Genomic DNA, 57,270 nt, shown 5'->3' with positions numbered 1-57,270 from the left:
CGGGGGTGATGGCCGGGTACGCGGTCCAGCGCGCGCGGCGCCCCGTCAGCGCGGGCAGCAGCCCGGCCCGGACCAGCGAGGACTTGCCCGAGCCCGAGGGCCCGACCACCGTCACGCACCGGTGCGCCCGCGCCGGGACCGCCGGGTGCAGCCGGGCCACCAGCTCGGCGGTCTCCCGCTCCCGGCCGAAGAAGACGGCCGCGTCCTCTTCCCCGAAGGCCTCCAGCCCCGGGTACGGGGGCTGTCCGGCCGTCCACCGGGCGGCCGGTGCGGCCGGCCGGCGCTCCAGCCAGCGCAGCCACAACTGCCCGCCGACCAGGGCCAGCAGGCCGATCCCGACGAGGGGGATCGACCACTGCCGGAGCAGCCGCAGCGGGAGCGGGACCGCACCCTCCACGTTGGTCGCGTAGTTGGTGGCGATCCCCAGCAGGGCGCCCACCAGCATCAGCAGCACGTCGAGCACCAGTGCGAGAGGTCGTCGTTGCATGGGTCGAAAACCTACTCGGTGTGCAGGACCGTCGCGATCGTCGCCCGTGCGGCCGAGCGTGCCGGAACCAGCGCACCGAGCACGGCGATCACCACGCCCGCCAGCAGCAGGAAGGCCAGTTGCGGCGCGTGCCAGACGTCCTTCATCGCCTCCGGGAAGGACACCACCCCGACGTGGTCCACGACCAGCCGGTGCGCCACCATGCCCAGCGGGATCCCGAGCAGCCCGCCGACCGCGCCCGGTCCGGCGACCGAGGTCACCGTCATCACCACCACCTGCCGGGGCGTCATCCCGATCGACTTGAGCATGCCGAGGTCCCGGCGGCGCTCGCGGGTGTTCAGCAGCACGGTGTTGAAGACCCCGAGGGAGGCGACGAGGGTCAGCAGCACCGTGAACACCGTGGAGAAGGTCACCACGGTCGTCGTGCCCGCGTTGGAGGTGTCCGGGACCCGGGCGCGCAGGCCCGGGTCGATCGCCTCGACGGCCTCCGCCTGGGCCCGCGCGTCGGTCCCCGGGGTCAGCCGCACCGTGTACTCGGTGGCGCGGAGGTCCGGTGCGAGCTCCAGGAGGGTCGGCCAGGAGGCCTCCAGGGCCTGCGCGTTGCCCTCGATCAGCTCTCCCACGACGACCACCGGGGCCTGGCGGCCGTGCAGTTCCAGCACGGTCCGATCACCGACCGCCAGCCCCAGCTGCGTCAGGAACGCCGGACCGGCGACGACTTCTCCCTCCGCCTCAGGAGCCCGGCCCCGCACGATCCGGTGGGCGTCCCGGGACGCGTCCCCGCGGTAGAAGTCGGCGAAGACCGTCTGTGCCTGCCCCGCCAGGTGCGCCTGGGACAGCGCGCGGGCCCGTACCCCGGCCGTGCCGGGCAGTGCCCGCAGCCGGTCCTCGATCTGCGGGTCGGTGAGCGTCGGCGGGGTACGGCCGTTGCCCGGACCGCCCGCCGACACCTGGATGCGCGTGCCCCCGTCCCGGCCGGCGTCCTCGTAGGCCAGCATCGTGCCGGTCAGACCGGTCGCCAGGGTCACCGTGGTGACGCCGAGCACGATCGCGGAGAGGGTCAGCAGGGTGCGCGCGGGCCGGGCGAACGGCTGCCCCAGTCCGAGGCTGACGGACCGCGGCAGCCGGCTTCCGCCGAGCAGCCGCTGCACGCGCCGCCCGCGGCCGGGACGCGGAGCGCCGGCCGCGCTGATCGCCCGTGCGGCGGGCAGCCGGTGCGCCCGCAGGGCGGGGGCCAGGGCGGTCAGCAGGACGAGGGCGGGCATGCCCGCCAGGCAGACGACGGACACCCACGTGCCGTACGCGCCGACCGAGGCCCGGCCGGTCTCGATGCCGGAGAACGCGACCTTCAGGATCGGCCCCGCCAGGGCGTTGCCGGCGAGGGTGCCCAGGACGCAGCCCACGGCGGCCGGCAGGCAGACCATCGTCAGGTAGACGCCGACGACCTGGTTCGGGGTGAAGCCCACGGCCTTGAGCACGCCGATGTGCCGGTAGCCGGAGACGACGGCCCCGCTGACGACGTTCCCGACGATCAGACAGGACACCAGGAGGCCGAGCACCCCGAAGAAGGTGATGAAGGGGAGGTAGGAGTCGGCCAGCGCCGAGAAGGCCGCCTTCAGGGTGAAGTAGTCCTGCGCGCCGGTCAGCGATCCGCCCGGGAGGTCCGCGGTGACCTCGGCGAGGGCGGCGTCGAGCCTGCTCGCGCTCGACGCGTCGGTGAACCGGTAGAGCATCTGCGCGGAAGCGGGGTGCATCGCGGCCATCTGTCCGGGCGTGACCCAGGCGCTCGCCGACTTGCTCATGCCGGCGGCGAAACCGACGACGGTCAGCTTCGGCCCTCCGGGCGAATCGAGCGTGGTGCCGAGCAGTTCCGGGCCGGGGGAGCCCTGGGAGGGCCAGTTGACGACGATCTCGCCGGGCGCGGTGGCCCAGTGCCCTTCGAGGAGTTCGATCCGGTCCACCGGGCCCCCCGGATCGGCCCGGCCCACGACGGAGAGCGTGCCGCCGGCCGTCCAGAGCCAGCCGTCGGGAACGTTGACGACGGCCTGCCCGAAGGGGCCCGCCGCGGCCTCCACCCCGGGTCGGCCCGCGGTCCGCGCGAGCTGCTCCGGCGAGACCCTGCCGGTGTCGAAGGACGCCACCACGTGCGCGCCGCGCTGGCGGGCGTGCGCCTTCTCGAAGGGGCCCGACGCCGCGTCGAGCAGGGCGAGGGCGAGCAGCACGGTGGTGGTGGAGCACAGGACGACCAGCCCGATGACGAAGGTCTGCACCCGGCGGCGCCGGACGGCCGCGCGGGCCGCCCGCCACACGGCGTTCACCAGGTCACCGCCGGCGCGCTCTCGCGGGCGACGCGGCCGTCGGCGACCTCGACCAGGCGGCTCGCGCAGCGGGTGGCCAGGTGGGGGTCGTGGGTGACGATCAGCAGGGTCTGGCCGATCTGGTTGAGGTCGATCAGCAGGTCCATCACCTGTTCGCCGGAGCGGCTGTCGAGGGCGCCGGTCGGCTCGTCGGCGAGCAGCAGCGCGGGCCGGTTCATCAGGGCCCGGGCCACGGCGACCCGCTGGCGCTCGCCGCCGCTGAGGGTGGCGGGGTAATGGTCGCGCCGGTCGGCGATCCCGAGCTCGTCGAGGAGTTCCAGGGCCCGGCGGCGGGCCTGACGGGCGGAGACGCCGGTCAACTGGGCGGCCAGGGCCACGTTGTCGAGGGCGGGCAGGTCGTCGATGAGGTTGAAGAACTGGAAGATCATGCCCACGCCGCGGCGGCGGAACAGCGCCAGACCGGTCTCCGACAGGGACCCCAGGTCCTGGCCGTGCACCTCGACCGTGCCGGCCGTCGGCCGGTCCAGGCCGGCCACCATGTTGAGCAGGGTCGACTTGCCGCAGCCCGAGGGCCCCATCACGGCGACCGCCTCCCCCTTGCGGATCTCCAGGGAGAGGCCGTCGAGGGCCTTCGTGTCGCCGTACTCCTTGTGCACGCCGTCCAGCCGGACGACGACCCCGGGGCCACTGTCATGATCTTTTGTCATGCCCCGAACCTAGAAGGCCGGCCCCGCGCCGGGCGTCACCCACCCGATGTAACCCGTGGGGCGGGTCATCCCACGGATGTACGCGGGCGCCCGCCGCCCTCGCCGACGGGTCGGCGGATCGGCGCGACGGGGCCCGTACCGGCGGAAACCGGCATCGGGTCAGGGGAGGGCGTGGTTAGAGTACTGGGCGGTCCGTGGGGGACGGGCCGGATGTGCGGGCGGACGGGGGCGGTTGCGGTGGGCTGGCTGACGGGGGGCGCGCTGGCGTCGGCGGGCGCGGCGGCCGTGGTGGCGCTCTGCCTGGGGGTCGCGCTGGCGCGGACCCGGCGTGAGCACCGGGCGGCCCGGGGGGAGCACGGCTGGCTGCTGGAGCGGGAGCGCGAGAGCGCCGCCCGCGCGGCGGTCGACGCGGAACGGGCCAGGATCGCCGCCGAACTCCACGACATCGTCAGCCACAACGTGAGCCTGATGATCGTGCAGGCCGGGGCGGCCCGAGAGGTGCTCGCGACCATGCCGCGGGAGGCCGCGGCCGCGATGAGCGCGGTGGAGAACGCCGGCCGGAACACCATGACCGAGCTGCGCCACCTCCTGGGCCTGCTCGCCCCCGCCCAGAACGGTGAGGACGAGCCCTACGGGGGCGCCGCCGAGCTGACCCCGCAACCGAGCCTGAGCCGGCTGAGCCCGCTCGTCGACAAGATCGCTTTCGCCGGGCTGCCGGTGGACGTACGGATCTCCGGCGAGCCGCGGCCCCTCCCGGCGGGGATCGACGTGACCGCGTACCGGATCATCCAGGAAGCGCTGACCAACGCGCTCAAACACGGGGACGGGGTGAAGGCCGAAGTGACGGTGCGATATACGGACAGCGCCTTGCGGGTGGAGGTGCTCAGCGGCGGCCCGAGCGTGCTGAGCGCCGACGCGGGCGCGGACGGCGGCGGGGCCCGCGCGGCGGGGCGCGGCGGGGGGCGGCCGAAGGCCGAGGGGACCGGTCGGGGGCTCCTGGGCCTTCGGGAGCGCGTCGCCGTCTACGGGGGCGACCTCGACGCCCGCCGCCGCCTCGGCGGCGGGTTCCGGGTCCGCGCGCGCCTTCCCCTGGACCGGCCGTGACGGCGGCCGCACCCGGACCCCGGGTGCTGATCGCCGACGACCAGGAGCTCGTGCGCACCGGCTTCCAACTGATCCTGACGGCCCGGGGGATCGAGGTGGCCGGTGTGGCCGCGGACGGGGTCGAGGCGGTGTCGATGGCACGGAGCCTGCGCCCCGACGTGGTCCTGCTCGACATCCGGATGCCGCGCATGGACGGCCTGGAAGCCGCCCGCCGGATCATGGCCGAACTTCCCGGCGCTCGCGTCATCATGCTGACCACCTTCGACCTCGACCAGTACGTCTACGCCGCCCTCGCGGCCGGGGCCAGCGGGTTCCTGCTCAAGGACGTCACCCCCGAACACCTGGCGGCCGCCGTACGGCTGGTGGGGACCGGCGACGCCCTGCTCGCGCCGTCCATCACCCGCCGCCTGGTCGAGCGGTGCGCCCCGGCCCCCGGCCCGTCCGCGAACGCCTCGGCCGGGGTCCCGGCGCCGCACCGGGACCTGGCCGCGCTGACCCCGCGCGAGCGGGAGGTACTGACCCTGATGGGCCACGGGCGCTCCAACGCCGAACTGGCCGGGGAACTGACGCTCAGCGAGGCCACCGTGAAGACCCACGTGGCACGGATCTTCGCCAAACTCGGCCTGCGGGACCGGGCCCAGGCCGTGGTCCTGGCCTACGAGACGGGGCTGGTCACCCCGGGATCGGCCGGCGGGACCCCGGGGTAGCGGCTCCGCCCGGGGTTCCGGCTCAGGGCATCGACTCCCGCATCACCGCGAGCGGGAGGGCCGGGTGGGCCGCCGCGGCCTCCACCACCTGCCCGTCCGGGTCGTCCAGCAGGCGGGCCAACTCCCCTGCGGGCAGCGCAGGGTGGGCGGCGACGTGCCGGCGGGACCTGACGTCGGCCAGGCAGCCCAGCAGCGCGGGACCCGTGGCGTTCGGGTGCCGGGCGACGGCCCGCAGTACCCCCAGCACCGGCGGATCGTGGCGGACCAGCTCCTCCAGCAGGGCGCCCGGCGCGTCCGGATTGGCGGCGACCTGCGCCAGGACGTGCACGCCGTGCCGCGCCGCCATCGCGCGCAGCCGGTGCTCGCCCAGGCCCGGGTGGGAGGCGACGGCCTTGACCACCTTCGCGTCCGGATCGGCGGCGAGGGCGTCGCGGACCGCGGGCGGCAGATCGCGCCGCCGCGCCACGAGCGCCCGTACGCCCGCCTCGGGCGAGGCCGCCAGCTCGTCGACCTCGGCCGCCGTGGCGGCGGCGATCCGGGGCAGCGTCTCCCGGCCGGCCCGCGCCCGGGCGGCCAACCCGGCCAGTACGTCAAGGGGCAGGCGGGGGTGGCGGATCAGGCGGGCCAAGACCTCCGGGTCCCGCCCGGCGGCGAGTTCGCGGATCACCGCCTCACCGGTCCCGGGATTGCCGGCCAGGGCCCACAGGACACCGGGCACCGGGTCGCGGGCGAGCCCGGCGTACACCGCGTCCGGCAGACCGGCCCGAGCGGCCACGGGCTCCCGCAGCAGCATCGAGGGGTCACCGGCGAACCGGGCCACGTCGCCGGCCGGGGTCGAGGGGTTCTCCAGGGCGGCCCGCCGCGTCGCCCGGACCGTGGACCGGTGGGAGCCGTCGCAGTCGGCGCCCCCGCGCACGTACGGGGCGTACCAGCGCAGCTCCGGGTCCTTCTCGCAGACGGTGCACTCGGCGGCCGGGGGCAGCCCCTCACCGGTGAGCAGGGCGGACAGCACCGCCGGGGGCACGGCCTCGTTGAAGGCGGTGAACAGGCGCACCTCGGCGTGCGGATGCGCGGCCAGCAGGGCCGCCGTGGCCGGGTCCGGGGTCCCGTACGCCGCCAGGGAGGTCACCACGTCGAGCTGGTGGTCGGCGGCCAGTCGGGCGGCCACCTCCGGGGGCAGGCCGGGGCAGGAGGCCAGCTTGTCCCGGCGGCCGGGGTCCGGGTCCGTGACGAGGAGACCGGGCCAGTGCGGCAGGCCCAGGCCCTCATCGAGCAGGGCGAGGGCGGCGTCCGGCCGGGCCCGCGGATCGATGTCGTCGGCGCGCAGCAGCCCCCGGCGGACCGGGCCGACGGCCCGGACCTCCTCGTGGGCGACCAGGGTCAGGGCCTGCTCACGGCTCAGGTCGGTGCGGTCGATGAGTACGGAGGCCACCCAGTAGCCCTCTTCGGCGTCCTTCCCGACGGCGTGGGCGACCAGCCGGGCGACGAACGGGGGCGGCAGCGCCGGATTGGCGGCGAGCCCCTGTACGAGGTGGCTCACGGCCCCACCTCCACGCCGGAGCCGGTGCCGGTGCCGGGGCGCGTACCGGTGCCCGCCCCCGTGGTCGTGCCCGCGTCGCCCGCGCCCGCGCCCGCGTCGGCCGCCGCCGCTTCGCGCAGGGCGTCCCGCAGCGCGGCGGCGAGCGGGTCGAGCGGGGTGCGGCGCGGGGTCGCCACGCCGATGTGGCGGGCCGGGCGCGGTGACGCGAGGGCCACCGGGGCCGATCCGGCGGCCGGGGCCAGCGCGATGCGGGGGATCAGGGAGACCCCGACGCCCGCCCCGACCAGGGTCTGGGCGAAGAAGTAGTCGGTGGTCGACGCGGCGATGCGGGGCTCGAACCCGGCGCGGTCCGCGTACCGGCGCAGGAAGGCCTCCGTCTTCAGACAGCCGAGCACCCACCGGTCGCCGGCCAGTTCCGCGGGCTCCAGCACCTCCCGCTCCGCCAGCCTGTGGCCGGGCGGCAGGACCGCGTACAGCGGGTCCTCCATCAGGGGCAGCCAGGCCGGACCGGCCGGCCCGGCGCCGCCGGCCGGCAGGGGACCGTCGAAGTGGTAGGCCAGCGAGAGGTCCGCCGCCCCGGACCGCACCATCGCCAGCGAGACCTCCGGTTCGGCCTCCACCACGGTCAGTTCGACCTCGGGACGCACGGCCACGAAGGCGGCGAGCGCCCGCGGCAGCAGGTGCCGGCCGCCGCTGGTGAAGGTGGCCACCGTGAGGCGGGCCCGGTCGGCCGTCAGCCGGTCGATCCGCGACCGGACGAGGTCCAGCTCGGCGGTGACCGTCTCGGCCGTCTCCACCAGCAGCCGTCCGGCCTCGGTGAGCGCGACTCCGCGCGTGCTGCGGTGCGCCACCGGGTGGCCGATGCCGCGCTCCAGGGCGGCGATGTGCTGGGAGACGGCCGAAGGGGTCAGCCGCAGTGCGGTCGCCGCGCGGTTGAAGCTCCCGTGCTCGGCCACGGCGCGCAGGATGCGCAGCCGGTGCACGTCGATCAAGGTTTTCCCTCATGCTGGTTCGGCAGCGGACCGGTCCCCGGGGACACTACAGCGGCGGAGTCGACAGCGTGATCGATATTCCGGGCACCCGGTCACACCGCCCCGCGCCGGGGTCCGTGCGCTCACCGTCCGCGACACGGGGGCCGACGCGCCGCCCCCGCCTCAGCGTTCGCCACCCCCCGGATGCCGCTCCAGCGGTGTGGCTACCGCCGAGTTGCTCACACTGAAGGTGACGCTGCCGGCCCGGTAGCGGTCGTCGGACCATTCGATCGGGCGACCCGTGCGGGTGGCCGAAGTGTGTCGCTGGCGCAGGAGCGGACCTCCCCGCCGGATCTCCAGCAGCCGGGCGTCCTCGCTGCCCGCCGGGAGGGCGTCGATGAGGTGTTCCCCGTAGTGGGCCACGATCCCGGAGTCCGCGGCGAGGCTGTCCATCACCGAGCGGCAGTCCTCCGGCAGCGCCTCCACGGCCGCCGCGACCCAGTCGGCGTAGGCGGTCCGCTCCACCATCGTCGGCTCGCCGTCGAGCGTCCGCAGCCGCAGTACGGCCAGGATCTCCGTACCCGCGGGCAGGGCGAGCCGCTCCGCCTCCTCGGCGGTGGCGGGCCGCCGGGTGCGGGACAGGAAGCGGCTGCGCACCTCGTGGCCGACCCCCTCGGCCCATTGCGCGAAACTGTTCAACTCGCCGAAACTGTGCCGTCGTTCGTGACGCAGGACGATCCTGCGCGCGCCCTGGCTGGAGCCGATGAGCCCCTCGGCGGCGAGGGTGGCGACGGCCTGGCGGACGGTTCCGCGCGAGACCGACCAGCGGGTGGCGAGGTCGCTCTCCGAGGGCAGCCGGCCCCCCACCGGGTGGGCGCCGGACAGGATCGCCCGGCGCAACTCGTCGGCGATCTCCAGATACCGGGCCGTTCCCATGCCGTTCCCCCTCGTTGCGGTGCTCTGCGACCTCAAGGTCTTGATCATCATCGATGAGCATCCGGGCGGATCTGTCACGACTCCTTTCGGTCATTCTCGTCTCTTCGTCGAGCCGTGCTCCGCGGTCCAGCCGCCGTTCACCGTCCGTACAGCGAGCACGGGCGAACTGGAGCCAACTTGTTCAGACAAGTGATCTGACAAGTGCAGCCCCCTTCGTCTCCGGGAGAGACCGTGCTCAGTTCCACCGCCCGTCGTGGCGCGGCCGTACTGCTCAGCGCCGCCGTCCTGACCACGCTCAGCGCGTGCGGCGCAGCGCCCGACCCGCAGCAGCCCGGCGGCGCCGCCTCCGGCGACGCCAAGGGCAAGACCCAGCCGGGCGCCGCGACCTCGGCGGCCGACCTCGGCGGCATGGATGCCCTGGTGGCCGCCGCCGAGAAGGAGGGCCAGCTCAACGTGATCGCCCTGCCGCCGGACTGGGCGAACTACGGCGAAATGATCAAGGCCTTCCAGGCGAAGTACCCCAAGATCAAGGTCGGCAGCGAGAACCCGGACGCCACCAGCGCCGACGAGATCGCCGCGGTCAAGTCCCGCAAGGGCCAGAAGCGCGCCCCCGACGTCCTCGACCTCGGCATCGCCTTCGCCCGCAGCGGCGCCGCCGAGAACCTCTTCGCGTCCTACAAGGTCACCGCCTGGGACAAGATCGCCGGCTCCCAGAAGGACGCCGACGCCCGCTGGTACAACGACTACGGCGGCTACGTCTCCATCGGCTGCGACGCCGCGAAGATCCCCAACTGCCCGCAGACCTTCGCCGACCTCCTCAAGCCCGAGTACAAGGGCAAGGTCGCCCTCAACGGCAACCCGACCAAGTCCGGCTCCGCCTTCGGCGGCGTCTACGCGGCCGCCCTCGCCAACAAGGGCTCCTTCGCCGACATCCAGCCCGGCATCGACTTCTTCGGACAGCTGCGCAAGAGCGGCAACTTCATCCCCGTCGAGTCCACCCCGGCCACCGTCGAGAAGGGCGAGACCCCCATCTCGATCGACTGGGACTACCTGAACGCCGGCTACGCCGAGCAGTTCAAGGGCAAGGGCGTCGACTGGAAGGTCTCCGTCCCCTCCGACGGCGTCTACGCCCAGTACTACTCCCAGGCCATCAACAAGGACGCCCCCAACCCGGCGGCCGCCCGCCTGTGGATGGAGTTCCTCTACAGCGCCGAGGGCCAGAACATCTGGCTCAAGGGCCACGCCCGCCCCGTGCTGCTCCCCGTGATGGCCGCCGACGGCACCGCCGACAAGGACGCCGTCACCAAGCTCCCGCAGGTCCAGGGCACCCCGAACTTCCCGGCCTCCACCGAGCTCGACAAGGCCAAGGCCACCCTCGCCGAGAAGTGGGACAAGGCCCTCAGCTGATGTCCGCACCCACCCCCACCTCCCCCACGACGGGGACCGCCGGCGGCACCACCCTCCGCCGCCGGCGGCGCGGCCCGCGCACCTGGCTCGCCGCCCTCCCCCTCATCGCCTTCACCGGGCTCTGCTTCGGCCTGCCGCTCGGCGCCATCGCCTTCGGCGCCGTCACCCGCACCGACCCGGTCACCGGCGCCACCGGCCTCACCGGCGAGCACCTCGCCCGCTCCCTCCAGGGCCCCTACCTCGACTCCCTCATCGGCAGCGTCGAGCTCTCCGCCCTGACCGCACTGCTCGGCGGAGTCCTCGGCGTCCTGATCGCCCAGGCCCTGGTCACCTCCCGCTCCACCGCCCTGCGCTCCGCGGCCCTGACCGCCTCGGGCGTCCTCGCCAACTTCGGCGGGGTGCCGCTCGCCTTCGCGTTCATCGCCACCGCCGGGATCTCCGGAGTCGTCACCCAGCTCGCGGACCTCACCGACCTCGGCTGGGACCTGTACTCCTTCACCGGCCTCGCCGTGGTCTACCTGTACTTCCTCACCCCCCTGATGGTCCTGGTGATCGTGCCCGCCCTGGACGGGCTCCGTCCCCAGTGGCGCGAGGCCGCCCAGAACAACGGGGCCACCGGACGGCAGTTCTGGCGCCACGTCGGCCTGCCCGTGCTGGCGCCCTCCCTGCTCGGCGGGTTCGTCCTGCTCTTCGGCACCGCCTTCGCCGCGCACGCCACGGCCGCGGCCCTCGTCGGCGGCTCCGTACCGCTGGTCACGCTGAAGATCGCCGACGCCCTCTCCGGCAACGTGCTCACCGGCCAGGAGAACGTGGCGCTCGCCCTCGGCCTCGACATGATCCTGATCGCCGGCCTGGTCATGGCGGTCTACCTGCCCCTCCAGCGACGGAGCGCCCGATGGCTGCGATGACCCCGACCGCCCCCCGGGCGGACCGTGCCGAAGCGGCCGGCGGCGCCGCCCCCGCGCGGGCCCGCCGCCCGCGGCCCCGCGTCTGGCGCGGAGCCGTCCTCGCACTCGCGGGCGCCTACTTCCTGCTCCCGCTCGCCGCCTCCTTCGTGTTCACCGTGCACGTGCCCGGCCAGGGCCTCACCTTCGAGGCCTACACCGAACTGCTGGGCGCCGAGGGCTTCACGCGGAGCCTGCTCCTCTCGCTCGGCCTGGCCGCCGCCACCATCGCGCTGTCCCTGCTGCTGGCGGTGCCCGCGCTGGTCGCCGTACGGATCGGCTCGCCGAGACTGCGCCCCGTGGTGGAGGTGATGTGCATGCTGCCCCTGGTCGTACCGCCCATCGCCCTGGTCACCGGCATCACCACGGTGCTGCGCTGGGGGCCCGAGCACCTCTCGCGGACCCCGCTGTACCAGACTTTCCTCGCCGTCCAGAACCCGGACTTCCCCGTCGTCCTGGTCCTCGCGTACACGGTGCTGGCCCTGCCCTTCGTCTACCGCTCGCTCGACGCGGGCCTGCGCGCCGTCGACGTCCCCACCCTGGTCGAGGCCGCCCGCAGCTGCGGCGCGAGCTGGCCGCACGTGGTCCTGCGCGTCCTGCTGCCCAACCTGCGGGCCTCGCTCGCGGGAGCCGCCTTCCTCACCCTGGCCCTGGTCCTCGGCGAGTTCACGATCGCCTCGCTCCTCGGCTTCCAGCCCTTCGCCGTGTGGATCGTCTCCATCTCCGGCGCCCAGGCCCGGATGTCGGTGGCCGTCTCCATCCTCAGCCTCCTCATCACCTGGCTGCTGCTGCTCGTCCTCTCGCGGGCCGGCACGAACCCCTCCTCGGTCTCCGCCGCCCCCGCCACCTCCCGCAAGGAGTCCTGACCCCCATGTCCACGACCCTCACCGCGCCGCGGAAGCCGGCCGGCCCCGCCGCCCCGGCGGGTGCCCGCGTCGAATTCCGCGGCCTGCGCCGGGCGTTCGGCTCCACCGTCGCACTCGACGGCCTCGACCTCACCGTCGAACCCGGCGAACTCCTCGCCCTGCTCGGCCCCTCGGGCTGCGGCAAGACCACCGCGCTGCGCGTCCTCGCGGGCTTCGAGACGCCCGACGCCGGCGAAGTCCTCGTCGACGGCGAGGACATCACCCGGGTCCCGGCCAACCGCCGCGACGCCGGCATGGTCTTCCAGTCGTACAGCCTCTTCCCCAACCTCAGCGCCCGCGACAACGTGGCCTTCGGCCTGCGCGTGCGCAAGGTGCCCGCCGCGCAGCGCCGCGAGCGCGCCGCCGAACTCCTCGACCTGGTGGGCCTGCCCGACCACGGCGACCGCTACCCGCACCAGATGTCCGGCGGCCAGCAGCAGCGCGTCGCCCTCGCCCGCGCCCTCGCCCTGCGCCCCCGCGTGCTCCTCCTGGACGAGCCGCTCTCCGCCCTGGACGCCAAGGTACGGGCCAACCTGCGCGAGGAGATCCGCCGCCTGCAGCTCGACCTCGGCATCACCACCGTGTTCGTCACCCACGACCAGGAGGAGGCCCTGTCCATGGCCGACCGGGTCGCCGTGCTCAACGCGGGCCGCCTGGAGCAGTGCGCCGCCCCCGCCGAGCTGTACGAACGCCCCGCGACCCCCTTCGTCGCCGAGTTCGTCGGCACCATGAACCGGCTCCCCGGACGCCTCACCGACACCGGCCTCGTGGAGGTCGCCGGCATCCGGCTGCCCGTCGACGGCCCCGTCCCGGCCACCGCGGACGTGGAGGTGCTGGTCCGCCCCGAGAACCTCACCGTGACCGCCGACCCCGAGGGCGGCGCCACCGTCGCGTCCGCCTCCTTCTTCGGCGCCGTCACCCGCCTGCACCTCGACCTCGCCGACGGCACCCGGGTCAAGGCCGACCTGCCGTCGCGCGACGCCGGGGACCTGGCCCCGGGCGCGCGGGCCGTCGTGGGACCGGCCGAACGGCCCGTGCTCGTCGTGGCGAGGACCGCGTGAACGCACCCGCCGCCGTGCTCTTCGACATGGACGGCACCCTCGTCGACACCGAGGTGCTGTGGTGGCAGACCACGGAGCGGACCGCCGAGCGGCTCGGACACCGCCTCGGGCCCGCCGACGCCCCCGAGGTCGTCGGCCGGGCCGTCCCCGACACCGCCGCCCACCTCGTACGGGTGGCGGGGCGCGGGGAGCCGGCGGAGGTCGCCGCCGAACTCACCGAGGGCTTCTTCCGCCGGGTCGCCGCCGGGGCGCCCCTGCGCCCCGGCGCCCAGCGGCTGCTGACCGCCCTGGAGGCGGAGGGGATCCCCTTCGCGCTGGTGAGCGCGTCGCCGCGGGTGGTCGTGGACGAGGTGGTCGGGGGCGCGCTCGCCCACGTCCCGTTCGCCTTCACGCTCTCCGCCGACGACACCGTACGGACCAAGCCGCACCCCGAGCCCTACCGCGCCGCCGCCGCCCGCCTGGGCCTCGCGCCCGCGAGCTGCGTGGCCGTGGAGGACTCCCCGGACGGCGCGGCCTCCGCCGAGGCCGCCGGCTGCGCGCTGCTGGTGGTGCCCTCGCTGCTGGACGTACCGCCCTCGGCGCTGCGCACCTTCGCGGCCTCCCTGGAGGAGGTCACCCCGGAGCTCCTGCGCGGCCTGACCGGAGCCGGGCCCGCGGCTCAGGCCGACAGGACGAGCAGCTCCAGGATGCCCTCGGCGTAGGCCCCGGAGACCGACCCCTGCCCGGTCTCCAGCACGCCGACCAGCAGCGGCAGGCCGGTCCGCACGTGGGCCGCGACCTGTCCGTACAGGCCCGCCCCGTACGCCTCCCCGTCGTCCTCGGCGCTCAGCAGGGACAGCAGGGTCCACAGCAGCGCCTCGCGGGTCGTCAGCCGGGGCGGGCCGGCCGACCACACGGCCATCAGCACCGCGCAGGCGGCCGGCGCCGGGGGCCACAGCCTGGTCCCGGTGAAGACGTGTCCCTGCAACGCGTGGTACGCCGCCGGATGTCCCTCGGCCGCGTCCCACAGGGCGTCCTCCAGGTGTTCCGCCGAGCGGCCGCAGCCGCAGGTCACGGACGCCCAGTCCTGCCGTGCGAGCTCGGCCCGCACACCGTCCGGCACCAGCGGGCTGCTGCGCGGCTTGTCCTTCCCTCTCATGAGGCTCCTTTCACGAGGCCCCAGTATGGGAGGGAGCGGGGACCGGGTCGAGCGGGGCCGCCGCGGCCACGGTCCGCATGGCAGTCTGGGGCCCGTGAACGAGGCACCGCAGGCAGCAGACACACCCCGGGAACCCCGCAGGGCCCCCGCCCGGACCCCCCTCTACCTGAAGGTCGCCGAGGACCTGCGCGGGGCCATCACCGCCGGCGCGTACGGATCGGGGGCCCGGCTCCCCGCCGAGGACGAACTCGCCCGCCGCTACGCCGTCTCCCGGGGCACCGTACGCCAGGCCCTCGCCGCGCTGCGCACCGACGGCCTGATCACCTCCCGCCGCGGCACCCGCCGCGTGGTGCTCGGCGGGCCGGGGGAGGAGAACGCCGCCACCGAGCTGCGCAGCTTCACCCGCTGGGCGCGCTCGCTGGGGCAGGAGCCGGGCGGGCGGACCGTCGCCGTGGACCCGGGCACGGCGGACGGGGAGGAGGCGGAGCAGCTGCGGATCGCCGTGGGCGACCCGGTGTACCGGGTGCTGCGGCTGCGCACCCTGGCGGGCGAACCGGTGATGGTGGAGCGGACGACCTACCCGCGGGCGGTCGGCGCCCTGGTGGCGGGGATGCCCCTGGACACCGTCTCCTACTCGGAGCAACTCGCCCGGCACGGGGTCCTCTTCACCGACGCCCACCACACCATCGACATCGCCCCCGCCGACGACGACGACGCGCGGCTGCTGGGCTGCCGGGCCGGTGAGGCGCTGCTGCGGGAGCGGCGGCGGTCCACCGACCCGGCAGGCACCCCGGTCGAGTGGTCGCAGGACCGGTACCTGCCGGGGACGGTGGCCTTCACGGCGCACTCGACGGCGACCAGTGCCCTGGGGCGCCGGCTGCGGCCGTGAGCCGGGGCTCAGCCGCGGGTGCGGAGCAGCCCCGCCAGCAGCGGCCTGAAGTGCGCGAAGTCCGGGGTCACCCCCAGCGGGTCCTTGGCCCGTTCGTCCCACCGGCGCACGGCGACCGCGTCGGCGGCCCCGGGCAGCGCCTCGAAGGCGCGGGCCTGGAGCGCCGTCATCGGCCCGCCCTGCACGCGCAGGGTGTGCACCGAGGCCTCGGAGAGCAGGTCGAAGTATCCGGGTTCGGCCGTGCACAGGTAGCGCTTGGCGGCCACGTGCAGCCGTACCGGCTCGGTCACCTCCGGACCGAACCAGCGGGCCAGCCAGTCGGCCCCGGTGTGGCTGTGCCGGTTGTCCAGGCCCTCCTCCATCAGGTCGCGGCCGGTCACCGTCCCGTGGAAGTGGCCGATGTCGTGCAGCAGAGCGGCGGCCACCAGGTGGGCGGGGGCACCGTCCGCCTCGGCGAGGGCGCCGGCCTGGAGCATGTGCTCGGCCTGCGTGACCTCTTCGCCGAGGTACTCGGCCGCGCCCTCGCCCGCGAAGAGCGCGGCGAGCAGATCGAGCGGATCGGGAGCGGCGACGGAAGCGGCGACGGGAACGCCGGCGGCAGCGGTTTCGGGCTCGGGACCGGTACCCCGGTCCGGTGTGCGGGCTCCGGCGTTCACGCGGCGCCTCCTTCGCGGCGCAGCACGGCCAGGGCCGAGCCCAGTCCGTCGAGGTCGGCGTACGCCCCCTGGAGGTGGCGTCCGCCGCTCTCGGCGAAGGCCGTACGGGCGTGCAGCAGACGGGTGTTGTCGAAGATGAGGCAGTCCCCGGGCGCGAGGCGGAAGTCCAGGCGCAGGTCGGGGCGGAGCAGCAGTTCGCCGAAGCGCCGGTAGGCGGCGTAGAACTCCTCCAGGACCGGGGCGCTCTCGTGGAGGGTGCCGAAAGAACGGTTGTTGAACCGGATCTCGCGGATCCGCCCGAGCGGATCCACGTCGATCAGGGGCCGCTGCGCGCGCAGTTCGGTACGGGCGTCGGCGAAGACGAACTCCACCGGCACGCGGGTCAGCACGTCGAAGGCCCGCGGGGCCTCCTGCCGCAGCAGCGCGGCGGCGTGGAAGCCGTCCACCAGCCCGGAGTCCCCGCCGAGCGCCTCGTTGCGCAGGCAGTGCAGCAGTTGCACGGTCGGCACCGGGTCCCGGTACGGGTTGTCGGTGTGCGGGCCGATCGCCGCCCCGGTGAAGGCCAGGTTGTTCGGGTCGGCCTCGACCCGGACCTCGAAGAGCTCCCCGTAGTTCGTCCGGCGTACGAAACCGAAGGTCTCCGCGACGTCGAGCACCATCCGGTCCCGCAGGGGCACGTCCCGCAGCAGGACGAAGCCGAGCCGCCGAACGCTCTCCAGCGCCCGGATCCGTACCGACCGGTCGCCGATGTAGGCGTCCCACGAAGCCCCGGGCAGCCGTCCGGTCAGGTCGGCGGCGGCCCACAGCTCCTTGTCGGCCTCGGTCCGGCCGTCGCCCCGGGGCCCGCGCGGGCCGCCGGGGCAGTGGGCGTCGAGCCAGGCGGCCGGGTAGCGCGAGCGGTGCCCGTCGGGCTCCCACACCACCTCCCACACCGGCCCGCCGTCGCCCGGCAGCTCGCGTGCGGAGCCGACGGCGGGCCGGGGCGGCAGGTCGGTGATCTGGAACAGCTTCTGACCGGTGCGCGGATCGCGGCAGTCGCCGCAGGGGCAGTTGTCGCGCAGCCAGGGCGCGGGCGAATCGCTGATCGCCGTCGAGGACATCGGAGCTCCCGGGGTCGAAAGTTGTATGTACAACTCTGGGTGGGTGTTCGGCATGCTGACAGCCCCCGATGACCGGGGGATGGCGCAGAGGTGGCCGGAAGGTCCGCGAGGGGACCGGAACCGGAGTGGAAGGGACCGGAACCGGACCCCTGGCACCTACGTCTGAGACCCGTGTGGATGAAGCGAAGGATCCCGGCCCTGCTGTTCGCCCTGCTCGCCGTCCTGGCGGGCTCGCTGATCAGCCCCGCGTACGCGTGCGGCTGCGGGGCGATGGTGCCCGACGAGGCGTCCCGGATCGGCGTCGACCGGGAGGCCTCGGTGGTGCGCTGGGACGGCCGCGCCGAGGAGATCGTGATGCGGTTCACCGTCGGCGGTGACGCCCGCCGCGCCGCCTGGATCATGCCGGTCCCCGGCCGGGCGACCGTGGGCCTCGGTGACGCCGGGCTCTTCCCCGCGCTGGCCGAAATCATCCGGCCCGTGCACCGCACCCGTACGTACTTCTGGCCGCGCGACACCGACTGGCCCTTCGCCGGCGACCGGGACCGCCTCGTCGGCGCCGCACCGCCCGGCGCGGGCCCCCCGGTCGGTGTGGTCGGCCGCGAGCGGCTCGGCGACTTCGACGTCGCCCGGCTCACCGCGACCGACCCGGACGCCCTGCGCACCTGGCTGGAGGCCAACGGGTTCAAGCTGCCCGACCGGCTCGCGGCCGAACTGAAGCCGTACGTCGACCAGAAGTGGGAGTACGTGGCCGTCCGCCTCGCCCCCCGCGACCAGGGCCGGCCCCTCGGCGGTGAACTGGACCCGCTGCGGATCCGGTTCGACAGCCCCCGCCTCGTCTACCCGATGCGCCTGTCCCGGCTGGCCCGGACCCCGCAGTCCCTCGGCCTGTTCGTGCTGGCCGCCCACCGGATGGAGCCCGCGTCCGCGATCGGCGGGGCCACCCCCGAGGTGACCTTCGCCGGACGGATCACCCCGAAGGGCCCGCTGGCCGAACTCGCCGGGGACCAGCCGGTGTTCCTGACCGCGATCGACCAGAGGTTCCCGGACCCGTCCCGCATCGACGGGGACCACGAACTGCGGGCCACCGCCGAGGACACCCCCTACCAGCGGGCCGTCTACCGCTACGAGGTCCTCACCGTGGGCGGCGTCCCGGTCTGGCCGCTCGCCGTGGCGGGCGCCCTGCTGGCGGTGGCCGCGGGCGCGGCGCTCCTGATCCGCCACCGCCGGGCCGGCTCCGCCTGACACCGTCACCGCCGCCACGCCCGCCGGGCCGGCTCCGCCTGAGGCCCCCGCCGCCGGGCCCGCTCCGTCGGCCGCCCCGGGGGACTCACTCCTGCGGCAGGATCACCGTCACCCCCGACCCGGGCGCCGAGCCCATCGCGGCGAGCGCGGCCGGGGCGCCGGACAGCGGGAGGGATCGGGTCACCAGCAGGTCCGGGCGCAGCGCGCCCGAGCGGACCAGTTCCAGCATCGGCGGGTAGGCGTGGGCGGCCATCCCGTGACTGCCCAGTACCTCCAGCTCCCAGCCGATGACCCGGTCCATCGGCAGCGCCGCCGGCCCGGACTCCGCGGGGAGCAGCCCGACCTGGACGTGCCGCCCGCGCCGGCGCAGTCCGGCCACCGACGCGGCGGCCGTGGCGGGGGAGCCCAGGGCGTCCAGGGAGAGGTGCGCGCCGCCGCCGGTGAGCTCCCGTACGGCCCCGGCCGCGCCCGCGGGCCCGGCGGCCCGGGGATCGAGGGCGTGGGCCGCGCCGAAGGAGAGGGCCAGTTCCCGTGCCGCCGGGGCCGTGTCGACGGCGACGACCCGCGCGCCCGCGGCCACCGCGATCATCACCGCGGACAGCCCGACGCCGCCGCAGCCGTGGACGGCCACCCACTCGCCCGCCGCCACCCGGCCCCGCGCGACCACCGCCCGGAACGCGGTGGCGAACCGGCAGCCCAGGGCGGCGGCCGTGGCGTACGAAAGCTCCCCGGGCACCGCCACCAGGTTCACGTCGGCGTGGTCCAGGGCCACGTACTCGGCGAAGGAACCCCAGTGCGTGAACCCGGGCTGCGTCTGGCGGGCGCACACCTGGTGCTCGCCGGCCGCGCAGTCGGCGCAGGTGCCGCAGGCGCAGACGAAGGGGACGGTCACCCGGTCGCCGGGCCGCCAGGCGGACACCCCGGTGCCCACCGCCTCGACGACCCCGGCCAGTTCGTGCCCGGGGACGTGCGGCAGGGTGATGCCGGGGTCGTGGCCCATCCAGCCGTGCCAGTCGCTGCGGCACAGCCCCGTCGCCTCGACGCGCACCACGACCCCGCCCGGGGCCGGCGCCGGATCGGGCACCTTCCGGACCTCGGCCGGCTCCCCGTACCGTTCGAACACCACCGCGCGCATGGGACGTCCTTCCGTAGACCGGCCCTCACGCTACGCCCGCCGCCGCCTCGGGGTCAGAGCGCGGCCCGGCGCAGGGCCAGGGCCGCGAGGGCCTCGGGGGCGCCGGCCTGGCCCCGGATGCCGGGGAAGGCGTTGACGTCCACGATGAGCGGGGCGCCGTCCGCGGCGGCGATGACGTCCACGCCGTAGACGTCCAGCGCGAACACCTCGCCCACCCGCAGGGCCAGTTCGGCCCAGCCGTCGGGGAGGCGGTCCAGGCTCCGCGCCGGTTCCTTGCCCCCGGCGGCCAGTTCGGAACGCCTCAGGCCCGCGAAGACCCGGTCCCCGATCACCCACAGCTTGTGGTCCCAGCCGTCGTTGGGCGCGAACGCCTGCACCACGACCGGCTCCTCGCTCCAGTCGCCCACCAGCTCCGCCAGCCGCGAGGGACCGTCGAGGCGGGCGACCAGGTCGTGTTTGTGGCTGCGCCGGCTCTTGACCACCATCGGCCACGGCAGCCCCGCCGCGCCCTCCAGCTGCGCCGCCGCGGCGAAGGTGCGGGTGGGGGCGAAGGGCAGCCCGGCCCGCAGGGCGAGCCCGGCCATGCCGGTACGGTCCTGGCAGGCCTCGGTGGCGGCGGCCGAGTTCAGCACGGGCGCCCCCCGGTGCTCCAGTTCCCGGGCCAGGGCCAGCGCGGAGGGGGTGCGCGCCTTCAGCAGGTGGACGTCGGCCCGCGCGCCGGCCGCCGCCGCGGGTCCGGCGGCCGGATCCAGCACGTCCACCGTGTGCCCGCCGGCGACCAGCGCCCGGGCGGTGGCCGCCAGCAGGGGGTGCCCGGCGTCCGGAGTGATCAGGCCGATCCTCACGCGCCGTCCCCCGCGCCCGCGGCCACCTGGAGGGGGATCGTCACGGGCAGCACGAACGGCGCGGCGGGCGGACACGCGCGCCGCCCGCCCGCGCGGGCCAGCGCCAGGACGGCACGGGCCACCCGGGCCGCGGCGTCCGGTACCTGGCGGAAGCTCGGGAAGTCGTTCACGTCGACCACCACCGGCCCGTCGGGACCCAGCAGGACGTCGACCCCGTACAGGTCCAGCCCGTACACCTCGCCCACGTGGGCGGCGATCCGGGCCACCTCGGCCGGCAGCGGCACCTGTCGCTCGCGGACCGTGGCGTCCGGGTGCAGGGGGGAGCAGCGCTCGGTGGCGAAGAGTTCGCCGTCGACGCAGTACACCTTGATGTCGGTGCCCGCGTTCGGGACGTACGGCTGCGCGATGAGCATGGCCTCGCCCGCGAGTTCCGGCAGGAGCGCGGGGAGGCGGTCCGGCGAGGCCAGCAGGTGCACGCCCCGCCCGGAGCTGCCGTCGGCGGGCTTGACGACGAGCGGGTACGCGCTGTCGGGTATCTCCGCGAGGAGTTCGGGCCGGGCGACGGCGTAGGTCTGCGGCTGGGGCAGGCCCCGGGCGCTGCCGATGGCGGCGGCCAGCGCCTTGTCCCGTACGCCGCGGATCGCGCGGGCGTCGTTGACCGTGGTCATGCCGGCGGCGGCCGCCGCTTCGAGCAGGGTGAGCCCCGGTCCGCCGGACACGGTCTTCAGCACCCAGGCGTCGTGGTCGCCCGAGCGCACGACCTCGTCCATGTGCAGCAGGGAGCCTCCCGGACGGACGACGTCCACCCGGTGTCCCCATGCGGTCAGTTGCCGGATCACCTCGTTCGGCATGCCGTCACGGCGGTAGTGCTCTTCCACCAGGAAGCAGAGCCTCATGACCTTCCCCATATTCCCCGGACGCCCCTCCGCCGATCCCGTCCGGCGAGCTGTGACGTCACAGGATGCCATGGCATAGCCCCGAAACCGCTCCAGATGCAGCCTTAGTGGGCGCTACAGAGCGTGATATTCGACAAGAGCTTTCCTAAACGATCAGCAATCCTCTTATAGTTGTGCCTCGTTGCCACAGGAACCCTCTCTTCCATTTACGCCCGGTTTGAGGCTTTGACTAATGACGGCGTCGCCCTCCCCCCTTCGCCCCTCCGCGCTCGCGCTGCTCGTCACGGCGGCGGCCACGGGTGCTTTCTCGATGGCGGCGGTGGCCGCGGCCCCGTCGTCCATCCGCGTTCCCCTCGGATGGTTCGCGGCCTCCGGATCGTTGCTCCTCGCCGTGGCCGCCTGCGCGGTCACCTGGTGGGCGCGCAACGCCCGGCAGCTGCGCGCCCAGGTCTCGGCGCTCACCGCCGACGTCGCCGTCCGTGACGCGCACATCGCCCGGCTCGCCGCCGACGCGGCCCGCGAGAGCGCGGCCCACACCGCCGAACGCGGCCGGCTCGTCGCGGCGCACACCGCCGAGATGGACCACCAGACCACCGCCCGCGCCGCCGAACTGGAGCGGCTGACGGCCGCCCAGGCCGCCGAGCTCGACACCCTGACCGCCGCGCAGCAGGCCACCCGCGAACGGCTGGCCGAAGAACTGCGCCTGGCCCGGTCCGGACGGGCCGCCGCCATGGCCGCCGCCGCCAACGCGGCCGGCCGCATGCAGGCCCTCGCCACCGGAATGCTGGCCGACCTGCGCGAGATGGAGCACAAGCACGCCGACGAGGAAGTCCTCGGCGACCTGCTGCACCTCGACCACCGCACCGCCCAGGCGGGCCGCCTCGCCGACTCCATCGCCGTCCTCACCGGAGCCCGCTCGGGCCGCCGCTGGGCCCGGCCGATCGTCATGGAGTCGATCCTGCGCGGCGCGATGGGACGCATCGGCGGCTACCAGCGCGTCCGCCTGCACTCCACCTGCGAAGCGGCCGTCGCCGGACACGCCGCCGAAGGCGTCATGCACGCCCTCGCGGAACTCCTCGACAACGCGGCGAACTTCTCGCCGCCCACCGCCGAGGTCCACGTCTACGTGGAGGAGGTGCCGGCCGGGATCATCATCACCGTCGAGGACAGCGGCCTCGTCATGAGCGAGGTCCAGCTGAGCCGCGCCGAACAGGCCGTCACCGCCGAGTCCCTGGACCTGGCCGGGCTCTCCGGAACCCGCCTCGGCCTCGCCGTCGTCGGGCGCCTCGCCCGCAAGCACGGGCTCACGGTCTCCTTCCGGCCCTCCGCGCGCGGCGGCACCGGCGCGCTGATGATGCTCCCGCAGGAGCTGATCAGCCGCGCCCCGGCCGAACCCGTCCCCGCCCCGCCGCTGATCGCCGCCCCCGAGCCCGCGCCGCGCACCGTCACCGTGCCCGCCCCGCGCGCCGCCACGGCGCCCGCGCCGGAGGCCGCCCCGGAGGCCGAGCCCGTCCACGACGGCGCGGACACCACCCACGAGCCCGAAACCACCGGTACGACCCCGGTGCTCGGCGAGAGCGGACTGCCCCAGCGGCGGCGCGGCCGGACCCTGGCCGCCGCCCACCCCGAAGGACCCGACGCCGCCGGCTCGGCGGCCCGTACCCCGGCCGCCCCCGGCAGCGCCTCCCAGTCCGCCGCCCGCTTCGGCAGCTTCCGCCAGGCCGTGCGCGGCACCTCGGCGCAGCAGCCCTCGACCCCCACGCACCCGGAAGGCAACACGCAATGACCGGCTCCACCACCGACGAGACGCTCAGCTGGCTCCTGGAGGGACTCCTGGAGCGCACCCCCGGCGCCCGGCACGCCCTCGTGCTCTCCCGCGACGGCCTCAAGCTGTGCCGCACCCCCGAACTCTCCGTCGACCAGGCCGACCAGCTCGCGGCGATCTCCGCGGGCATCCAGAGCCTGTCCCACGGAGCGTCCATCGAGTTCGGTGACGGCAGCGGCGGGGTCCGTTCCGCCATGGCCGAGTTCTACGGCGGCATCCTCTTCATCGTCGAGGCGGGCGAGGGCGCGCACCTCGCCCTCGTCGCCGCCGACGACGCCGACGCGGGCCTCGTCGGCCACAACATGTCCGAACTGGTGGAGCAGCTGAGCGAGCATCTGATCGCCAGGCCCCGGGGATGAGCCGCGGCAGGCCGGGCCGGGACGACTCCCCGGACCGGCTCTACACCCTCACCGGCGGTCGCAGCAGCTCCGGTTCCGACGCGTTCGACCTGGTCACCCTGATCGTCGCCGAATGCGACCCGGTGCCCGGCATGCAGTCCGAGCACGCCGCGATCCTGCGGATGTCCCGCTTCCCGACGGCGGTCGTCGAGATCGCGGCCGAACTGGGCCTGCCGGTGTCGATCGTCCGGATCCTCCTCGCCGACCTCCACGGCACCGGCCGCATCAGCGCACGGCACCCCCGCGCCACGTCGTACCGCCTTCCCGACCTCGACATCCTGGAGCAGGTGCTCGTTGGACTCCGCAACCTCTGACCCGGGTGAGCCCCGTCAGGCCCTCAGCAGCACCGCCGACAACGGCCTCAAGATCGTCATCGTGGGCGGTTTCGGCGTCGGCAAGACCACCATGGTCCGCTCCGTCAGCGAGATCCGCCCGCTGAACACCGAGGAGACGATGACGAAGGCCGGTGAGGCCGTCGACGACACCGAAGGCATCAACGCCAAGACCGCCACCACGGTCGCCTTCGACTTCGGCCGCATCACCCTCGACGCCCACAACGTGCTCTACCTCTTCGGCGCCCCCGGCCAGGAGCGGTTCTGGTTCCTGTGGGACCGGCTGTTCTCCGGCACCCTCGGCGCGGTCGTCCTCGTCGACACCCGCCGGCTCGCGGACTCCTGGTACGCCATCGACCGCCTCGAACACCACGGCACGCCCTTCGTCGTGGCCTGCAACGACTTCGGCGGCCCCACCCACACCCCGGAACAGGTCCGCGGCGCCCTCGACCTGCCGCCCGAGGTACCGCTGCTGTTCTGCGACGCCCGCTCCCGCGAGTCCAGCAAGCACGTGCTGATCTCCCTCGTCGAACACCTCCAGCACCTCCAGCGCGCACGACACCCCCAGACGGCCCTCCAGCCCCCGATCCCGGAGCCCACCCCGTGACCACCCCCGAGCCCCAGCCCGTCTACCTCGGCGGCCCCCGCTTCCAGACCGACCCCGCCGAGCTGTACCGGGAGATGCGCCGTGACCACGGCGCCGTCGCCCCGGTGGTCCTCGACGGCGACGTCCCGGCCTGGCTGGTCCTCGGCTACCGCGAACTCCACCAGGTCACCAGCGACCCCCAGCTCTTCTCGCGCGACTCCGACCTGTGGAACCAGTGGGACCGCATCCCCGCCGACTGGCCCCTGCTCCCGATGATCGGCCGCAAGCAGCCGTCCATCCTCTACACCGTCGGCGAACGCCACCGCGAACGCGCCGCCGTGATCTCCGCCGCCCTGGAGGCCGTGGACCCCTTCGAACTCAAGGGCCACGCCGAACGCTTCGCCGACGAGCTGATCGACCAGCTCTGCGGCAGGGGCGAGTGCGACATCGTCGGCGAGTACGCCATGCTCCTGCCCCTGCGCGTCCTCGCCCGCATCTACGGCTTCTCCGACGCGCAGGGCCCCGGCCTCGTCACCGCCATGAACGACATGATCAACGGGCGGGAGGGCGCCCTGGACGGCCAGCGCCACCTCGGCGAGTCGATGTACGGGCTGCTCGCCGCCAAGGCCGCCCGGCCCGGTCACGACGTCGCCTCCCGGATGCTGGCCAACACCGCCGGCTTCACCCTCGACGAGGTCGCCCAGGACCTGATGGTGATGATGGCCGCCGGCCACCAGCCCACCGCGGACTGGATCGGCAACTCGCTGCGCCTGATGCTCACCGACGACCGGTTCGCCGCCTCCCTGGCCGGCGGCCGCCACAGCGTCGGCGAAGCCATGAACGAAGTGCTCTGGGAGGACACCCCGACCCAGAACGTCGCCGGCCGCTGGACCACCCGCGACACCAAGCTCGGCGGACAGCGCATCGGCAGCGGCGACCTGGTCCTGCTGGGCCTGGCCGCCGCCAACGGCGACCCGAACGTCCGCACCGACGCGGGCGCCCTCACCGGCGGGAACAACGCCTTCTTCTCCTTCGGTCACGGTGAACACCGCTGCCCCTTCACGGCCCAGGAGGTCGCCGAGGTCATCGCGCGGACCGGCATCGAGGTCCTCCTCGACCGGCTCCCCGACGTCGACCTGGCCGGCCCCGCCGAGGAGCTCACCCGGCGTCCCTCGCCGTGGCTGCGCGGGCTGACCGCGCTCCCCGTGACCTTCACTCCCACCCCCGCTCTTGGAGCCGCCCGATGACCTGCCCGATCGACCACACCGGCCCCGCCCCCCTCGTCCTCGACCCGTTCGTCGCCGACCTCGACGCCGAGAGCGCCGCCCTGCGCGCCGCGGGCCCGCTGGTCCCCGTCGTGCTGCCCGGAGGCGTCGGCGTGTACGCCGTCACGCACCACGCCGAGGCCAGGAGACTGCTCACCGACCCCAGAGTGGTCAAGGACATCAACGTGTGGGGGGCCTGGAAGCGCGGCGAGATCCCCCTGGACTGGCCGCTGATCGGCCTCGCCAACCCCGGCCGCTCCATGCTCACCGTCGACGGCGAGGAGCACCGCCGCCTGCGCACCCTGGTCGCCCAGGCCCTGACCGTGCGCCGGGTGGAGAAGCTGCGCGCCGGCATCGAGGCCCTGACCACGCAGATGCTCGACGAGCTGGCCACCCTCCCGGCCGGCGAGAGCGTCGACCTGAAGGCGCACTTCGCCTACCCGCTCCCGATGAACGTCATCAGCGAGCTGATGGGCGTCGACGCCGCCGAACACCCCCGGCTCAAGGCGCTCTTCGAGAAGTTCTTCTCCACCCAGACCCTGCCCGAGGAAGTCCCGCAGATGATGGCGGACCTCGGCGCGCTCTTCTCCCGCATCGTGGAGTCCAAGCGCGAGAACCCGGGCGACGACCTCACCAGCGCCCTGATCGCGGCCTCCGAGGACGGCGACCACCTCAGCACCGAGGAGATCACCAACACCCTCCAGCTGATGGTCGCCGCGGGCCACGAGACCACCATCAGCCTGATCGTCAACGCCGTGGTCGCCCTGGAGACCCACCCCGAGCAGCGCGCCCGCGTCCTCGCGGGGGAGGTGCCCTGGGAGAACGTCATCGAGGAGACCCTGCGCTGGTCCACCCCGACCTCGCACGTCCTCATCCGCTTCGCCACCGAGGACATCGAGGTCGGCGACCGGATCCTGCCCGAGGGCGAGGGCCTGATCGTGTCCTTCGGCGCGCTGGGCCGCGACGAGGCCCAGCACGGCGGGACCGCGGGGGAGTTCGACATCACCCGCACCCCCAACCGGCACATCTCCTTCGGCCACGGCCCGCACGTCTGCCCCGGCGCGGCCCTCTCCCGCCTGGAGGCCCTGGTCGCCCTCCCGGCCCTCTACGCCCGCTTCCCGGACCTGAGCCTGGCCGTCGGCCGCGCGGAGCTGCGCAACAAGCCGATCCTGACCCAGAACGACCTCCACGACCTGCCCGTGAGGCTCTCTGCGACCACGGTCTGACCCGGGATACCACCACGAGCTGACGCCGGGCGGTCGGCCGCGGCCTAGATTCGGCGCCATGAACACCACACGCCGCCGCACCGCGGCCGCCGCCGCCCTGTTAGCCCTGCTGCTGCCGCTCCCGATCACCGCGGCCTCCGCCGCGCAGGCGGCGCCGGCCGCTTCGGACGCGCAACGCGCGGCGCTCGAACTGCCGGCCACCACGGGCCGGTTCGCGGTCGGCCAGGAGGACCTCCACCTGGTCGACCGCAGCCGGACCGATCCCTGGGCCCACTCCGGGCCCCGCGAGCTGATGGTCACCCTGCGCTATCCGGCGCGGCCCGGTACCGGCCGCGCCCCCGCGCCGTACATGAGCACCGAGGAAGCCCGGCTGATCCTCGCCGACAAGGGCCTGGACAAGGTCATCGACCCGGCCGTCTTCGCCGCCACCCGGGCCCACGCCCGCACCGACGCCCGGCCCGTCCGGGGCCGCTACCCGCTCGTCGTCCTCTCGCCCGGTTTCACCGTCCCGCGCGCCACCCTCAGCTCCCTCGCCGAGGAGATCGCCTCCCGCGGCTACGTGGTGGCCGCCGTCGACCACGCCTACGAGAGCGCCGCCACCGCCTTCCCCGGCGGCCGCGTCCTGACGTGCCTGGCCTGCGACCAGACCCAGGGCCCCGGCGGCCGCGAGGCCGTCACCGAGGTCCGCGCCCGCGACACCTCCTTCCTGCTGGACCGCCTGACCGGACGCCACCCCGCCTGGAAGAACGCCGATTTGATCGACGCGTCCCGCATCGCCATGGCCGGCCACTCCATCGGCGGAGCCACGGCCCTGCCCGCGATGGCCGCCGACCCGCGGATCCGCGCGGGCATCGACATGGACGGCACCCTGCCCGAGCCCTACCCGGCGGCGGGCATCGGCGGCCGGCCCTTCATGCTGCTGGGCTCCGCCGCCAGCGTCCCCGGGGACGGCCCCGGCAACTGGTCCGGCCCGTGGCCCCACTTCGACGGCTGGAAGCGCTGGATCACCCTCGACGGCACCGACCACTTCGGCGCGAGCGACTTCCCGGCCCTGCGCGACCAGCTCGGCCTGCCTCACCCCGAGGCCCCCCTCCCCGGATCCCGCGCCGTCGAGCTGACCCGCCGCTACGTGACGGCCTTCCTGGACCTCCACCTCAAGGGCCTGCCCGCCCCGGCCCTCGACGGCCCCCGCGCCGACACACCCGAAGCCCGCTTCCACAACCCGTGAAAAAAATGGATGGTCATCTCGTCGGAAGGCTCGCTAGGTTGATCACGTGCCGAAGCTGAATCAGATCATCGCAGTCGAAAAGGGCGTCAAGTCCAAGTCCCTCCAGGAGCTCACCCAGGCTCACCACGACGTGCAGAAGCCCGCCCTGCTGGCCGGCATCTCGCGGACGTACCAGCCCAAGGACGAGGAGGGCGAGCAGCTGCCCCCCGAGTCCACCCGCGTCCAGGTCAAGGCCGAGGACGTGCTGCGGGCGACGGCGAGCACCCTGACCCGCCTCTTCGACGTGACGGCCACCAAGGACTGGGCCAACCGCACCGCGGCCGCGGACATCGTCGTCGACGGCAACGTGCTGCTCGCGAAGGTGCCGGTGCCGTACCTGCTCTTCCTGGAGAAGCAGCTGACCGACCTGCACACCTTCGTGCGCAAGCTGCCGGTCCTCGACGCCTCGGAATCGTGGAACCTCGACCCGTCCACGGACTCCTGGAGGACGGAGGCCGTGCGCACGATCCGCACCAAGAAGGTCCCGCGCAACCACGTCAAGGCCGAAGCCACCGAGCAGCACCCGGCCCAGGTCGAGGTCTACTACGAGGACGTGGCCGTCGGCTACTGGACGACCGTGAAGTTCTCCGGAGCCCTCCCGGCCCGCCGGGTCAACGAGCTCCTCGACCGGGTGGAGCGGCTCCAGCAGGCCGTGAAGTTCGCCCGCGAGGAGGCCAACGGCACCGAGGTCACCGACGAGCGGGTCGGCGACGCGGTGTTCGGCTACCTGTTCCGGTAGCCCACAGAACGCCCCCTGTATCGCAGGGGGTGCGCGAGAGCGCAAGCTGAAACTGATGTTGAAGCTGAAGCAGGGGTGTCAGTTGGGGGTTCGAATCCCTCCCCCGGTACCACGTGCCGGGGTGGCCCAAGCCGGAAGAGGCGGCCCCTTGAATTTCAGATTATCGCTCCAGTCTCAGTATTCGCCGCCGAACACCGGATCGACCGAGCAGGGACGATCACTGACGGATGGGGGTTCAAGTCCCTCCTGCGCCTCTTGCATGGCGCGGTAGTTCAAAGGCAGAACACGTCGGCCTCACCTTGATCCCCGCTCTTAAACGCAGCCGGTGTGCGCAATTGGGTGGCACACAGGAGCCCGGGAGCTGGACATGCTCCCGGGCTCCGTCACGTCCCGGGCCCGAAGGCCCGGGAACGCCTCCCGCTACACGGGGACGGACACGAAGGTCCGGCCGGACTCGTTCTCCACCAGGACCTCCTTGACGTTCGCCGGGTCCACGGCCGCGGAGCCGTCCAGCGACGCCCCCTTGCCCTCGCCGTGCTCGGCCGTGCCCACGACCCAGCCGCCCGCGGTGGAACGCGTACCGTCCTTGGCCACCACCACCAGTCGGCACCGCTCGCCCGCCGGGATCCCGGTCACCGCCGCGTGCACCCGCACCCACTTCGCCGCGGGCGTCACCTGTACGTTCATCCGCGCACCGGTGCCCCGGTCCGTCGCGGAGGCCACCCTGGTCCCCGGTACGGGCGCCGGAGGCACCGCCGAGGCCGTCGGGGAGGGCGGCGCGGGCAGTGCCCCGACCGGCTCCCGGTCCCCGCCCAGCTGTGTCCCGGCCCAGAACACGGTTGCGAGCGAAGCCGCCACCGCCAGACCCGCCAGCCCCACCCGGCGCCGCGCGGACGCCGCCCGCTCCCCGCGCACCTGCCGCAGGGTCCGCTGGAGCAGCAGATCGCCTCCCTGCGGAGGCCCTTCGAGGAACGCCTCCTCGGGCACCTCGCCCAGTACCCCCTCCATCTCGCGCAACGCGGCCACCTCCTCACGGCACCGCACACAATCGCCGACGTGCTCCTCGACACGCCGTACGTCGTCCTCGTCCAGGACACCGAGCACGTACGGGCCGAGCAGTTCCTCCTCGTGCCGCTGCCGGTTCACGCCACCACCTCCCGCAGTCCGCCGGGCTGCTGGGGCGGCCGGCCTGATCGTCTGTTCCCGGCGCCGTCCCCGGTGCCGTCCGCGAACACCTCGCGCAGGGCCTTGAGCGCGTAGTGCGAACGGGATTTGACCGTACCGGCGGGTATGCCGAGGCGGTCGGCGGCCTCGGCGACACTGCGCTGGCGGTAGTACAACTCCGTCAGCACGTCGCGGTGTTCCGGCGTCAGCCGGTCCAGCGCGCCGAGCACCGTCATGGTGTCCACCACCGCGTCCGCGTGGTCCCCCTCGACCGGGGGAGCGGCCGCCGCGCCGGAGACCTCCGGCGGCCGCGCGGCCTTGGCGCGGTACCGGTCCGTGATGATGTTGCGGGCCACCGTGAGCAGCCAGCCGCGCACCGAACCCTTCCCGTTGACCAGGACCTCGGAATGCCGCCAGGCCCGGATCAGTGTCTCCTGCACGACGTCCTCGGCGGCTGCCCGGTCCCCGGTCAGCCGGGTGGCGTACGCGAGCAGGGCGTTGCCGTGCTCCTCGTAGACCGACCTGATCAGTGCCTCGTCCGTCGAGCCCCGCCGAGTGCGGGGCCACAGTGGTCCGGCCATCTCACCCTCTCCGTCCGCCTGGTGTTACCTGGTGCGGTCGGAACACGCCCTGGGCGCACGTACGGTTCACGTGACCTGCGTCACTCAGGTCCGGCACTCCCGTCCCTCGTTGAGGCAGGCGACGAGGGCGTCCATCTGCGCGTCCGTCATCACGTCGACGAACATCGCGTGATCGGTCCGCGGGCTGTGCCGCTGCTCCGGGAAGGAATCCAGCGCGATCGGCACACTGGGAGCCACCGCGTACGCCAGCGACAGGCGCAGCTCGGGCACCGGGAAGGTGCCCTGCGGGCACACCCCCTGCGGGGAGGGGAACAGCAGGTGCGAGCGGTGGTCGGGGGCGGTCGTGTCCAGCCCGTTCCAGCAGCTGGGGAAGACGAGCGTACGGGTGACCAGGGAGCCGGCCGGGCAGCGCGGGTAGTCGGTGGTGGACCGGTCGGGGAACCCGGAACAGCCCCAGCGGGCCCGGACGTCGGCGCGCGCCCCCGCCGTGTACGCGACGGCGTCGCCGGTCATCGCCCGCAGGAACCGGGGCATCGGAACCACCTTGCTCACCGGGTTGCCGCGGAACTCCACGGTCACGGAGGCCTCGGGCAGGATCTCCCCGGCGTTGCCGTGCCCGGCCGAGTGCTCGTGGGGACCGCTTCCCGGCCGGTCCACCCGGCGCAGCACCGGCCAGTAGTAGGTGGAGCGGTCGCCGCCCGCGCAACTCGTGGCGGCCCCGGCGAGCGAGGCGTCGGTCGACAGGGCGTCCGTGGAGAGGTTGCCCACGTAGGCGTGGGTGTGGTGGGCGCCCGCCCGCAGGCCCGGCGAGACCACCAGGTTGTCCTCGTTCCAGTGGCCCTCCTCGTTGCGCCCGCAGTCCACCGTCACCGAGCCGGGGGAGCCCCCGGCCGAGGTCGGGGGAGGCCCCTGCGGGCCGGGCGCGACCTCGCGTATGTCCACGGTGGCACCCGCCACGGAGGCCTGGCGGGATCCGGCCGCCCGGGTGGCGCCCAGCACGGCGGCCGTCAGCCCGGTGCCCAGCACCAGGCAGACCAGGAGCGCCAGCAGTCGGTGTTCGTTGCCCATGGCGGTCACGGTTGCCGGTGCCCGGCACGGCCGTCAACCGGGCATCCGCACGAGGGCCGGCGCCGGGGGTTGTGCGGGTCCTACGGCACGGCGGCTCCGGGCGCCGAACCCGTCCCCGGCGCCGGGCGTTCCCTACCCCGCGGGACGGCGTCCGTCCCGTGCCCCACGGGTACCGGCACCCCGCGGAGTTGGCCCGTCCGGTCCTTGCCGGGCCGCGCGCGGGCCGCGCAGAGTTCTCCGTATGACACCGGAAGAGCTCCTGCACTCCCTGGCCCGCACCCGCGTCTCCCTCGACGGCGAGGAGGTCACCTACTGGTGGTCCGGCGACGTCCACTCCTGGGCCCCCGGCGAGCCCTACCGCCGCCTCTTCGGCTTCGAGGGCGTCAACGTGGCCCGCCTCGAACCCGAGGAAGCCGGGGGAGCCGAGGAAGCCGGGGCAGCCGGGGCAGCCGGTGGCGGCGGGGCCGGCGGGTACCGGATGCTCTCCCGGGAGGCGGCCTTCTACCTCGACCCGGGCACGCGCGAGATCCTCGAGACCTGGCAGGGCAAGCCCGTCGTCCACGTCTGGAACGACCCTGCCAACCAGAGGTGGCGGCCCTTCCCCGTCCCCCGGACCGAGCTCGGCGACCAGGTCTGCTTCAGCCTGGAGATCCCCCTCTCCTATCCCTCCCCGCTGCCCGTGGCGGACTACCCGCTGAACTCCGCCGACGACACCTACCGGGCCCTGGAGCTCTTCCAGTTCTTCGCCCCCGCCGCCGCCCTCGCGGGCGACGCCCCGAGCGTGCCCGCGACCATGTCCTGGACCCGCCAGTCGCCCTGGCTGCCCTGGATGGAGCAGGGACAACGCCCCGGCGGCCTCACCTTCCACTGCCGCGGCGTGAAACTCGGCTCCTACGCCGAGGTGCCCGAGCGCACCCGCGCGTACATCGCCGCCCACCACCCCGAGTTCGCCCGCGCCCCCGAGAAGTGGACCGAGCCGAACGAGACCAGCTGGACCCACTTCCGCAGGCTCAACCCCAGGTGACCCGGGGCGCCCCAGGGGGAGCGGCGGGGTAGGGGGAGGGGGGCCGCCAGGGTCCGGACAAGGGTTTTCCCCGTATCGGGTTCACCCCCGCGTTGCCTACTGTCTGCCCACCGGCGATCTTCCGCATCCCGAACGGCCCCCGCACCAACCCCACATGGTGTGAAGCCCTTCGACGGCGCGCGGATCGCGGGTACGCAGTTGTCCGGTCCCACCGTCGCGGCCGGACGACGCGGCGTGCGGCGGCGGCCGGAGCGGGCCTGACCAGCCCGCCCCCGGCGCCGCGGCCCGATCACCTCCCACACTGCACCGACCGGCCGCTCCGGCCTGCCCGGAATCGGCCCGCGAAGGGGAACACCGTGCACGCAACCAGACGTCGGCTCATATCCGTGGCGGCCATCTCCGTCACCCTGCTGGCGGGCTCCGCCACCGCCTCCGTGGCCGTCACCGGGGGGAACGACCCGGCCCGCACCCTCCCGGCCGCCGCGGCCCCCGCCGCCCCCGCCGCCGCGCCGGTGGAGAACCTGATCGTCGGATACAAGTCCAGCGCCCCCGAGGCCGGCTCCAACACCGCCGCCGCCGACGACGCGGCCGCCAAGGGCAAGAAGGCCGGCAAGAAGGCGAAGTTCGACCGCCGCCTCGGCACCGGAGCCGCCCTCGTCAACCTCGGCGGAGCCGTCGCCCCTGCCGAAGCGGCCGACGTGATGGCCCAGTTCCGTGCCGACCCGGACGTCGCCTACGTCGAGCCCGACTCCCGCGCCTACGCGATGAGCACCCCCGACGACACCGAGTACGCCAAGCAGTGGGACCTCTTCGAGCCCACCGCCGGCATGAACGTGCCCGCCGCCTGGGACAAGACCACCGGCTCCGGCGTCACCGTCGCCGTGATCGACACCGGCTACGTCGCCCACTCCGACGTGGCGCCCAACATCGTCGCGGGCTACGACTTCATCAGCAGCTCGACGGCCGCCCGCGACGGCAACGGCCGCGACAACAACCCCGCCGACCAGGGCGACTGGAGCGCTGCGGGCGAGTGCGGCACCGGCTCCAAGGCCAGCGACTCCTCCTGGCACGGCACCCACGTCGCGGGCACCATCGCCGCGGCCGCCAACAACGCCAAGGGCGTCGCGGGCATCGCCTACAACGCCAAGATCCAGCCGGTCCGCGTGCTCGGCAAGTGCGGCGGCGCCACCTCGGACATCGTCGACGCCATCACCTGGGCGTCGGGCGGCTCCGTCGCCGGCGTCCCGGCGAACGCCACCCCCGCCAAGGTCATCAACATGAGCCTCGGCGGCTCCGGCGCCTGCACCGCCAGCTACCAGAACGCCATCAACGCGGCCGTCGCCCGCGGCACCACCGTCGTGGTCGCCGCCGGCAACAGCAACGCGGACGCGGCCGGGTTCTCCCCCGCCAGCTGCAACAACGTGATCAACGTCGCCGCCACCAACCGCACCGGCGACCGCTCCTTCTACTCCAACTTCGGCGCGATCATCGACGTCGCCGCCCCGGGCGGTGAGACCCGCCGCGCCACCGACACGCCCGGCACCGTCACCACCCCCGAGAACGGCATCCTCTCCTCCCTCAACGCCGGCACCACCACGCCGGGCGCCGAGATCTACAAGCCGTACCAGGGCACCAGCATGGCCGCCCCGCACGTCGCCGGCCTCGCCGCGCTGCTCGTCGCCGCCAAGCCGTCGCTGACCCCGGCCCAGGTCGAGGCGGCCATCAAGGCCAACGCCCGCCCGCTCGCCGGCACCTGCACCGGCGGCTGCGGCGCCGGCCTCGCGGACGCGGCCGCGACCGTGAACGCGGTCACCTCCACCCCCACCACCCCGAAGTTCGAGAACACCACGGACTTCGCCATCGGTGACAACGCCACCGTGGAGAGCCCGATCACCGTCTCCGGCGTGACCGGCAACGCCCCGGCCACCCTCCAGGTGGGCGTGAACATCGTGCACACCTACATCGGTGACCTCAAGGTCGACCTGGTCGCCCCCGACGGCTCCGTCTACACGCTCCACAACCGGGCCGGCGGCGGCACCGCCAACATCAACCAGACGTACACCGTCAACGCCTCCTCCGAGGTCGCGAACGGCACCTGGAAGCTCCGGGTGAACGACAACGCCGGCGGCGACACCGGCAGGATCGACTCCTGGAACCTCGGCTTCTGACCGGTCCGGGCCCACGACGGAGCCCCCCAACTCCGTCCTGACGGGCCGATGGTACGGACCAATCTCCAGCGCGCGGGCCTGCCGGTACCTCCCGTACCGGCAGGCCCGTCGCGCATTCCTGTCCACGTACTGAATGCGGACTGAATTCTGCGTCACAATCCGGGTCCGTCCGGCGGCTGACCTCGTATTGTCGCGTCTCACAGGAAAGGCACAGAACTGGGGCGCGAAAGGCTGGTGGCTGTGCGTGGCGGCGACGGGGCACGCTGACACCGGGGTGGGACACACCAATGTCGGACAACGCGAACTCATCGAGGCGGTCCACCGTGCGCTGACCACGCACGGCCGGGCCGTTCTCACCGGACCCGCCGGAGCGGGCAAGACCGAGGTGGCGCGCGCCGTCGCGGCCGCCGCCGCGGGCCGCCGCGAAACCGTCCTGCGGCTCGCCCCCGAAGCCGCCGACCAGGCGATACCCGAGGCCGCCGCCGCCACCCTGCTCGCCTCCGTCCCCCGCACCGCCCTCGAACGCCTCGCCGGACCCCAGCGCACCGCCATCGCCCTGCTCCGCCGCGAGGCCGACGACCCCGGAGCCGGCCGCGACCACGTCGCGCTGCGCCTCGCCGTCGTCGAGGTGCTGCGCACCCTGTCCGTCCCGGGCCCCGTCCTGCTCGTCCTGGACAACGCCCAGTGGCTCGACGCCGAGAGCACCGACCTGCTCCGCTTCGTCCTGCGCCTCACCCCGCCCCGCGTACGGGTCCTCGTCGCCGAATGCGTCCAGGGCGGCGCCCCCGTCGCCGAACCCCTCTGCGGCCCCGGCACACCCGTCGTCCGCGTCCCCCCGCTCGGCGCCGACCAGGTCGCCGAACTCCTGCTCCGCCACGGCCTGCCCGCCCGCCTCGCCGGCCGCGTCCACCAGGCCAGCGGGGGCAACCCGCGGCTCGCCCTCGCCCTCGGGCACTCCCTCGCCGAGGCCTGCGGCGGACCGGGCGGCGCCGCCCACCACGCCGACACCCCGCCCGTCTCCGGCCAGGCCCGCGAGGTCGCCCGTCGGCTCCTCGCCGAAGCCCCCGCCCGCGCCCGGCGGACCCTGCTCCTCGCCGCCCTCGCGGCCCGCCCCACCACCGCGCTGCTGCGCCGCGCCGGCCGCCCCGACGCCGAAGCGGAACTCGCGGAGGCCGAACGGGCCGCGCTGGTCACCGTGGGGGAGGACGGAGCCGTCACCTTCACGGCCGGTGCCCTGCCGACGGCCCTGGCCGCCGACGCCGGCTGGCCGGAGCGCTCGGCCGGACACGCCGCCCTCGCCGCCGCCGTCGACGACCCCGTCCAGGCCGTGCGCCACCGCGCGCTGGCCGTCGACACCCCCGACGCGGACCTCGCCGCCCAGATCACCGACGCGGCCGCCGCGTGCCGGCGCCGGGGTCAGCGCGCCCTCGCCGCCGAACTCGGTCTGCTCGCCGCCGAACGCACCCCCCTCGGCCTGCCCCGCGAGGAACTCGCCCGGCTCGTCGCCGCCGCCGAGGACGCCGGCTGGGCCGGCCGCGCCGACCTCGCCCGCCGCGCCACCCGCGCCGTCCTCGCCCGCGACGCCTCGCCCGCCCAGCGGGTACGCGCCCGGCTCGCCGTGATCGACGCCGCCGGGCAGGCCCTCGCCGACGTCGACGAGACCATCGCCCACGCCCTGGCCGACGCCGCGGGCGACCCCTCACTGCGGGCCGCCGTCCAACTGCGCATCGCCTGGAAGCACAACATCGGCGACGGCGACCCCGTGCGCTCCCGCGACGCCGCCGCCGAGGCCGGCGCCCTCGCCAAGGCCGGCGGGGACCAGGTGGCCGAGGCCATGGCCCTGACCGTACGGGCCCGCATGGGCCGCATCCTCGGGTGCCCGGACGCCGAGGACATCCTCGCCGAGGCCCTCGCCCTGCCCGCGCCCGAGGTCCCCCTCGGGATGCGCAACGCGCCCCAGTACCTGGCCGTCCGCCACGCCCTCTTCGACGACCGGCTCGCCGACGCCCGCCGTCAGCTCCTCGTGCTCCTGCCCGCCGTACAGCGCACCGGATCCGCCGAGGACGTCTTCGAGGTGCTGCGCAGCCTCACCGAGGTGGAACTGCGGCGCGGCCGCTGCGCCGCCGGAGCCGCGCACGCCCGCCGCGCGCTGGAACTGACCATCGAGGCGGGCCTGTCGCCCGGACCGGCCTGGTACGTCGCCGCCACGGCCGAGGCCGCGGCCGGCGGCTTCGCGCGCGCCGCCGGATACGCCCGCCGGGGCATCCAGGCCTCCGAGGAGGAACAGGACCAGGTCTTCCTGTCGCGGTCGCTGTACGCCCTCGGCACCGTCGAACTGGCCACCGGGGAGGCCGCGAAGGCCGTCGCCACGCTGCGCCGGGTCGCCGCGCTGGAGGAGGCCCAGCAGGTGGTGGACCCCTCGGTCCTGCGCTGGCACGGGGAGCTCGCCGAGGCCCTGGTCGCCGCCGACGATCCCGCCGGGGCCGGGGAACTGCTGGACCGGGTCACCCCCGTGGCCCGCTCCCTGGGGCGGACCACCGTGGTCGCGGCCCTGGACCGGGCCCGGGCCCTGTGCCGGTCGGCACAGGGCGAACCGGAACCGGCGGTCGCCCTGCTGGAGTTGACCGCGCAGCGGTTCGGGGCCCTCGGGCTGCCCCTGGAACAGGGCCGTACGCTCCTCGCGCTGGCCCGGGTGGAACGCCGGCGCCGGCGCCGGGCGCCCGCCCGCGCGGCCCTGTCGGCGGCGGCCGAGGTCTTCGCGGGGGCCGGGGCCAAGCCCTGGCTCGGCCTCGCCCGCGAGACCCCGCCCGAGACCGCCGCCCCGCACCCCGGGGTGGCGGCCCTGACCGAGGCCGAGGCCAGACTGGCGCTGCTCGTGGGCGGGGGAGCCAGCAACCAGGAGGCCGCCGCGAAGCTCTTCCTGAGCGTGAAGACGGTGGAGGCCCGCCTCACCCGGATCTACCAGAAGCTGGAGGTCCGCTCCCGCGCCCAACTGGCCACCGCGCTGCGCGGACACTGAGCGGGTCCCGCCCCGGGGCGCGACCCGCTCGGTGCCCGGGGGGCCGCGTCAGCAGCCGAGGTTGTTGCCCGGCGTGACGCCCAGCAGCTGCGTGAAGCTCTGGTACTTGCTCACCCGGCTCTGCACCTGTGCCGGGTTGCCGCCGTTGCACTCCAGGGACCCGTTGATAGAGCGGATGGTCTCGCCGAAGCCCGCGCCGTTGACCATGGCGGCGTGGGCGGTCATCGTGCCGGGGCCGTTCTGGGTGTTCCAGTACCAGAGCGCCGTCTTCATGGCGACCGCCGGATCCTGCTCGACCAGGTAGGGGTTGGCGAGGAGGTTGATGCCCAGGGCGTCGCCCGCCGCCTTGTAGTTGAAGTTCCAGCTCAGCTGGATGGGGCCGCGCCCGTAGTAGGCGGCCTGGCCCGCGGGGCAGCCGTAGGGCTGGGAGGCGTCGCAGTAGTGCGGGTAGTTGGCGGTGTTCTGCTCCACTATGTACACCAGCCCGCCCGTCTCGTGGGAGACGTTGGCGAGGAAGGCGGCCGCCTCGCGCCGCTTGACCGTGTCGTCACCGGTGTTGGCGAAGCCGGGGTAGGCGGACAGGGCCGCGACCAGGCCGTTGTACGTGTAGAACGGGTTCCGGTTCGGGAACATCTGGTTGAACTGGGCCTCGCTGACCACGAAACCGGAGGGGTTGCCGGTGCCGGGGTCCGGGTCCGTGCCCCCGCCGCCACAGGAGCCCTGGTCCGACCAGACGCCCCACTGGCCGGTGGTCCCCGGCGTCTCGCCCTGGGTCCACCACTTCGCCTGCCAGTTGTGGCCGTTGTACGAGGCGCTCGTGCCCCCCGTGTAGACGGCGGAGGAGGTCCAGGCCGAGGCGCAGGCGGGGGCCGCGGCGGCGGGGGAGGCGGGCAGGGCGACGGCGAGGCCGAGCGTCACGGCGGCGGCCGCGGCGAGGGAGAGGGTACGGCGGCGGAGGGCGCGTATCACGTAACTGCTCCTGGGGTGGGGGGAATCGTCGCGAGGGGTGGGGGGCGACGGCTACCGCCACTGAAGCGAAGATGGTCTGGACCTGTCAAGGTCTAGACCAAAGCTTTCCGGGTTCGGCACGGGACTCCGCGAACGCCGGAACGGCGTGACGACCGTGGCCGTCACGCCGTTCCGGATGCCGCTGGGGTCAGCTGCCGGCGGACAGGTTCCCGGACAGGACCGGGATGTTGTCCACGATGTGCGACAGCGACTCGTCACCCTTGGCCTGGGTGGAGTTCTCGGCGCACTGCTGGTTCTGCGGGTTGGACAGGACGTTGATGTCCTGGACGCCGATGTTGAGGGCGGCGAGGACCGACTGCGCGTTGACCTTCGCGGGCAGGCCGACGCAGAGCTTGTTCAGCGAGCCCTGGATCGCGCTGAGCTGCGGGCTCTGGTTGCCCTTGGTCTCCTGGTTGCCGTAGATCTGCGAGGCGCCGTTGCCGTTGACGGTGTTCACGCCGTCGTCGTTCCCGATCGCCATCGCCGGGGAGGCCGCGAGGGCGCCCGTGCCCAGTACGGAGGCGGTGACCGCGGCGGTGGCCATGAACTTCTTGAGCATTGTGGGGATCCTTCTGTCGCATGAGCTGTCCCCGGCGGGACGTCCTGATCAACTGCCCCCGCGTCCAGGGGTTATCGCCGATCACCCATGCGGCGCAATGATTCGCGTCGTGGCCGGGTGGTCGCCGGGGGCCGCCCCGGGCTCCAGGCGGCCCCCGGCGACCACCGGCACGCTCCCCGACGGCGCCGGGCCGAGCCGGCCCGGGCCCGGCCCCGGTGTCAGCCGGTCTTGCGGCGTACCTTCTTGTTCTTGCCCCCGGCGCCGGCGCTGGAGCCCTGCACCTTCGCCCGGCTCTGGTGCGACTGCTGGGACTGGGCGCTCGCGGCGTTGCGCGCCAGCGCCTCGCGGAACTTGCGCTTGGCCTCGTCGGCCGGGGACTCGTCCTGCGGGACGTCCGCCGCCGCCCCGTCCGCCTGCGGGGTCTGTGGTGCGTCAGCCATCGGTATGCCTCCTGGAGTGATCACGTCGGACCAGTCTGTCAGCCGGGCCGTCCGCGGGCCATCGGGTTCGCACCGGGCCGGCCGGTCAGCGGGACGGGGCCGGTGCCACGGCCCCGCCGCCGGCGCGGACGGCGCGCAGCGCGGCCCTGTGCAGGGCGTACGGATCGCCGTGGGCCACCGGGCTGCCGGTCAGCGTGTACCACTCGTCGGCGTCCGTGTACTGGATCGCGAACCGGACCGTGCCGGCCGCCCCGCCGGTCGTCCGCAGGGTGAGCGGGCCGGTGATGACCCCGACCTCGTCGGTCATGGCCCCGCCGGGACCGGCGAGGACCTCGTCCTGCCAGGTGCGTTCGGGCCCGGTCACGAGGCGCAGGTGTCGATCATGGTGGTGAGCATGGCCCTCTCGCCGTCGGTGACGGTCAGCCCGTAGTGGGACTTGACGGTGGTCCAGGCGCGCCCGTACTGGCACCAGCTCGACTTGTCCGTCGGCTGCCACAGGTCGGGGCTCTGGTCGCCCTTGGAGCGGTTGGAGGACGCCGAGACCGCCAGCAGCTGCGGCCGCGTCAGGTCGTTGGCGAAGGCCTTGCGCCGGGCCGCGTCCCAGGCGGCGGCGCCCGAGCGCCAGGCTTCGGCGAGCGGCACCATGTGGTCGATGTCCAGCTTCGCGGCCTCGGTGACGGTCACCCCGTCGTAGAGGCTCTTCCAGCGGCCCGTCAGGGCCCGGCACTCGGCGTCCTGCGTGACATCGGCGCCGTCCCGCTTGAGGACCACCTCGCGGGTGTCACACTTGTTGCCCTGCTCGGCCCAGTGCGTGAACTTGTCGCGGCTGTACCCGGCCATCGTGCCGGGCTTGCCCGTCGTCAGCGCCGCCAGCTGGGTCCGGGCGACGGCCGCGCTGACCATCCCGGGCAGCACGTCCCCGGGGGCCGGCTGTCCGGCGGCCCCCGAGGGAGCCGGCGGGGCGGAACCCGCGCCCCTGGACGTGCCGGAGGCCGGGCCCGGTCCGGGCGTAACCCCGGTCTTGCCGTCCCCGGAGGACCCCGGCCCACCGCATCCGCTGATACCGAGCAGCACGGCCACCACCACCGCCGCGCCGCGCACACCTGACTGACGACCCATGACCCACCCCGACGAGACTCCGCGCTGACCCGGGAAGACTACCCATAACCGGACAACCAACCCCGCACCGGGCGGTGCGGAGTGTTCGGCGGTCCTACCGCTGCCACGGATGCAGCGCGCTCCAGCTGCCACCGACCGCCTCGAAGACCAGCTGCGAGCCCTCGAAGACCTCGGCGGCGCTCTCCGGGCGCAGGCTCCCGAAACGTTCGGCGCACAGGTCCACCTGCAACAGCCCGTCGAAGCGGGTGAACCGCGGGGGGTCGTAGAGCACCCAGGAGAAGCCCACGCTCTCGTCGATGCGCAAACGCCGTACGTCGTGCAGCTCCAGGCACACCGGTTCCCAGCGGAGGCCCTCGCCCACGACCCTGGCGTCGACGACGAGCCTGGCGAGCCGTCCCCCCGCCGCACGCGGTCCGTATTCCTGATCGAGGACGACGCGACGGAGGCAGGAGTCGCCGAACTCGTAGCGGGCCAGCAGGGCCGCGATGCCCTCCTCGGTCAACGGGTGGGGTCCGAGCCGGTGGGCGGGCGTCGGCGGTCTGGGATCCACGGTGCTCCTTCGTCGGTGCCGCCATCGTAGGAGCACCCGCGCGGGGCCTCCTCGGCGGACCCGACCGGGTCCCGGGGGGCCCGCTGTGTCCTGCCGGGCCCTACCGGGTCCGCAGGGCGCGTCGCTCCGGTCGGCGCGGCCGGTCCGGCGGCGGGCGCAGCAAGTCCGCCAGCGGGGCTCCCTGTTCCGCCCAGCGGCGCAGCAGCTCGCGGTCGATCCAGCGCACGCCGTGCCGGTCGCCCCATGCCTTGGCGTCCTGGGTGAGGCCGCCGTTGGTGACCACCAGGGTGTGGTCGGCCCGGTGTGCCGGATCCGCCGCGCCCATCGCCTCGGCCATCACCGACGTGCCGACGGTGGCCCCGGCGGCGCCCGCGCGGGTGTGCCGGGCACGGACGAGGACGCGGTCGTGCCGAGCGCCACCGCCGATCACCCCGGCGGCCCCCCGAGCGCCCCAGCCGTCCCGGACCAGCAGGTCGCGCACCGCGTACGCGAACTCCTCGTGGCCCATGGCGTCGAACTCCGCCAGGGTGATCCGCAGGGCGGCGGGGCGCGCGGCCCGGTTCAGCGTGCGCCATCCCGCGACGGCCACCGCCGCGAGGGCCGCGGCCAGGGCCACGGCCGGGCCGTGCACGGCGGCGACCCCGGTCACGGCCACCAGCGCGACGAGCGCCAGACCCCCGGCGGTCATCCGCTCCCCGGGCCCCCGGCTGCGGCCGCGCGCCCGTACGTGGTGGTAGCCCTCCGGTGTCATCGAGCCCCCTCCGCTCAGGGGCCGGCCGCGGTGCGGGGCCCTCCCGGGAAGAGTGTGGGCAGCGCCGGGTCCAGAAAGGGTGGAATCGTCATGGACGTCGAGTCGAGGGCCCAAATCCGGCCGCACCGGCAGCAGGTCCGGCCCCCGCGCGCGGGCGGCCGATGCCGCCGGGACCGGGCCGAACGCCCACGGGACTTGGCCGAAAACAGAGAGCGCATCGCGCCCCGCCCACGCCGGAGCCGCCTCCCGCACCGGTCCCCCGGCCCCATGCTCCGGGCTCCGGGCCCCGCGCTCCGGGCCCCGCGCTCCGGGCCCCGCGCTCCGGGCCCCGCGCTCCGCGCTCCGCGCTCCGGCCTCGCGCCCCGCGTCCCGTGTTCCGTGCCGAGGACGCGCGGGGGTCGGGGGCGTACGGGGACTGGCCCCGCCGCAGGGGCCGGCCCGGACGGCGGCGGGGTCACCCGCCCGTGGTGGAGGCGGACGGGCGGACCCGGGCGGCGGGGTTCCCGCCCGCCCCGCCCCGCCGACGGAGCCGACGCCCCCGCGCCGGTGGACCGGCCGTCCGGACGGGGCGGCCTCCGCCGCCGGGGCGGTCAGGTCCAGGAGGCGGTGACCAGGGAGCGCCGGGCCGCCCTCAGGTGGGTGGACGCCGCCAGCCAGGCCCAGGCGTAGCCGTCCGACGAGGGATCGGTGAGCCGGCCGAACACGTCCCGGGGGCGCCGGTCCGCTTCGGCCACGAGGGCGGCCGCCAGGTCCGCCGCCGCCCCGAACCCGGCCCGCCGCAACGGACCGTAGGCCGTCAGCGGCTGCGGACCCCGCGCGGTTTCGGCCACCGCGCGGCGGCCGCCGGCGACCCCCGTCTCCAGCAGCCGCCCCACCCGCCACAGCGGCGCGTCGGCCAACGGGTCCGGGCCCGGCACCACCGCCTCCGCCGCGGCCACGGGGGCCTCGCCCGGGAAGTGGCTTCCCTGGAGCCGGTCGTAGCCCAGATCGGCCCGGTCGTGCCACTCCGGCGGCAGCCGCAGCGTGTACGCGGCCCCGGGCACCGGCCCCACCGCCAGGGGGCTCAGCGTCGCCGCGCGGTCCGGGTCCGGGCGTCCCAGGACCCGCACCGCCAGCCCCGGATACCCGGCCAGGCGGCGCAGGTTGGCGGTGTGGGCCAGCTCCGGATGCGGATGCGCGGGACGCAGCCGCAGCAACGGGGCGTCCGCGCGGGGTTCCCGTACGAGCAGGTGCTCCCCGGCCGCGCCGACGACCTCGACGTCACAGCCCAGCAGGCCCGGTTCGGCCTCGTCCCGGGACAGCAGCCCGGCCACGGCTTCCGCCACCGGGCGCGCGAACAGCGCGGCCAGCGGCTCCGCCGTCCACGGCGTCACGGGCATGGGCGTGGCCCGCACCCCGCGTCCGGCGCCGAGCCGCCCGTCGGCGGAGACCGTCGCGCCGACGATGCGCAGGCCCGCCCGGGCCAGCCCGGCGTGGTCGAGGACCCCTCCGCCGAGGGCGACGGAGGCGGCCCCCGCACCCCGGGCGCGGGCGAGACCGCCGGGCCGGACGTCCGACAGGGAGTAGGCGCAGCCGTCCGCGTCCAACAGGTGGGTGACCACGCCCCCGTAACCCGTGGCGCTCAGCACCGGCTCCCGGCACAGGCCGTACACGCGCAGGCTGCCCCCGGCGGTGTAGGCGCGGCGGCCCCCGCCGGTCAGACCCGGACCGCCGGTGCCGGACGCCAGCAGCGCGGCGGAGGCCAGCAGTTCGCGGAAGGCGGCGGCGAGGTCGCCGAGGCGCTGCGCCGCGTGCCGTTCCCGTGCGGCGCGCAGACCCCGTACGACGCGCAGTGCGGCGGCCTCGGCCTGCGGCAGCCCGGCCAGGCGCGCGGTGTGCGCGGCGCGCAGCAGTTCCGCCTGGGCCACCGCGCCGGCGGCGGTGACCCCGGCGGCCAGCGCCTCGGCCCCGACCGCCCACAACCCGGCCCCGGCCGCCCGCTGGGCAGCCGTCACCGGGGCCGTGGCGGCCCCGTCCGCCGCCGCCCGCCCCGCGGCACCGGTGGCAGCCGCTCCGGGGCGCGCCTGCACGCGGTCCTCCGGGAGCGGCTCGGAGCCCGCCGCAGGACGGGCTGCGGCCCCCGGCCCCGCGAGGGCCGTCGCCCCGGCCCCGGGGAGGAACCCCGAGGCCGTGTGAGGTCCGGTTCCGGTGCCCGCCTCGGGGAAGCTTCCCGGGGCCGGGTGGGATCCGGTTCCGGGGTTCGCCCCCAGGACCGCATCCGGCCCCGCGAGGGGGTTCGTCCCGGCCCCGGGGAGGGCCCCCGTGGCCGGGCGCGGGCCGGCCCCGGCGCCCGTCTCCGATCCTGCGGGGGCGCTCGTCCCGGCCTCCGGGTGGGAACCCGGGCCCGTCTCCGGGGAGGGCTCCGTGGCCGTACCCGGTCGGGACCCCGTCTCCGCGTCCGCCCCCCGGAGGGGCTCCGGCTCCGGCTCCGGATCCGCGAGGGGCGCCGCGCCCAGGGCGGCCGCGCGGTGGAGGCAGCGGGGGGCCAGCAGGCAGGCGCAGACGGCCTGGGCCGGATCCGTGACCGTCCCCGACGGGCCCGGGCTCAGGGTGACCACCGCGTCCTCACCGAAGCGGAGCACGACCGTGCCGTCCGGTCCGGCCTCGGCCCCCGCCCCGCACGCCTCGATGGCGGCGTCGAGCCGCTTGCGCAGCCGGGCGCTGAGGCCTTCCACCGCCTCCGCCAGCACCTCGGGGGCGACGGGGGGCAACACGGTGGCGCTCATCGGGGTTCTCCACGGAGTCGGTCGCCCACCCAGCGGGCGAGGGCGAGGGGGCTGAGGGCGGCCACCGGCATGCCGGCCGCCACGAGTTGCCGCGCCACCGGCACCGAGTACCGGGGCGCGCCCGCGTCGTCGAGCGCGGCGCAGCCCAGCAGGTGGGCGCCCGAGGCGGCCAGCGCGCGCACCTCGCCGAGCAGGCCCCCGAGCGGGGCGCCCTCCTCGAAGTCGCTGACCACCACGACCAGCGTGCGGCTCGGCACCGTGATCAGCGTGCGCGCGTGCGCGAGCCCAGCGGCGATGTGCGTACCGCCGCCGACCCGGACCCCCAGCAGCAACGACAGCGGATCGTCCACGCGGTCGGTGAGGTCGGCGACCTCGGTGGAGAACGCGAGGAAGTGCGTGGACAGGGTCGGGACCCCGCCCAGCACCGCCGCCGTCAGCGCCGACCAGATCACCGAGGCCTCCATCGACCCGGACACGTCGACCACCAGGATCAGCCGCCAGTCCGCCTCGCGCGAGACGCGCGTGCTGAACACCGGCCGCTCCGGGACCACCACCACCCGGCCGTCGTCCAGCCGCCGGGTGTGCGCGAGGTTGGCCCGCAGGGTGCGCGCCAGGTCGAGCGGGCCGCCCGGGCGGCGGGTCGGGCGCGGGGTGGCCAGCCCCGAGAGCGCCGGCCGCAGCCGGGTGGCGAGTTCCTTGGCCAGCTCGTCGACCAGCCGCCGTACCAGGGGGCGCAGCCGGGCGAGCTGCTGCTCCGGCATGCCGCCCGCGAGCGAGAGCACCGAGCTCAGCAGCTCCACGGACGGGCGTACGGATCCCGGGTCGAGCGTCGCGAGCACGTCGGCGCGGCCCGCGTCGGCCGCGTCGGCGAGCACCTCCTCCCGTACGTCGGAGCCGAACAGCGCCTCCAGCTCCGCCGCCCACTCCCGGGCGGTGGGGAAGGACGGGTCGTCCCCGCCGCCGGTACCGGCGCGGCCCACGTCGCCGGAGCCCTCACCGCGCCCGGCCCCGTACAGCTCGTCCAGCGCCCGCGCGTAGCGGCCCGCGCCGGCCGGCAGCCGGTCGCGCTGCCTGCCGAGCAGCAGCCGCCACCGGTCGGCGGGCGCCAGCCGGCGGCCGTCCCGCGGCTCCGGGCGCGCGGGCGCGGACCCTTCCGCGGCCCCGTCCGGGACCTCGGCGTCCACCGGACGCGCCGGCATCGGGAGGTCCTTGAGCGCCGCGAGCCCGGCGGCGTCCGCGGCGGCCCACAGCGCGAGCAGCGCGGGCGGCGCGTCCAGCGACAGGTCGACCCGGTCGCCGAGCCGCTCGGTGACGGTCGCCAGCAGCCGCTCCCGCGCCGCCGGCGCGAGCACGTCGAACCCGGCGCGCAGCGCGGGCAGCCGCTCCAGGAACGCCTCGTCGGGAAGGGCGTCCACCCGGTCCAGCAGCGGGGTCAGGGCCGCCGGAGAGGCGTCCAGCAGCGGTCCCGCGGCGCTGAGCAGGCCGGTGAGCCGGCGGGCCAGGGCGCGCCGGCCGTCGGGGCCCGCCGCGCCGTCGACCCAGGCGGCGGCCCGCTCGCCGAGCCCGGCGGCCGGGTCCAGGTCCAGCAGCACCCGTACGGCCAGCGCCGCGCCCCGCATCAACGGGCTCGCGCCGGAGGCCAGTTCCGCCAGGGCGGCGTCCATGCGCATGCCCAGGCGGCGGACGGCGGCCCGGTCGGCGAGGGCCACCAGGGTGCCCGCGTCGGCGGGGTCGTCGCTCCCCGCGAGGCCGGGCAGGGCCCGTACGGCCGCGTCGAGGAGCTCACCGGCCAGAGCGGCGGACCGCTCCCGGGCCCCGGCCGAGGCGCCGGGCAGGTGGCCGCGGCGCAGCCCCTCCAGCAGGTCGACGGCGTCCAGGAGTTCCGCCGGCGCGGCACTCTCCGGCAGGACCGCCGCCAGCTCGTCCAGTCGTACGTCGACCAGCGCGGGCAGGTCGCAGCGCGCGGCGGCGGCCAGCCCGGTCAGCACCTGCGCCGCCGTCGGGCCGCCCTCGGCGGCCTCGCGGCGCGCCAGCTCGCGCAGCGTCCCCGAGGCCGCCTGGGCGGCGGTGACGCCGCGGACCCCCGCCAGGTCCAGCCGGGCCGGGACGGACGGCGTCCAGGACAGCCGCCACTTGCTCCCCAGGGCCGTGCCGTCGCCGGTGGCGGCCACCCCGACGGGCTCCCCGTAGGAGGCCCCGCAGACCAGCAGCCGCTGCAGCAGCACCTCGCGCCGCCCGTCGAGCTCGGAACGCAGCGGGTCGAGGCGGACCTCCCGGGCGGCCGGGTCCTCGGGCGACGGCAGCCGCAGCGCGGCCAGCTCCGCCTCCACCGAGGGGCCGAGCCCGGAACGCGGGGCGTGCGGGGTGGTCCGGCCGCGGCCCGTGCCCACCATGACGGCTTCCAGGGCGCGGGCCAGCGCCCGGCCCCGGCCCAGGGGTTCGCCGTGCCCGAGCACCGTCTGGACGGCCTCCAGGATCTCCCCCCGGCCCGGCGCGGGCAGCCCGCGCAGCACCGCCAGGTCGCAGGCGAGCCGCAGGGTCTCGGCGGCCTCCCCGGTGCCCGCCGTGTGCCCGGCGCGGCGCAGCTCCCGGCACACGCCCGTGACGGCGACCGAAGCGGCCTCCCGCAGCCGTTCGGGGTCGCCGCCCGCTTCGAGCACGGCCTGCTGCCAGAGCGGGTCCCGGATGCCGGCGGGGTATCCGGAGCGGGAGTCGAGCAGGTCGTGGGAGTACGCCACGAACGAGCTGACGACTTCCTGCGGCGTGTCCTGCGCCCCCGCCCCGGCATCGGCCACGGCCCCGGCGACGGCGTCCGCCGTGGAGCGGCACGCCGTCAGGGCCGGGGCGTGGAAGGCGCCGATCACGGCGGCCACCCGGCCTCCGGTGGCCGCGGCGGCGATCACGCGCCGCATGTGGGCCTCGCGGGCCAGGTCGACCGGGGACACGGTGCGCGCGTCGGTCCGCAGGGCCCAGCCGACGCCGAGCGCGGCGCGGCGCACGGCCTCCGGGGTGCACCCGGGGGCCAGCACCTCGACGGCCCGGTCCCACAGGTCGTCCCCCTCGCGCCCGCTCCCGGCCGCGACGAGCCCGTCGGCGAACCGGGCCGGCGCCGCTCCGGCGGACCCGCCGGCCGCGGCCTCCCGGTCCGTCCCGGCCCCGGGGACGGCCGTGTCCGCAGTCCCGTCGGCGGCCCCGGCGGGGGCGGGACCGGTCGGAGCGGCGTCGGCCGCAGCGGGGTCAGCCGCAGTGGCGTCTGCCGACCAGCCCCGGTCGGCGAGCGGGAGGTCGCAGCAGACGACCTCCACGCCCCGGCTCCGCGCCCAGCGGAGCGCCGCCAGTTCGGGTGAGAAGTCCGCGAACGGGTAGAAGGCCAGGCGGCCCTCCCGCCCCAGCCCGGCCAGGGCCACCGGCGCGACCGTCTCCGGGTCGGCCAGGTGGGCCAGCCACGGCTGGAACTCGGCCGGGAGTTCCACGCAGACGACCTCCGCCCCCGCCTCCTCCAGCAGGGCCGGGACCACCGCCGCGAGCGCGGGACTGTGGTGGCGTACGCCCAGCAGGTAGGGCTCGCGCGACGCGGCGAGCGCCGCCAGCGCCTCCCGCGGATCGGTGACCGTCAACGCAGGCTCCCGCGCAGGTCCCAGAGCCGGCGCCACATCGCGGAGCCGTCCTCGGCCCGGCGGCGGACCGGGCCGTCCCAGTAGCCCAGCAGCCGTCCGTGGTCGGCCGGGTCGTCCTTGCGCACGACACCCAGCAGGTGTCCCGGCAGCAGGTCCAGCACGTCGCCGCCGGGCAGGTACGCGGCCGCGACCCCCAGCGAGGCCGCCACCTGCACGGCCTCGGCCGTGGACATGACCGTGCCGGGCCGTTCCACGTCCCAGCCCTCGGCGCTGCGCCCGGAGCGCAGGTCCCGGAAGACGGTGACGAGGGCGTCGAGGACGGAGTCGTCCACCCCGAAGGCCGCCCCGGCGCGCTGCACGGCGGCGACGGCCTGGCGGCGGACCAGGGTCGCCTCGGCGTCCGGGTCGGCGATCGGCGCGACCGTCTCGAAGTTGAAGCGGCGCTTGAGGGCGGCGGACATCTCCGAGACGCCCCGGTCCCTCAGGTTGGCGGTGGCGATGACCGTGAACCCGGGGGCCGCGCTGACCGACGAGTCCTCGGTGGCGGTCAGTTCCGGCACGCTGACCCGCCGGTCGGACAGGATCGACACCAGGGCGTCCTGGACCTCGGGCAGGCAGCGGGTGATCTCCTCGACCCGTGCCACCCGCCCGGTCCGCATCGCGGAGAGCACGGGGGAGTCGACCAGGGCCTGCGGGGTCGGGCCCTGGGCGAGGAGCAGCGCGTAGTTCCACCCGTAGCGGAAGGCGTCCTCGGTGGTGCCCGCGGTGCCCTGCACGGTCAGGGCGCTGGTGCCGCAGACGGCGGCGGACAGCAGTTCGGACAGCATCGACTTGGCGGTGCCCGGCTCGCCGGTGAGCAGCAGTCCGCGCTCTCCGGCCAGGGTCACCACGCACCGTTCCACCAGGGCGCGTTCGCCGACGAACTTCGGCGCGATCACCAGCTTGGACGGAAGTCCGGCGTGCCGCTTGGCCAGGGCCAGCTCGGTCCCCTCGCTGCCGCACACGAAGGTCACGACCGCGCGCGGCGTCAGTGCCCAGCCGGGCGGGCGGGGGCCGGTGTCCTGGGCGGCGAGGAAGGCGAGTTCGGCGGCGTACCGCTCCTCGGCGGGCATGACCTGCCGGGCGGGAGCGGGCTGTTCGGTGACGGTCATCGGTTCCTCGGGTCCTCTGGGCTTCGGGAAGTCTCGAACGAAAGGTGTGAAGAGAGCGAAGGGAGTCGGGGCAGGGCAGGGCAGGGCAGGGCGGGGCGGGCTCGGGGAGGGGGAGGGGTGCGGGGGCGCATCAGGCCGCCCCCGCACCCGCTCCGCCGGGATCAGCGGCGGCGGCCCGCCGTGCGCTTGACCTTCAGCTGCTCGAAGCGCGGGACGTCGCCCTCCCGGACCCGCCCCCACGCCCGCCGGTAGAGGTCGGCGGCCGGCTCGGTGGGCACGAGCACGCCCAGCACCGGGCCGCCGCCCGGGGCCACCGGGTACATCGGCAGCTTCCACTGCTCCACCGGCAGCACCGGGGAACCGGGCTCGGCCCAGCCGCCGGGCAGGAACAGGGTGCGTCCGGCCCGGGTCCGGGCGGCCTGGACCACCAGCTCGCCGGCGGCCAGTTCGGCCCGCGCGGCCTTGATCCGGGCCGGCTTCCAGCCCGTCCACCGCGCCGTGTTGCGGTCCGTCGGGTCGGGCATGGCGAGCAGCATCAGGTACAGGGCGGCGGCGTCGGCGCCCAGCCCGTACGCGGCTTCCGCTTCCGCCACCAGCTCGGGCACGCTGCGGCTCGGGTCCTGGGTCCACCAGGTCCCGTCCCCGGCGACCGCACCCGCCACCGGCGCGCCCGGATCGGCGAGCAGGGCCGCGAACGCCGGGTCGTGGGCGAGCCGCAGCGCCGTCTCGGCCGCGGACGGCCGCTGGTCGACCCCGCGCAGCAGCGGCAGGTACGGGTCCGAACCGGTGGAGTCCAGCAGCGCCGTGCGCAGCGCGGGCCGCGGCCGGTCGTCGTGGGTGGCCAGGACCACCGCCCCGTAGCGCTCGTACCCCTCGCCGGTCTCGGTCGGGGCGCCGGCCGCGCTGCGGAAGTCGGGCAGGGAGGTGTAGTGCCCGGCGGTCAGCAGCAGCCCGGGGGCCGCCAGCCGCTGCCGGACCGCCGTGAGCGCGGGCGGCAGGCAGGCCCGGACGGGGTGACCCGCGGGCAGCCGGTGCGCCAGCCAGGCCGTCAGGGCCATCGCCCCGCTCAGCGCGGAGTCGTCGAAGGACCGGCTGACGGGGACGACGGGCTCCACGTGGTCCCCCTTGACGGCCCACTCGACGTCGGCGGACAGCACCGGGGACGACGTGGGCCCGAGGAGCTCGGGCAGCGCCCGGTGCGCCGGCCAGGGGGTGCGCACGTCCCGAGAGGCCTCCGCGAGCACCCACTCGGGAACCGGCGTACGACGGCCCACGCGCTGGTTCCACACCCGCGCGGCGGCGGCCGCGTCCGGGCCGTCGGTCCACAGCCGGGCCGGGTCGGCGGGCAGCAGCGCCGCGACGAGCTCGCGCCGTACGTCGAAGCCGAGTTCCTTCAGGTCGTCACGGGCGTGCGCGGCGTCGGTGGCCTTGACCCCGAGGACGGCGCGCAGCTCGGCGGAGAGGAACGCGCGCTCGTACGAGTCCAGCCGCGGCAGGCCCGCCAGCACCAGCGCCGCCAGCGCGGCGGACACCCCGGTCAGCCGGGCGAACTCCTCGGCGGCGGAGGCGAACCACGGGGCCGGACCCCGGCGGTCGGCCTCGTCGAGGAAGGCGGCCAGCCAGCCGGCCGCCCGGTCCGGGTCGCCGACGGTCGAGCCCGCCCCGACCTGGGCGTAGGGCGCCGGTACGGCGAAGGCGCCGGACGGGTCGTGCAGCAGCCCGTCGAACTCCTGCCCGTCGGGCAGCACCTCGCTGTGGTCGGTCACGGCGAGCAGCGCGCCGCCGCCGAGCGGCAGTACGGAGCGGTGGCGCGGGTTGCGCGCCCGCCCGTTGCCGCCCACCAGGTGCGCCGAGTCCAGCCGGACCCGTACCCGGCGCCACCGCGCGGCGCAGCCCTCGGCGGAGTCCACGCCCAGCGCGCCTACCTCGCCGAGCACCCGGCGCAGGGCCGCCCGCTGCTCGTCGGTGCCGCCGGCGACCACCATCCGGTAGGCGACGGCCGCGGGCTGCTCCAGGAACGGCCCGGTCCAGGGGAACGCCGAGTGCGCCAGCTTCGGCACGTCGAGGTGGAGCCGGCCGGACACCCCCTCGGCGGCGGTGTCACCGGCCGCCTTGGCCAGCGTCCGCAGGAAGCGGAACGTCGCGTCGCTCTCCCCGCCGTGGCGGTAGTACCCGTTGCCCACCAGGCCGTCCAGGGCGCCGTCCAGGAGGTGGTCGGCCGGCCCCCGGTCCGCCGGAGCGGTGCGCGGGGCCACCGGGCCCCGGGCCAGGTCCTCCGCGACCTTGGCCAGGGCCCGCTGCTGGACCAGTGCGCCGCGGACGGCCGAGGTCACGCCGGCGAGCAGCGCGGGCGCGGCGACGCCCGGCAGGGCGGCCCGCACCAGCGCGGGCACGTCCGCGCCCTTCTCGGCCTCGGCGACGGTCTTGAGCAGCGTCCCGGCGGTGGCCGTGTCCACCGCGCGCAGCGCCGCCGAACCCTCGGGGTCCCGGGCGCGCAGGCAGTACCAGTAGGGCAGCGGCGGCAGTTCCGCGCCGCGCGCGGAGTAGGCCGCGTTGTTGTGGTCCCCGTTGATCCGGGAGACGGCCGCGCCCTCGGGGTCGGTGAGGGTGAGCGTCCGCCAGTTGCTGGACACGGCGCGCGGCCGGTCGTCGCCGGGCAGGGACAACGCGTGTAGCGGGACTTGGGAGCCCTCGCCCAGGGTCACGGACCGTCCGGCGTTGTCGGAGCCGTGCCAGCCCTGCCCGGGGACGTGGACGGCGCGCCAGCCGAGGAGCCCGTCCGCGGGCGCGCCGAGCACGGAGCCCTCGACGGTGGGGGTGGGGCGCAGCCAGCTCTGGCCGGTGCCGTCGGCCAGGCTGCTGCCGCTCGGGTGGTCGCGCAGGGCGTCGGCGAGGAAGCCGGGCAGGGAACGCCGCCCGTGCAGTCCGGTGGTGGGGTCGTACTCGGCCCAGTCGGACTCGCCCATCGCCGCGCCCCGCTCCCACACCCAGTACGAGGTGCCGTCGCTGATCACCGGCCGCTCGACGGGCAGTTTGCTGTCGCCGCGGTGCAGGACGCCGCCGCCGGTGGCGCGGCCGCCGCCGGGCAGGGGCAGGGTGACGTGCTCGGAGCGCACCGACCAGTAGTTCGCGGAGGAGTCCAGCGTCAGGACGTCGCCCGGGGAGCTGAGCCAGTAGCCCTGCACGGGGCCGTTGTACGGGACCCAGAACACCAGCAGGTCGTCGTCCGTGTAGTGGAAGCCCTGCCGGGACTGGCCGCCGGCGGCGGGGATCCGCAGGTCGTGGGTCAGCACGGTGGAGTCGGCGTCGATGACGCGCACCTGCGTGGAGTTCGCGACGATGACGTACGGCCAGGCGTCCATGACGGTCAGCTGCCGCCGGTTGCCCGCGGGCGACAGCGCGGTGACGGCCTCTTCCCAGGCGGGCCAGAGGAGTTCCTCGAACAGGCCGCCGCGCAGGGTGCGGGCGAGGATCTCGCCCAGGTCGGTGGCGGCGGCCCGGGAAACCTCCTGCGGGGCGAGCGCGAGGGCCTCCGCCGGGAGCCAGGTCAGCCGGCGGATGGCCTCGGGCAGGTCCGGCAGGGCGGCCGCAGTGGAGGCCGCGGCGACCTGGCCGACCCAGTCGGCGAGCAGCGTGCGGCTGCCGGGGCATTCGGCCAGGCGCCGGACGGTCGCGCGGCCGCCGGAGCCGTCGCCGTTGTAGCGGTCCAGGGTGCGGAAGAAGGCGGGCCGCAGCCGTTCGTCGGCGCACAGCGCGCTCAGGTCGCGCGGGTCGGGGGACCGGGCCCACTGGTCCAGGCCCATGACGCCCTGCCAGGCGTTGCCGGGATCGGCGACCGGCAGGCCCAGGGAGAGCAGGAGGTCGAGGAGGTTCACGTCCTGGAGGGCCAGGCGCAGGCCGTTCTCGCGTCCCGGCAGGGCGAGTTCGGTGCGCAGCTTCTCGGCGCAGCGCGTGACGAGGGAGAGGAGGGCGGGCAGCGCCGGCGGGGTACCCCAGCCCGCGTGGCGGGCGGTGTGGAAGCGCTCCAGCCAGCCGGCCGTGCCGTCGGGGCAACGCTCGGCCTCGGGCAGGGTGCCGTCGGCGAGTCCGGCGGTGGCGCCCGATTCCTCCAGCACCTCCAGCCACAGCGCGGCCAGTTCACCGGCCTCGCCGCCGCCGCTGCCGGGCATCATCCCGAGCAGCGTTCCGCGGACCGCGGGCACGCGCCGGGCCAGTGCGGCCAGCGCCGTGCGGTGGGACTTCCACCAGCCGGCCGCGGCCCGCAGGGTGGCGGGGAGCGGCAGCAGTTCGGCGAGGTACTCCTGCTCGGGTTCGCCGCCGGTCAGCCCGGCGGCGCGGGCGAGGCGGCGCAGCTCGGTGGTGGCCTGCGCCGAGGGCGGGAGCCCGCCCGCGGTGCGGCGTACGCACAGGCGGCGGAAGCGGTCGAAGGCCTCGGCGGGGGAGACCCGCGCCGAGAGCTCCTTGCCGTATCCGGTGAGGACCTTCACCGGCAGGGCGCCGGCCAGGGCGAATTCGAGGAAGACGGCGTCGAGGCGGTCCTCGTCGACGGTCAGGCCGTAGCCGGCCTCGCTGGTCCGGGCCCGGCCGAACAGCTGGGCGGCGTACGTGGTGTTCTCGACGGCGAGGAAGACGCGCGCGGCCTGCTCGTAGAAGACGGGCAGGAAGTGCGGGACGGCGAGGGCGAGCCGGTCGGCGAGCTCGTGGCAGGCGTCCAGGGCCGCTTTGGGCTTGGTCTTGGCCTGCCGCGCGAGCCGGTCCAGTTCGGGGACCACCGCGAGCGCGTGGTGGCCGTCCTCGGGGTGGTGCACCAGCACCCACTCGGGGAAGCCGAGCGCCTGGCGCCGGCCGAGACCGACGACGGGCGGCTCGCCCTGCGGCACGAGGCCGAGGAAGCCGGCGGCGAGGTCCTCGGCGGCGCCCAGTTCGGCGGCGGCGAGCCGGACGACGACCCGGTCGTCCCCGAGCGCGGGGTGACGGTAGGTCCGGGCGGTCAGCGGGACGGCGGCGGGCCCGGCACCGGTGGTGCCGACGGGCAGGACGGCTCCGGCGGCCAGCAGCGCGGCGCTCGCACCCTCGCCGCCCGCGGTGCCCGCAGCGCCTGCGGTGGTGTCAGTGGTGCTCATGGTGTCGGTGGTGCTCATGCGTCCCCGCCCTCCTCGATCTTGCGCCCGGCGTACAGCGCCGCGGCCATCCGCATCCCCTCGGACCAGGCCACCGGTCCGACCTCGCCGAGCCGTACGGCCCGGCCCTCCTCGTCGTGCCAGTTCAGCGGCCCGGTCTCCGACTCGTCCTCCCAGTACGGTTCGCCGATCCACACGGCGGCCTCCACCGCCCGGCCCGAGTCGCGCACCTTGCAGGTCGCGTAGCCGCCGGCGACCCGGTAGCCGAGGCCGGTGGCGCGGGCGGCGAGGCTGAAGCGGGAGGGGAAGGTGCCGCCCGCGTAGTCCCGTACCTCGGTGGCGGCGGGGGAGAGGTCGGCGGGCTTGGTCCAGGTCGCCCGGTGGATCTGCTCGACCCGCTGGGTGAGGTCCAGTTCCGCCGCGAACTCCCGTACGTCGTCCAGGTCGGGGAGCAGCACCGGGTGCGGCAGGGTCACCGTGAGCGGGCGCAGGCGAACGGTCTCGCCGTCGAGGTTGACCACCTTGAGCTCGCCCTCGGCGGTGGCGTCGCGCAGGAAGCCCACCTCGTCGGGGTCGCTGTCGGGGACGACGGCCAGGTCGCGCAGCGCCGCCTGCCAGGCCTCGTCGGGCCACACCCGGGCGAGGAGGGCGGTCGGCACCGGCAGGGAGGACACCATCCAGGTGTCCACCTGGGCGGCGCAGGCGGCCTCGTGGCGGTCGAGCCACTCGGCGAGGCGGCGCAGCCGGTCCACCTCGGGATGGTCGCGCAACGCCTTGGGGACCGTCTTCAACTGCCGCCCCGCAGGCCGCCGCACGGCGACCCGCCCCTCCACGAGGGCGATCTCGTACCCCTCGTCCAACGCCAGCCAAGCCATCAGCCCGTGCCCCTCCGCCTGTCCGAAAATGGTCTTGCGCAGCCCGGTGCACGGCGTCAACGCCTGCTGGGCTGCGGTATGTCGGGAGACTAGCGAGCCCCACTGACAACGCCGTCCGCAGGGCGGCCCGAAGCCTGTGGACCGCGGACACGACACAGCCCCCCGGTCCGTGGGACCGGGGGGCTGTGGGCGGGAGGTGGCGGGGGATCAGACGGCGTCGGCGGTGTCCGAGACCTTCGCCGAGACCTTCGCCGAGACCTTCGCCGAGACCTTCGCCGAGACCTTCTCCGCGGCCTTCTCCGGGGCCTTCGCGCCGACGGGGGAGCCGGCCGGGGAAGCCGTGGCGGCCACCCGGGGTCCGTGGCCGGAACGCAGGCCGAGCCAGCTGATCACGGCGACCAGCGCGAAGGCGCCGGCCCCGATCCAGAAGGTGAGGGTGAACCCGGATTCGGCCGGCAGCGCCGGAACGCCCGCCGGGAGGTGCTCGATCGTCTTGGACGCCAGGATCGTGGTGACGATGGCGCTGCCGATCGCGCTGCCCGTGGAGCGGGAGATCGAGTTGATGCCGTTGGCGATGCCGCTCTGGTGGTGCGGGACGCTCGACATGATCACGGCGGGCATGGCGGCGTATCCGAAGCTCACGGCCGCGCCGACGACCAGGCCCGCGCCGATGACCGAGAAGGTGTGGCCGTGGTCGAGGGCCAGCCAGCCGAACCCGACGGCGCCGAGGGCGGCGGCGAGGCCGAGCGCGACGCGCGGACCGCGGTGGCGGACCAGCTGGCCGCCGACGGGGGAGGCGAGCAGCGAGACGATCGCGCCGGGCAGCAGGAACTCGACGGAGGCGCGCAGGATGGAGGCGTCGAAGCCGTATCCGGTGAGCTTCTCGGGCATCTGGACGAGGTAGGAGACGCCCAGGAAGTTCGCGAACATGCCGAAGCCGACGAGGATGCCGGCCAGGTTGGCCATGAGCACCGGACGGTGGACGAACATCTTCATGTCGACGAGGGGTTCGCTCACCTTGCGCTCCACCAGGACCCAGACGGCGGTCATGACGGCGGCGCCGGCGAAGCTGCCCAGGGTGCGGGCGGAGGACCAGCCCCACTCGTGGCCCTGCGAGATCGGGAGCAGGAGGAGCAGCAGGGCGATGCCCAGGGTCAGCGCGCCCAGGAAGTCGGTGCGCCCGCCGGTCTTGTGGCGGGTGGCCGGGACCAGGAAGACGACGGCCAGCAGGGCCAGCGTGGCGAAGCCGGTCGCCATCCAGAAGGCGTTGCGGTAGTCGGCGTCGGCACCGGAGGTCAGCAGGCCGGTCGCGACGAGCGCCAGGCCGCTTCCGAACGCCAGGGTGCCGCTGACCAGGGCCATCGCGCCGGGCAGCTTCTGCGGGCGGACCTCCTCGCGCAGCACGGACAGGGCCAGCGGGAAGATCGCGGTGGCGGCGCCCTGGAGCACCCGGCCCAGGATCAGCAGCGGCAGCGAGGTCGCCAGCGCGGCCACCACGGAGCCCGCGACCATGACGCCGAGGACGGCCACCAGGGTGGGCTTCTTGCCGTGCTGGTCGCCGAAGCGGCCGAGCAGCGGGGTGAAGACGGCGGCGGACAGCAGGGTGGCGGTGGTCACCCAGCTGACGTTGGCGGTGGAGGTGCCGAGGTCGTTGCGGATCAGGCC

At 75.3% G+C, this 57,270-nt stretch carries 48 protein-coding genes (2 of these 48 only partly in view); 20 read left to right on the top strand and 28 right to left on the bottom strand.

Translation table 11 applies throughout. The annotated features are described in order from the left end of the window. The 3 genes in view from ABZW32_RS07645 to ABZW32_RS07635 are tightly spaced (at most 11 nt apart) and all read right to left on the bottom strand, a layout consistent with a single transcriptional unit that may run on beyond the window. On the bottom strand, positions 1-487 hold the 5' portion of the coding sequence (locus tag ABZW32_RS07645) for a WD40 repeat domain-containing protein (RefSeq protein ID WP_356212598.1). Its footprint begins 3,050 nt before the window's first position; 487 of the gene's 3,537 nt are visible here — the first part of the coding sequence; it begins with the start codon at positions 485-487; its stop codon lies beyond the left edge, outside the window. 11 nt (positions 488-498) lie between these two features. Continuing rightward, complete coding sequence (locus tag ABZW32_RS07640) at positions 499-2,805, bottom strand: ABC transporter permease (protein ID WP_356212595.1); 2,307 nt, start codon at positions 2,803-2,805, stop codon at positions 499-501. Next, complete coding sequence (locus tag ABZW32_RS07635; RefSeq protein WP_356212592.1) at positions 2,802-3,512, bottom strand: ABC transporter ATP-binding protein; 711 nt, start codon at positions 3,510-3,512, stop codon at positions 2,802-2,804. Before ABZW32_RS07635 ends, ABZW32_RS07640 begins: the two co-directional genes overlap by 4 nt. A gap of 171 nt (positions 3,513-3,683) precedes the next feature. Here ABZW32_RS07635 and ABZW32_RS07630 point away from each other — a divergent pair, with 171 nt between their 5' ends. Next, on the top strand, positions 3,684-4,616 hold the full coding sequence (locus tag ABZW32_RS07630) for a histidine kinase (protein WP_356212589.1): 933 nt from the start codon (positions 3,684-3,686) through the stop codon (positions 4,614-4,616). Continuing rightward, positions 4,613-5,323, top strand: a complete 711-nt coding sequence (locus ABZW32_RS07625; protein ID WP_356212586.1) for a response regulator transcription factor — start codon at positions 4,613-4,615, stop codon at positions 5,321-5,323. Before ABZW32_RS07630 ends, ABZW32_RS07625 begins: the two co-directional genes overlap by 4 nt. A 22-nt stretch (positions 5,324-5,345) precedes the next feature. On the opposite strand, the gene ABZW32_RS07620 is transcribed toward ABZW32_RS07625, so the two are convergent. From ABZW32_RS07620 to ABZW32_RS07610, 3 genes are all read right to left on the bottom strand, one after another. Beyond that, on the bottom strand, positions 5,346-6,863 hold the full coding sequence (locus tag ABZW32_RS07620) for a hypothetical protein (RefSeq protein ID WP_356212583.1): 1,518 nt from the start codon (positions 6,861-6,863) through the stop codon (positions 5,346-5,348). Next, the gene (locus ABZW32_RS07615) at positions 6,860-7,855 is read right to left on the bottom strand and encodes a LysR family transcriptional regulator (protein ID WP_356212580.1); all 996 of its coding nucleotides are present in this window, start codon (positions 7,853-7,855) and stop codon (positions 6,860-6,862) included. Before ABZW32_RS07615 ends, ABZW32_RS07620 begins: the two co-directional genes overlap by 4 nt. A 162-nt stretch (positions 7,856-8,017) precedes the next feature. Next, a complete protein-coding gene (locus ABZW32_RS07610) occupies positions 8,018-8,770 on the bottom strand; it encodes a GntR family transcriptional regulator (protein ID WP_356212577.1) in 753 nt (250 codons plus the stop codon). A gap of 231 nt (positions 8,771-9,001) precedes the next feature. Here ABZW32_RS07610 and ABZW32_RS07605 point away from each other — a divergent pair, with 231 nt between their 5' ends. The 5 genes from ABZW32_RS07605 to ABZW32_RS07585 are packed head-to-tail and all read left to right on the top strand — an operon-like array spanning position 9,002 to position 13,788. After that, positions 9,002-10,177, top strand: coding sequence for an extracellular solute-binding protein (locus ABZW32_RS07605; protein ID WP_356212574.1), 1,176 nt, complete (start codon positions 9,002-9,004; stop codon positions 10,175-10,177). Next, the gene (locus ABZW32_RS07600; RefSeq protein ID WP_356212572.1) at positions 10,177-11,085 is read left to right on the top strand and encodes an ABC transporter permease subunit; all 909 of its coding nucleotides are present in this window, start codon (positions 10,177-10,179) and stop codon (positions 11,083-11,085) included. Before ABZW32_RS07605 ends, ABZW32_RS07600 begins: the two co-directional genes overlap by 1 nt. Beyond that, on the top strand, positions 11,073-11,987 hold the full coding sequence (locus ABZW32_RS07595) for an ABC transporter permease subunit (RefSeq protein ID WP_356212569.1): 915 nt from the start codon (positions 11,073-11,075) through the stop codon (positions 11,985-11,987). Before ABZW32_RS07600 ends, ABZW32_RS07595 begins: the two co-directional genes overlap by 13 nt. Positions 11,988-11,992: 5 nt before the next feature. Continuing rightward, the gene (locus ABZW32_RS07590; protein WP_356212567.1) at positions 11,993-13,087 is read left to right on the top strand and encodes an ABC transporter ATP-binding protein; all 1,095 of its coding nucleotides are present in this window, start codon (positions 11,993-11,995) and stop codon (positions 13,085-13,087) included. Beyond that, the gene (locus ABZW32_RS07585) at positions 13,084-13,788 is read left to right on the top strand and encodes an HAD family phosphatase (protein WP_356212564.1); all 705 of its coding nucleotides are present in this window, start codon (positions 13,084-13,086) and stop codon (positions 13,786-13,788) included. The genes ABZW32_RS07590 and ABZW32_RS07585 overlap by 4 nt, the downstream gene beginning before the upstream one ends. Here the strand turns inward: ABZW32_RS07585 and ABZW32_RS07580 are convergent. After that, entirely contained in the window at positions 13,746-14,225 is a 480-nt protein-coding gene (locus ABZW32_RS07580; RefSeq protein WP_356212561.1) for a hypothetical protein, read from the bottom strand. The genes ABZW32_RS07585 and ABZW32_RS07580 overlap by 43 nt on opposite strands. Positions 14,226-14,319: 94 nt before the next feature. Between ABZW32_RS07580 and ABZW32_RS07575 the strand changes: the two genes are divergently transcribed. Continuing rightward, entirely contained in the window at positions 14,320-15,114 is a 795-nt protein-coding gene (locus tag ABZW32_RS07575; RefSeq protein ID WP_356212558.1) for a GntR family transcriptional regulator, read from the top strand. Positions 15,115-15,122: 8 nt separating this feature from the next. On the opposite strand, the gene ABZW32_RS07570 is transcribed toward ABZW32_RS07575, so the two are convergent. Both ABZW32_RS07570 and ABZW32_RS07565 read right to left on the bottom strand, forming a co-directional pair. Continuing rightward, positions 15,123-15,770, bottom strand: a complete 648-nt coding sequence (locus ABZW32_RS07570) for a phosphonate degradation HD-domain oxygenase (protein WP_356212555.1) — start codon at positions 15,768-15,770, stop codon at positions 15,123-15,125. Next, entirely contained in the window at positions 15,767-16,870 is a 1,104-nt protein-coding gene (locus ABZW32_RS07565) for a TauD/TfdA family dioxygenase (RefSeq protein WP_356212552.1), read from the bottom strand. Before ABZW32_RS07565 ends, ABZW32_RS07570 begins: the two co-directional genes overlap by 4 nt. Positions 16,871-17,047: 177 nt before the next feature. Here ABZW32_RS07565 and ABZW32_RS07560 point away from each other — a divergent pair, with 177 nt between their 5' ends. After that, entirely contained in the window at positions 17,048-18,112 is a 1,065-nt protein-coding gene (locus tag ABZW32_RS07560) for a DUF2330 domain-containing protein (protein WP_356212549.1), read from the top strand. 85 nt (positions 18,113-18,197) lie between these two features. On the opposite strand, the gene ABZW32_RS07555 is transcribed toward ABZW32_RS07560, so the two are convergent. From ABZW32_RS07555 to ABZW32_RS07545, 3 genes are read right to left on the bottom strand one after another with little or no spacing between them, the layout of a single operon-like run. Then, entirely contained in the window at positions 18,198-19,247 is a 1,050-nt protein-coding gene (locus ABZW32_RS07555; RefSeq protein WP_356212546.1) for a zinc-dependent alcohol dehydrogenase family protein, read from the bottom strand. A 53-nt stretch (positions 19,248-19,300) separates the two neighbouring features. Further along, a complete protein-coding gene (locus ABZW32_RS07550; RefSeq protein WP_356212544.1) occupies positions 19,301-20,092 on the bottom strand; it encodes an alpha-L-glutamate ligase in 792 nt (263 codons plus the stop codon). Continuing rightward, a complete protein-coding gene (locus ABZW32_RS07545; protein ID WP_356212541.1) occupies positions 20,089-20,988 on the bottom strand; it encodes a hypothetical protein in 900 nt (299 codons plus the stop codon). Before ABZW32_RS07545 ends, ABZW32_RS07550 begins: the two co-directional genes overlap by 4 nt. A gap of 232 nt (positions 20,989-21,220) precedes the next feature. On the opposite strand from ABZW32_RS07545, the gene ABZW32_RS07540 reads away from it, so the two are divergent. From ABZW32_RS07540 to ABZW32_RS07505, 8 genes are read left to right on the top strand one after another with little or no spacing between them, the layout of a single operon-like run. Continuing rightward, entirely contained in the window at positions 21,221-22,774 is a 1,554-nt protein-coding gene (locus tag ABZW32_RS07540) for an ATP-binding protein (RefSeq protein WP_356212538.1), read from the top strand. Further along, a complete protein-coding gene (locus ABZW32_RS07535; protein ID WP_356212535.1) occupies positions 22,771-23,172 on the top strand; it encodes a roadblock/LC7 domain-containing protein in 402 nt (133 codons plus the stop codon). Before ABZW32_RS07540 ends, ABZW32_RS07535 begins: the two co-directional genes overlap by 4 nt. Then, positions 23,169-23,525: a DUF742 domain-containing protein gene (locus tag ABZW32_RS07530; RefSeq protein ID WP_356212532.1), complete on the top strand. Its 357-nt coding sequence runs from the start codon at positions 23,169-23,171 to the stop codon at positions 23,523-23,525. Before ABZW32_RS07535 ends, ABZW32_RS07530 begins: the two co-directional genes overlap by 4 nt. Further along, a complete protein-coding gene (locus ABZW32_RS07525; RefSeq protein WP_356212529.1) occupies positions 23,506-24,150 on the top strand; it encodes an ATP/GTP-binding protein in 645 nt (214 codons plus the stop codon). Before ABZW32_RS07530 ends, ABZW32_RS07525 begins: the two co-directional genes overlap by 20 nt. Next, entirely contained in the window at positions 24,147-25,376 is a 1,230-nt protein-coding gene (locus ABZW32_RS07520) for a cytochrome P450 (RefSeq protein WP_356212526.1), read from the top strand. Before ABZW32_RS07525 ends, ABZW32_RS07520 begins: the two co-directional genes overlap by 4 nt. Continuing rightward, entirely contained in the window at positions 25,373-26,620 is a 1,248-nt protein-coding gene (locus tag ABZW32_RS07515) for a cytochrome P450 (protein ID WP_356212523.1), read from the top strand. Before ABZW32_RS07520 ends, ABZW32_RS07515 begins: the two co-directional genes overlap by 4 nt. A gap of 58 nt (positions 26,621-26,678) precedes the next feature. After that, positions 26,679-27,848 (top strand): alpha/beta hydrolase, encoded by a 1,170-nt coding sequence (locus ABZW32_RS07510; protein ID WP_356212520.1) that lies wholly within the window; start codon positions 26,679-26,681, stop codon positions 27,846-27,848. A gap of 46 nt (positions 27,849-27,894) precedes the next feature. Further along, positions 27,895-28,626: a hypothetical protein gene (locus ABZW32_RS07505; protein ID WP_356212517.1), complete on the top strand. Its 732-nt coding sequence runs from the start codon at positions 27,895-27,897 to the stop codon at positions 28,624-28,626. Positions 28,627-29,046: 420 nt separating this feature from the next. Here ABZW32_RS07505 and ABZW32_RS07500 read toward each other — a convergent pair whose 3' ends face one another. The 3 genes from ABZW32_RS07500 to ABZW32_RS07490 all read right to left on the bottom strand — a co-directional run bounded on the left by ABZW32_RS07500 (position 29,047) and on the right by ABZW32_RS07490 (position 31,439). Then, on the bottom strand, positions 29,047-29,772 hold the full coding sequence (locus tag ABZW32_RS07500) for a zf-HC2 domain-containing protein (RefSeq protein WP_356212514.1): 726 nt from the start codon (positions 29,770-29,772) through the stop codon (positions 29,047-29,049). Then, a complete protein-coding gene (locus tag ABZW32_RS07495; protein WP_356212512.1) occupies positions 29,769-30,371 on the bottom strand; it encodes a sigma-70 family RNA polymerase sigma factor in 603 nt (200 codons plus the stop codon). The genes ABZW32_RS07500 and ABZW32_RS07495 overlap by 4 nt, the downstream gene beginning before the upstream one ends. 84 nt (positions 30,372-30,455) lie before the next feature. Next, positions 30,456-31,439 carry a DUF1996 domain-containing protein gene (locus ABZW32_RS07490; RefSeq protein ID WP_356212509.1) on the bottom strand — a complete coding sequence of 328 codons (984 nt, stop codon included), beginning with the start codon at positions 31,437-31,439 and terminating at the stop codon, positions 30,456-30,458. A gap of 241 nt (positions 31,440-31,680) precedes the next feature. On the opposite strand from ABZW32_RS07490, the gene ABZW32_RS07485 reads away from it, so the two are divergent. From ABZW32_RS07485 to ABZW32_RS07475, 3 genes are all read left to right on the top strand, one after another. Continuing rightward, a complete protein-coding gene (locus tag ABZW32_RS07485; protein WP_356212506.1) occupies positions 31,681-32,463 on the top strand; it encodes a DUF1838 family protein in 783 nt (260 codons plus the stop codon). 356 nt (positions 32,464-32,819) lie between these two features. Continuing rightward, the gene (locus ABZW32_RS07480) at positions 32,820-34,631 is read left to right on the top strand and encodes a S8 family serine peptidase (RefSeq protein WP_356212503.1); all 1,812 of its coding nucleotides are present in this window, start codon (positions 32,820-32,822) and stop codon (positions 34,629-34,631) included. 274 nt (positions 34,632-34,905) lie between these two features. Further along, positions 34,906-37,650: a LuxR family transcriptional regulator gene (locus tag ABZW32_RS07475; RefSeq protein ID WP_356212500.1), complete on the top strand. Its 2,745-nt coding sequence runs from the start codon at positions 34,906-34,908 to the stop codon at positions 37,648-37,650. Between the two features lie 48 nt (positions 37,651-37,698). Here ABZW32_RS07475 and ABZW32_RS07470 read toward each other — a convergent pair whose 3' ends face one another. From ABZW32_RS07470 to ABZW32_RS07410, 13 genes are all read right to left on the bottom strand, one after another. Then, entirely contained in the window at positions 37,699-38,568 is an 870-nt protein-coding gene (locus ABZW32_RS07470; protein ID WP_356212687.1) for a glycoside hydrolase family 19 protein, read from the bottom strand. A 238-nt stretch (positions 38,569-38,806) separates the two neighbouring features. Continuing rightward, positions 38,807-39,217: a rodlin gene (locus ABZW32_RS07465; RefSeq protein WP_356212497.1), complete on the bottom strand. Its 411-nt coding sequence runs from the start codon at positions 39,215-39,217 to the stop codon at positions 38,807-38,809. Positions 39,218-39,435: 218 nt separating this feature from the next. Continuing rightward, positions 39,436-39,657, bottom strand: coding sequence for a DUF5302 domain-containing protein (locus tag ABZW32_RS07460; RefSeq protein ID WP_356212494.1), 222 nt, complete (start codon positions 39,655-39,657; stop codon positions 39,436-39,438). A gap of 85 nt (positions 39,658-39,742) precedes the next feature. Further along, a complete protein-coding gene (locus tag ABZW32_RS07455) occupies positions 39,743-40,021 on the bottom strand; it encodes a hypothetical protein (RefSeq protein ID WP_356212491.1) in 279 nt (92 codons plus the stop codon). Continuing rightward, positions 40,018-40,776 carry a DUF1524 domain-containing protein gene (locus tag ABZW32_RS07450; RefSeq protein ID WP_356212488.1) on the bottom strand — a complete coding sequence of 253 codons (759 nt, stop codon included), beginning with the start codon at positions 40,774-40,776 and terminating at the stop codon, positions 40,018-40,020. Before ABZW32_RS07450 ends, ABZW32_RS07455 begins: the two co-directional genes overlap by 4 nt. Positions 40,777-40,870: 94 nt before the next feature. Beyond that, a complete protein-coding gene (locus ABZW32_RS07445) occupies positions 40,871-41,326 on the bottom strand; it encodes a hypothetical protein (protein WP_356212485.1) in 456 nt (151 codons plus the stop codon). 100 nt (positions 41,327-41,426) lie between these two features. Then, positions 41,427-42,077: a restriction endonuclease gene (locus tag ABZW32_RS07440; RefSeq protein ID WP_356212482.1), complete on the bottom strand. Its 651-nt coding sequence runs from the start codon at positions 42,075-42,077 to the stop codon at positions 41,427-41,429. Positions 42,078-42,667: 590 nt separating this feature from the next. Then, positions 42,668-44,842 (bottom strand): hypothetical protein, encoded by a 2,175-nt coding sequence (locus ABZW32_RS07435; protein ID WP_356212479.1) that lies wholly within the window; start codon positions 44,840-44,842, stop codon positions 42,668-42,670. Continuing rightward, the gene (locus tag ABZW32_RS07430) at positions 44,839-48,459 is read right to left on the bottom strand and encodes a DUF5682 family protein (protein WP_356212476.1); all 3,621 of its coding nucleotides are present in this window, start codon (positions 48,457-48,459) and stop codon (positions 44,839-44,841) included. Before ABZW32_RS07430 ends, ABZW32_RS07435 begins: the two co-directional genes overlap by 4 nt. Continuing rightward, positions 48,456-49,610 carry an AAA family ATPase gene (locus ABZW32_RS07425; protein ID WP_356212473.1) on the bottom strand — a complete coding sequence of 385 codons (1,155 nt, stop codon included), beginning with the start codon at positions 49,608-49,610 and terminating at the stop codon, positions 48,456-48,458. The genes ABZW32_RS07430 and ABZW32_RS07425 overlap by 4 nt, the downstream gene beginning before the upstream one ends. Before the next feature lie 161 nt (positions 49,611-49,771). Next, positions 49,772-54,751: a DNA-binding protein gene (locus tag ABZW32_RS07420; RefSeq protein ID WP_356212470.1), complete on the bottom strand. Its 4,980-nt coding sequence runs from the start codon at positions 54,749-54,751 to the stop codon at positions 49,772-49,774. Then, complete coding sequence (locus tag ABZW32_RS07415) at positions 54,748-55,605, bottom strand: DUF4132 domain-containing protein (protein ID WP_356212467.1); 858 nt, start codon at positions 55,603-55,605, stop codon at positions 54,748-54,750. The genes ABZW32_RS07420 and ABZW32_RS07415 overlap by 4 nt, the downstream gene beginning before the upstream one ends. Before the next feature lie 207 nt (positions 55,606-55,812). Continuing rightward, positions 55,813-57,270: the 3' portion of an MFS transporter gene (locus ABZW32_RS07410; RefSeq protein ID WP_356212464.1), read on the bottom strand. It continues 123 nt past the right edge of the window; 1,458 of the gene's 1,581 nt are visible here — the last part of the coding sequence; its start codon lies beyond the right edge, outside the window; the stop codon is at positions 55,813-55,815.

Source organism: Streptomyces sp. NPDC004667, assembly GCF_040609475.1.
GTDB lineage: Bacteria > Actinomycetota > Actinomycetes > Streptomycetales > Streptomycetaceae > Streptomyces.
The sequence above is the reverse complement of the archived record's forward strand: the minus strand, read 5'-3'. Positions and strand labels throughout refer to the sequence as shown.

What these genes read in the sequence shown, in the direction of transcription:
- ABZW32_RS07635 (WP_356212592.1), bottom strand. Translation starts at nt 3,512, where the DNA reads ATGACAAAAGATCATGACAGTGGCCCCGGGGTCGTCGTCCGGCTGGAC.
- ABZW32_RS07610 (WP_356212577.1), bottom strand. Translation starts at nt 8,770, where the DNA reads ATGGGAACGGCCCGGTATCTGGAGATCGCCGACGAGTTGCGCCGGGCG.
- ABZW32_RS07600 (WP_356212572.1), top strand. Translation starts at nt 10,177, where the DNA reads ATGTCCGCACCCACCCCCACCTCCCCCACGACGGGGACCGCCGGCGGC.
- ABZW32_RS07595 (WP_356212569.1), top strand. Translation starts at nt 11,073, where the DNA reads ATGGCTGCGATGACCCCGACCGCCCCCCGGGCGGACCGTGCCGAAGCG.
- ABZW32_RS07590 (WP_356212567.1), top strand. Translation starts at nt 11,993, where the DNA reads ATGTCCACGACCCTCACCGCGCCGCGGAAGCCGGCCGGCCCCGCCGCC.
- ABZW32_RS07580 (WP_356212561.1), bottom strand. Translation starts at nt 14,225, where the DNA reads ATGAGAGGGAAGGACAAGCCGCGCAGCAGCCCGCTGGTGCCGGACGGT.
- ABZW32_RS07565 (WP_356212552.1), bottom strand. Translation starts at nt 16,870, where the DNA reads ATGTCCTCGACGGCGATCAGCGATTCGCCCGCGCCCTGGCTGCGCGAC.
- ABZW32_RS07560 (WP_356212549.1), top strand. Translation starts at nt 17,048, where the DNA reads ATGAAGCGAAGGATCCCGGCCCTGCTGTTCGCCCTGCTCGCCGTCCTG.
- ABZW32_RS07555 (WP_356212546.1), bottom strand. Translation starts at nt 19,247, where the DNA reads ATGCGCGCGGTGGTGTTCGAACGGTACGGGGAGCCGGCCGAGGTCCGG.
- ABZW32_RS07545 (WP_356212541.1), bottom strand. Translation starts at nt 20,988, where the DNA reads ATGAGGCTCTGCTTCCTGGTGGAAGAGCACTACCGCCGTGACGGCATG.
- ABZW32_RS07540 (WP_356212538.1), top strand. Translation starts at nt 21,221, where the DNA reads ATGACGGCGTCGCCCTCCCCCCTTCGCCCCTCCGCGCTCGCGCTGCTC.
- ABZW32_RS07535 (WP_356212535.1), top strand. Translation starts at nt 22,771, where the DNA reads ATGACCGGCTCCACCACCGACGAGACGCTCAGCTGGCTCCTGGAGGGA.
- ABZW32_RS07530 (WP_356212532.1), top strand. Translation starts at nt 23,169, where the DNA reads ATGAGCCGCGGCAGGCCGGGCCGGGACGACTCCCCGGACCGGCTCTAC.
- ABZW32_RS07515 (WP_356212523.1), top strand. Translation starts at nt 25,373, where the DNA reads ATGACCTGCCCGATCGACCACACCGGCCCCGCCCCCCTCGTCCTCGAC.
- ABZW32_RS07510 (WP_356212520.1), top strand. Translation starts at nt 26,679, where the DNA reads ATGAACACCACACGCCGCCGCACCGCGGCCGCCGCCGCCCTGTTAGCC.
- ABZW32_RS07495 (WP_356212512.1), bottom strand. Translation starts at nt 30,371, where the DNA reads ATGGCCGGACCACTGTGGCCCCGCACTCGGCGGGGCTCGACGGACGAG.
- ABZW32_RS07490 (WP_356212509.1), bottom strand. Translation starts at nt 31,439, where the DNA reads ATGGGCAACGAACACCGACTGCTGGCGCTCCTGGTCTGCCTGGTGCTG.
- ABZW32_RS07485 (WP_356212506.1), top strand. Translation starts at nt 31,681, where the DNA reads ATGACACCGGAAGAGCTCCTGCACTCCCTGGCCCGCACCCGCGTCTCC.
- ABZW32_RS07465 (WP_356212497.1), bottom strand. Translation starts at nt 39,217, where the DNA reads ATGCTCAAGAAGTTCATGGCCACCGCCGCGGTCACCGCCTCCGTACTG.
- ABZW32_RS07460 (WP_356212494.1), bottom strand. Translation starts at nt 39,657, where the DNA reads ATGGCTGACGCACCACAGACCCCGCAGGCGGACGGGGCGGCGGCGGAC.
- ABZW32_RS07450 (WP_356212488.1), bottom strand. Translation starts at nt 40,776, where the DNA reads ATGGGTCGTCAGTCAGGTGTGCGCGGCGCGGCGGTGGTGGTGGCCGTG.
- ABZW32_RS07440 (WP_356212482.1), bottom strand. Translation starts at nt 42,077, where the DNA reads ATGACACCGGAGGGCTACCACCACGTACGGGCGCGCGGCCGCAGCCGG.
- ABZW32_RS07435 (WP_356212479.1), bottom strand. Translation starts at nt 44,842, where the DNA reads ATGAGCGCCACCGTGTTGCCCCCCGTCGCCCCCGAGGTGCTGGCGGAG.
- ABZW32_RS07425 (WP_356212473.1), bottom strand. Translation starts at nt 49,610, where the DNA reads ATGACCGTCACCGAACAGCCCGCTCCCGCCCGGCAGGTCATGCCCGCC.
- ABZW32_RS07420 (WP_356212470.1), bottom strand. Translation starts at nt 54,751, where the DNA reads ATGAGCACCACCGACACCATGAGCACCACTGACACCACCGCAGGCGCT.
- ABZW32_RS07415 (WP_356212467.1), bottom strand. Translation starts at nt 55,605, where the DNA reads ATGGCTTGGCTGGCGTTGGACGAGGGGTACGAGATCGCCCTCGTGGAG.